The sequence below is a fragment of the Halorubrum aidingense JCM 13560 genome (genome assembly GCF_000336995.1).
Taxonomy (GTDB): domain Archaea; phylum Halobacteriota; class Halobacteria; order Halobacteriales; family Haloferacaceae; genus Halorubrum; species Halorubrum aidingense.
In genome coordinates, this window is the sequence record NZ_AOJI01000002.1 from 1 (window position 1) to 56,934 (window position 56,934).

The window sequence follows — 56,934 nt, forward strand, 5'->3', positions numbered from 1 at the left end:
GCCCAGCCCGCTCAGAGATGTGTATAAGAGACAGTCCTGTCGGAGCGGGACCGCGTCCGCGCGCCGAGAGTCCGCGCTCGTCTGCCGGTGAGACTCCGGGCAGCGGGCCGCCCGCATACACAGCGTTCGTTGAATCATGATGTCTGTTACCGGCTCGGGTAACGGTCACCATTCTCCATGTCTAGACATTGTTATTCGGCGATTGTAAGATGGCCTGTAACGGCAGTATAACCGTCCGAAATGCGCGTACGCGCATATTTCGCTTCATCGAATATATTTCGATAGTATGACCGTAATAACAGGTATTATTGGAAATATAACAATACCGCATAAGCAGTTTGGGGATATACGAATATGCCCTCATCAAGGACGCAACTCGTGGCTGGTATCGAGGTGCTATATCGCGATCACCGCTCACAATGATCGGACTAATATATCAACCTCTAGGTGATGTCGGCGGCGTTGCACCGTCCCTCTCTCCCGCGCTCTACCCGGTGGGTGGTCGCCCGGCGGTCGAGCACGTGGTGGACGAGCTTGGGCCGATCGTCGAGGAGGTGGTTCTCCTCGCCGACGATCCCGACGTTCAGTCGGCTGCCGCTCGCGCGAACGGGTCCAGTACCGTTGCCGAGAGCGTCGACGAGGTCCGAGAGCGACTCCCCGCGGACTCCGATCAGGTCGTCGTCGCGTCCGCCTCGACGCACGTCGACCGATCCGACCTGCGATCGCTGGCGAGGCGGACCGACGCCGTCCTCCGATCCGACGGGAGCTCGCACGGCCACCCGCCCCACGAGGTGTACACGGTCAGCTCCCTGTGCGGCGGCGCGCGCTCGGCCGGTGACGGTATCCAGACGACGGCCGAACTCGTCGCCGACGTCGCGACGCGGGCGGACGGGCCGGAGCTGACGACGGAGCGGCTGTACGACGTCGCTCGGCCCTGGGACCTCCTCGCGGCGACCGAACGCGCGCTCGACGGGCTCGACCGCTCGCTCGCGGGCGACGTCCACCCGATGGCGGACTGTCGCGGCCCCGTCGTTGTCGAATCGGGGGCGCGCGTCGGCGCGGGAGTCGTCGTTGAGGGCCCCGCGTTCATCGCTCGCGGCGCCACGGTCGGCCCGAACGCGTACATCCGCGGATCGACGTACCTGGGCGACGGCGCTCACGTCGGCAACGGCGTGGAGATAAAAAACAGCGTCCTGTTCCCTGACGCGCGAGTCCCGCACCTCTCGTACGTCGGTGACAGTGTCGTCGGTCCGAACGCCAACCTCGGGGCCGGAACGACCGTCGCGAACCTCCGTCACGATGGGGAGCCGGTCGAGGTGGCCCACGACGGGCAGCGGGCCTCGACCGGTAGACGGAAGTTCGGTGCCGTTGTCGGGGCGGACGCTCGAGTCGGGATCGGTACCTGCCTCAACGCCGGCGTGAGGCTCTCGGCCGGATCGACGACGCCGCCCGGAGGAACGGTGCTCCGCGACGTGGACGGAGACGACGGGAACGCCGGTCTCGACGACCGGATCACTGCTCCCGGAGAACCGGGAGACGAAGACGAACACGCGGCGGCGGACACGACAAAATGAGACTTCAGACTATGCTCGATTCACTACTCTCACGCCCCGAATCCGCGGGCGCGACCGATCAGGACCGTTCCGACACCGACTCCGGCCCGGAGTCGAGCCCCGATCCGGAGTCCGGTCCCCCGCCGATGGATTCGGGCGGGCCGATCGACGGCGACGACCCCGATGCGGACGAATCAGGACTTCCGCTCGACATCACCTTCGAGATACTCAAGAACCGCCGCCGACGGCTCATCCTCAAATATCTCGAAGACAAGTCGGAGTCGACACCGATCGGGGAACTGGCCGAACACATCGCGGCGATCGAAAACGAGATCGACCCCCGACAGCTGGACTCTCAACAACGGAAACGCGTGTACATCGGCCTCTATCAGTGTCACCTCCCGAAGATGGACGACGCGGGCGTTATCGAGTACAACCAGACTAGAGGGCTCGTCGACCTCAACGACAGCGCCGCGCCGCTCTACGAGTACCTCGATCCGCAAGAAGAGGAGTCCGAACGCGACAGCGGACGCCGCTATCTCCTGTTCACGTCGCTTTTCGCGGGCGCGTTCCTCGTCACACGGCTCTCGAGTATCCCCTCGATGACCAACGTCCTCGTCTTCGGATTCTGCCTCGGCATGCTGTCTTTGGCCGTTCTCGACGCCCGAACGGCTCCCGACAGTTAGTAAGACAACCCGCCGTCGACCGACGGATTGGCCGCGCTGACGGTCGCGACCGCGTCCGCCGAACTCGCGTCCCCGCCGGCGATCGACACGCCGGTCGGGATCGTACACCGGGGTCCGAACACCAGTTCTCGAAGCTGAACGTCCTCGCTGACCGTCGCTCCGGGGAGCAGCACCGTGTTCGCCAACTCGACGCCGCCGTCGACCGTCGCGTTCGCGCCGACGACGCTCGGTCCTTCCACCACCGCCCCCGACCGGACGGTCGCGTCGCGCGCGACGATGACTGGCCCGCGGATCGTCGCGCCTGACTCGACGACCGCGCTCTCCGCGATCGAGACGTCCCCGACCACGGTCGCGCCCGCTTCCACCGCTCCGTCGATCTGCCGGGTCGTCTCGGACAACGCGAGCTCGTTCGCCCGGAGCAGATCCGCCGGCCGCGCGACGTCGAGCCACTGATCCGTCTCGACGACGGCGACGTCCCGCTGGTCGATGAGCCGCGCGAGCACGTCCGTGACCTCGCGCTCCCCTCGCTCGCTCTCGGGGACGTCGAGTGCGGTCCGCACGCTGTCGGGGAACACGTACGCGCCGGCGTTCGCGAGGTTCGTCGGCGGATCGACCGGCTTTTCGACCACGTCGGTCGCGTAGTCTCCGTCCGTCGACAGCACGCCGTACTCGCGCGGCTGGTCGACTCTGTGCGCGGCGACCCCGGCCTCGTGGCCGAACAGCTCCGTGAGGCTCGCGGTGTCGAAGACGCTGTCGCCGTTCAGGACCGCGAAGCGACCGTCCAGCATCGGGCTGGCCTGCTGCACCGCGTCGGCGGTCCCCGAGGCCGTCGGTTGTCGCGCGTATTTGACGGGTATTCCCTCGTACTGGCTTCCGAAGTACGATCGGATGTGATCGGCTTTGTATCCGACGACGATGATGAGCTCGTCGGCTCCTGTCTCTTATACACATCTNGATGATGAGCTCGTCGGCTCCCGCCTCGATGGCTGCGTCGGCGACGCGTGCGACCAACGGTCGGTCGCCGACCGGGAGCATCGGTTTCGGCGTGACAGTGGAGAGCGGTTCCATTCGCGTCCCGCGGCCTGCTGCTAGGATGACTGCCTGCATACGACCGATAGACTGGTCGCGTTGTCCTTGTTAGACGATCAATACTCGGAATTTACACTTTCATCTCGATATCGGCGGCCGCCTGGTCGACGAGGCGCCGAGCCGTCCGAAACAGCAGTTTCACCCGGTCTTCCGTCCCGGCTTCGGCCGTCACTCTGACGAGCGGCTCGGTCCCGCTCGCGCGCACGAGAAACCACCCGTCGTCGACGTCGACGCGGACTCCGTCGAGGGCCGTCGTGTTTCGGTAGCGCCCGGCGACGCAGCCCCGGACGCGATTGACCACCGACTCTCGGGCCTCCGTCTCGACGTTGCCCCGACGGATCGGTGCCGTGGGGATCTCCGCGACGATGTCGTCGAGCGAACCGCGCCGCGCGACCAGCGTCGCGAGCCGCACGGCGGCGAGCGGGCCGTCCGGACACGGCGCCTCGGACGGCCAGATCCAGGCACCGCTCGGCTCTCCCCCGAAGACGACGCCGTCGTTGGTCGTGCGATCCGCCACGTGGCCGTCGCCGACTCGGGTGTAGGTCGTCGTCGCACCGACCGCCTTCAACGCCTCGGTCACCGCGATGCTCGTGTCGATCGGGACCGCGACCTCCTCGCCCGGACTGGCCGCCTCCTGAGCGAAGACCGCGAGCAACACGTCGCCGGGGACGAACGTCCCGGACTCCGTCACCGCCATCATCCGATCGGCGTCACCGTCGTGTGCGACGCCGATCTCGGCGTCGGACCCCGCGACGACCGTGGACAACCGCGCGCAACTCCCCTCCGTCGGCTCGTTCGAGCGGGACGGAAACGAGCCGTTCGGGTCCGCGTCCAGCGTCCGAACGCGACAGCCCATCCGCCGCAGGGCGTCGGCGGTCACCGTCCCAGTTCCGTTCCCCACGTCGACGACGACGTCGAGATCGAGTGCCGCGTCCTCGTCAGCGATCGCGTCGACGTGACGCTCGACGGCGTCCGAAACGGTGTCGTGGGACCCGATCTCGTTCCACGGGCGGATGTCGTACTCGCCGCGTTCGATCCGGTCGGCGAGCGCGCGCTGGCGCTCGCCCACGATCGCTCGCCCGGCTCCGTCCCAGAACTTCAGTCCGTTGTCCGCGGCCGGGTTGTGCGACGCGGTGACGACGATCCCCATGTCCGCGTCGTGCCATTCGACGGCCCGAGCGACTGTCGGCGTGGGCGCGACGCCGAGATCGAGCACGTCCGCTCCGCACTCCTGTAGCCCCGACGCAACCGCGTCTGTCAGTATCCGACCGGTCGGTCGCACGTCGCGACCGACGACGACGCGCGACGCGCCCTCGGAGGCGACGGCCCGACCGGCGTTGAGCGCGAGCTCGGCGGTTATCTCGGTTCCGAATTCGCCGCGTATTCCGCTCGTTCCGAACATCATAAAGCCGTCACGTGCGGGACCGGAATTTGTTAGCCTCTCAATACCTTCCGCTGTCTCTCGCCGTCCGTCTCAGTCTTCCGACGGGTCCACGGCCTGCGGACCCGAAGCCGGTCGGCGCTCCGGTCGGTCCGTGGCACCGTTCCGTGACACCGATTGCTGCTCCGATCTGTCGGGTTCCTCTCGCCCGATCGACCGGCGGACCGTCGCGTCGAGATGCTTGTTGGCGCGCGCGTCGAGGCACATCCCGGCGACGAAGCCGGCTATCCCCCCGAGAAGCAGGAGGAACGACTCTATTCCGGACGTCTCAGCGGTGTCGGTTGTCGCCGTCTCGCGGACTGCCCGGCCGACGCCGAGCACTCCTCCTACCGTACCGATCGCACCGAGCACGTACGCGACCACGAGCGGGTGGAAGTCGAAGAGGACGTACTTCGTCCAGAGCCGCTTTAAGAAGTTCTTGAACAGCATCGCCGACACCCTCGGGATGTAGCTCCGATAGCTGATGTCGCTCTCCTCGTCGCCGTACGTGATCGGCCGCGGCACGTCGGCCACCCGGGCGTCCGCGATGTTCAGCTTCACGAGGAGGTCGTTACAGTACCCGTAATACTCGTACATCTCGTCGACGTCGGCCGTCTCGAGCGCGTGCAGGGAGATGGCGGTGTACCCGCTCTGCGGGTCCCCGCTCCCCCAGTATCCGCTCGCGATCTTCGTGAGCGCGGTCAGCGTCGCGTTTCCGACGAACCGGAACCAGGGCATGTCCCCGTGTCCGGTCCGTCTCATCAACCGGTTCCCCTTGGTGTACTCCGCGCTGCCGTCGACGATGGGATCGAACAGGTCCCCGAGCATCTCGGGCTCCATCTGTCCGTCGCCGCCCATCACGGTGGTGAGGTCGATCTGATCCCGTCTGGCAGACTGATACCCCGTTTTTATCGCGCCGCCGACGCCGCGATTCTCTTCGTGGGAGATCGGTACGACTCGCCGATCGAACCGCCGTTCCGTGGTTTCAACGGGTGCCGTTCGCTCGTTTACGATCGCTGCCTGTTGTTCGATCTCGCGCCACGTGTCGTCCGTCGACCCGTCGTCGATGACGTAGATGCGGTCGACGAACCCGGGCACTGACTCGATCGTCTCGCCGACGAATCCCTCTTCGTTGTATGCCGGAATGACGACTCCGGTCGTGTGTCCTCGGTACATTGGTTTCGATCGGACTGGTTAGTCCGGGAGAAGCGCGCATACGGCTTTGTTACCCGTTCCTTGTCTCCCCCTGCGTCCGCGCATTCGACGCCGGTACCCCGACGCCTGCTTGCGAATTCTAGAGTTCGACCGCGGGAGAAAGCCCGTCGCCGCCGACGCGTCGCCGACGGACTCGGAAACCGACCCATAACGAAGTGACCGAAACGGGAACTCCGCCCAATGGATCAGAGGCCCCTCGTTCGTATGGTGATCATTATTGTCGCCGTCTCGACAGCAGCCGTCCTGTTGTCGGGAGGCGTCGCTGCACAAGAGGACCCCGGCAACGAGACCGACTTCGTCGTCGCGCAAGGCACGACCTGTGAGGTCGTCACTCCGGCCGGAGACGGGACGCAGAACGTCTCATCGTTCTACGACTACCGGAATCCGTACCCGGACATCACGGGGAACCCCGCCTCCGGAACGTACAGCTCCTTCGGCACGACCGAGTATCAGACTTCCAGAGAGAGTTCGCTGCTCTTCTATTCCGGATCGGAGGGCACGAGCCTCGTGTTGGTCCACGAGGAACTCGGCGACGAGACGGGCGGGAGCACGGCCACGTTCGACTTCCAGCGTCTCCCGGCGAACGGTGAATGGGCCGTTCAAGACGATGAGTACCCGTTCCGAGACGACGATTGGACTGTCGAGGAGACGAGCACGGTGGTTGACTGGAAGTGGGGACCGAACCGCACGGACGGCGGGGCCTACCGCGGCGTCTCGAACCTGGACGACCCGATCGTCATCGAGCCGGGATTCAACGAGGAGGCTGCTCACTGGGGCGATTGGGGGTACTCCGGCAGCTCCGAATACCGGATCCAGGCGTGGACGGTCCGCGACGCCGACGGAACCGTTTACGAACTCGATCGCGACCGCCGGATCTTCATCCACAACGGCCCCTGCGTCTCCACGCCGCCGTCCGCGTCGCTGTCCGGCCCGGACACGACTCCCACCGGAGAGACCGTCACGCTCGACGCGTCTGACACCACCGACGACGAGGAGATCGGCGGCTACGAGTGGGACTTCGACGGGGACGGGACGATCGACGAGATCACGACCTCGCCGACCGTCGAACACACGTTCTCTTCCGAGGGGAACCAGACCGCCTCCGTGACCGCCTTCGACACCTACGGCAACGGCGACACGGCGACGCAGAACATCTCGGTCACGCAGGTCGATGAGCCGACCGACGAGCCGCCGTCGGCTTCGCTCGACGCGCCCGAGACGGCGACCGTCAACGAGTCGGTGACGCTCGACGCGAGCGGGTCGACGGACGACGGCAACATCACGGAGTACCGGTGGGACTTCGACGGAGACGGAACGGTCGACGAGACCACGGCGACCGCGACCGCGACGCACACGTACGCCCAGTCCGGTGAGTACGAGCCGACGGTGACGGTCGAGGACGCGTCGAACCAGACCGACGAGACGAACGCTTCGATCACCGTCGAAGCGGCCGACGAGCCGGCCGTCGAGCCGCTGTCGGCCACGCTCGACGCGCCCGAGACGGTGATCGCCAACCAGACCCTGACGCTCGACGCGAGCGGGTCGTCGCCGGCGGACCAGATCACACAGTACCGGTGGGACTTCGACGGGGACGGAACGGTCGACGCCAACACGGCCTCGCCGACGGCCGACCACGCGTACACCGCTTCGGGGACGTACGATCCGACCGTAACGGTCGTCAACGATAGCGGCGGAACGGCGACGGCGAGCACGTCGGTCGCTGTCGAGCAGGCCGACGGGCCAACCGACGAGCCGCCGTCGGCTTCGCTCGACGCGCCCGAGACGGCGGTCATCAACGAGTCGGTGACGCTCGACGCGAGCGGATCGACGGACGACGGGGAGATCGCGGAGTACCGGTGGGACTTCGACGGGGACGGGACGATCGACGAGACCACGGCGAGCGCGACCGCGGCGCACACGTACACCACACTCGGCGAGTACGAGCCGGCGGTGACGGTCGTGGACGCGTCGAATCAGACCGCCGAGGCGTCACAGCGCGTCGAGGTGACCGAACAGCCGATCGAACCGGAGATCCAGTCGACGCCCGCCGAGCCCGAACCCGGCGAACAGATCACCTTCGACGCGACGACCGCCCTCTCGGATAATGTCACGGCCGAGTACAACTGGACGTTCGACGACGGGCGCACCGCGAACGGGTCACAGACCACGCGCACGTACGACTCGGAGGGGACGTATCAGGTGACGCTGACCGTCCAGACGGCCGACGGACGGTCCGCGACGACCGAATCGACCGTCACCGTCGCCTCGAACAACGACGGAGGCGGTAACGGCGGCGCCGGAGGTGGCGGTGGTAGTGGCGGAGACAACGATGACGGCGGCGGCGGTGCCGGTGGGGGCGGTGGGGGCGGTGGCGGGAACGGCGGTGGCGGTGGTGCCGGCGGTGGCAGCAGTGGCGGTGGCGGCGGTGGCGGCGGCGCCAGTAGTGGCTCGCCGTCGATCGGGTCCCCCGACGTCTCGCTCGGTGCCACGGAGCTCGTCGCGGGCGAGACGCTTATCGTTCGGGCGACGGTCGAGAACNGTCGATCGGGTCCCCCGACGTCTCGCTCGGTGCCACGGAGCTCGTCGCGGGCGAGACGCTTATCGTTCGGGCGACGGTCGAGAACACCGGCGACGGGACCGGGACGAAAAGCGTCGAGTTCGAGATCGACGACGAGCTGATCGAGGACCGAGAGATAACTCTCGATCCGGGTGAGACGCGAACGCTGACGTTCACACACCAGTTCACGACGCCCGGCACGAAGGCCGTTGAGATCGACACCGGAGAGAAGCGGTACGTCGAGGTCGCACCGGCTTCCTCCGCGTTCACGGTTCGAGACGCCACGGTGAGCCACGACCCGATCCAGACGGGCGAGGCGTTCACGATCGAAGCCGTGGTGGAGAACCCCGGAGAGATAAACGGGACGAAGCGCGTCAACCTCACCCTGTTCGACGAGGTGGTCGACCGCCAGGAGGTCACGCTGTCGCCCGGCGAACGCCGGACCGTCTCGTTCGATCGACAGATCGCGTCGCCCGGGAACTACACGGCCCAGGTCGGTAACGAATCGGTCTCGCTCACGGTCGTCGGCGAGCCGTCGAGCGGCCCCCCTACGAGCGACCCCACGGAGACGTCGTCCGTCGGCGGCGGCGGCGTGTCGCTCGCCAGCTTCGCCGCAATCCTCACCGTTATCGCGACGGTCGTTACGGGGTTCTTCCTCGTCCGTCGAGAGTGAGACCGCGATTCGGGTCCGGCCGGCGCTGACAACGTCTCACGGGTCGGGATGGTTCCGGCCTTACGAAGATCAGTGAGCGCGGGGGCATCTCCGAAGTGGGCCGTATGCCTCGGGGATCGGACCTGAACTTCTCCCCCTCTCGTTGCCCACATCGATCCGCATCCTCTCGGATCGAAAAAAGAAGATACTAATCCGGTGTAACGCGCCTATTACCAACTAAACGACGGACACAGTAGAATCAGTGACCCACCTGCTACCGACTTCAGCGCGTACCGAACCCACACGTTCACCACCGGCAGCCAGTCACCGGAGACGTTCACGACCGGTATCCAGCCATCGGAGCCGTTCGCCAAGATGTCTGCGAGCCACCCGTGTCTCTCACTCACCGCTTGAGACCACTATTTAAATCGGATACACATGTCACCGAACTCCCCGCGCTCGATGTGTGTCTTGGCGGAACCGTACCTTACGGACTACCAGGTTGACTCGTTGGTCAACGCCGTTCGGGAAACCGGCATCGAGATCCCGATGGTCGTCGTCAACGGCACGGTCAGTAGATCATACGATCCGGATCAGGTCGCGAACGCGGTCAACAACCCCATCAGCCTCACCACGCTCAAACTGTTCCGTGAGGTCTTCGAGCGGGAGCGGTGGTGGTCGTTCGTCATCGCGGAACGGAAATTCGCCGAACAGGTCGGTCTCTCGGACACCGAGGAGCGGCGTATCCCCGTCGAAGACGTCCCCGTGTTCGAGGATTCGGACGTCCGCCGCGTCGAACCGATTCAGGACGGTGCCTGGAACCGGCTCCCGCCGGACGTCGTGGAGGAGGTCGGCGACAGGGCGGACGTGGTCGTCCGCTACGGATTCGACCTCATAGAGGGGGACATACTCACCGCCCCTCGAGACGGCGTCTTGAGCTTTCACCCGGCGGATATCCGCCAGTACCGCGGTCTCGGTCCGCCGCGGGCATTTCTCGACGGCCAAACGAGGATGGGGATCACGCTCCAGCGGCTTTCCGACGAGATAGACGCCGGTGAGATCATCGCGATCGAGCACCGGGACCTCGACGACTGTCTCACTCTCTGGGACGTCTACGACAGCCTTCGGGACGTTCAACCTCACCTGCTCGCCGCCGGTATCACCAACCTCCGAGACCCGGACTTCGAACCGATCAACCCGGACGCCCTCGGCCCGTACCACTCCGTCGCCGATCGACGCGAGCCCAAATTTGCCCTCCAGATCCTCAGCAAGAACGTCTCGGGGTACCTCACCCGTGTCCGGGACGCGCGTCTTCCAGACCTGACCACCCGTTAGTCTTTGAGAGACCGACGCTCGCTCGAATCGGACTGTTCTCCCGAACCCACCTCGAAGAGCAGCCTCACCCGTTCGTTCGGTTCAAGCCCGTCGACGAGGAGCCCGAACTCGTCCTTGCCGAAGAACGCCCGAACGTCGGGTTCGGGCCGATCCGTCGCTGACCGCTCACAGACGAGCTCGAGCGTTCCGGTCGCGTCTGCGCGGACAGTCATTTGTGTGAGTTGTGTCATCGGTACACATACCCTCGCCGATTGTATACCTTCTTGGATCCGTCGTTCGCTTTTATCAACCGGATCTCAAACCGTCTGCGGGCCGATCCCGGGGAGCTCGTCCTGATGGTCGTGCAGCAACCCGAGCAACGGTTCGATCTCGTCGAACATCGGACCGCGCCGAACGATGTCGACCGAGTCGTCCCACTCGATGTACCCTGCGTCGGCGAGTTTCGGGAAATGCAGGTGGCGAAGTTGAATCGCGAGAACGTTCGGTTCGTCTCCGCCCGGTTTAATCGCACCAGCGGGTAGTTCACCTTCGGTATAGGGTGTGTGGTCGCTGAGACGGAAGAGAATTCGGCGCCGAAACGGATGGCTCAGCACCTCGAACATCTGATCGAGTCGTCGATCCCCCTCCAGATCGACCGTCCCAGTTGATTCGGCCATACGGGTGGCAACGGCGTGCTACTGTATAAATAATTCTCCCCAAATAATTACAATAATTAAAAACCCAACCTAGACCGGCGATTGGTGGATATTTTAAAAATCTAAACCCGTTTTGAATGACAACAGAGGCGGCTGTATTTGATTTTTTTCAACCGGTTCTCCTGTTATTTTCGATCGGTGAACGACCCGTCGTCGGCGCTGTCGTCCTGATCCGCGTCCGGACCCGTCCGCGGGTAGAAGTGGTCCCACGGCTGGACCCGCGTCTCGGAAATGATCTCAGAGCTGCTGATCGCCAGGCCCAACTTCACCAGTTCGTTGCGGATCTCTTCGACCTCTTTGACCGTGCCGGCGACGACCTCGACGTGGAAATTATGTTCGCCTCCTAACAGCTCTCGGGTGGTCACCACACCGCGAACCTCGAGGCTTTGCTCGGCCATCGACTTCAGCGCGCTCGGATCGACCGTACAGACGAACAGGACGTGGAGGGGGTAGTCCGCTTGCTCGTAGTTGATCTCAGGGTGATACCCCCGGACCACGCCCTCATCTTCGAGTTTGTCGAGGCGGTTCCGAACCGTCGTGGAAGTCACGCCCACTTTTTCGGCGATCTCCGTATTGGTCTGGCGGGCGTTGAGCTGGAGCTGGTGTAGGATGCTCCGGTCCACGTCGTCGATCGGCTTGTTGTCCATACCGTGTCCTTGGACAGAACGCGGTAAAAATCCGCGCGGGCTAGTCACCCGGCGCTGCAGTCACCCGGAGTGATGTCGTTGTCCTGGGACTGCGGACCGAACACTTCGTCGGCGTCGGCGTTCCGGCAGATGGCGTTGTCCCGGATGACGTTCCCGTTCGATTGCTTGACGTGGATCCCGTCGTCGAGATTTTCCCGCAGCGTGTTGCCGATCACGGACCCGTTGTTCGCGTGTCGGAGGAACAACCCGTCGTCGTCGTTCTCGGTCAGAACGTTGTTCCGAATGGCCGATCCGGACGCGTTCTGCACGTCGATCCCGTCGTCACCGTTTTCGGTCCCCGTATTTCTGATGATCAGGTTCTCGTCTCCGACGACGTATATCCCGTTGTCGGCGTTGTTCGTGGCGTTGTTCGCGTTGATGGCCCCGTTCGAGACGCGCTCGAACGCCACCCCGTCGTCGAGGTTCCGGTGGAGCTCGTTCCGCCGCACCGCCGCGTCCTCGCCGCCGGTGACGTGGATGCCGTCGTCGCTCCGCTCGACGCGGTTGTCGGCCAAGACGATCCCGTCCGTCGACTGCGCGAGCACGCCGTGGTTGTAGCTCCCGGTGACGGTGTTGTTCGCCACGACCGACTCGCGGTGCACCGTCTCGCTCGGCCAGCGGTCGACGCCGGACCGCTCGTTGAGCCCGTTCGTGGCCCCCTCGCGCGCCTCGCCGAATCCGGACACCGGTCGCCACTCGCTGCCACCGCTCTCGGTTATCACCACCTCGTCGCCGCTGTCGAAGTACTGGATACCGCCCGCTCGGGCGTCGGTCACGACGTTGTCTCTCGTCTGTGCGCCCGGCGCGTCACGGACGTGGATCCCGACGCCGGGGATCGCGTCGAGCCGGTTCCCTGCGATCGTCGCCTCGGTCGCCCCCTCGACGTCGATCCCCGTGTCCGCCGCGTCGGTGATGTCGTTATCGACGACGGACACGGTTTCGGCCGCCGCGACCCGAACGCCGATGCCGGACGTGTTCGACACCGTGTTGCGTCGCACCGTCGCGTTGCGCGCGTCGCTCTCGACGCTCACGCCCGCCCCGGTCAGGTCGCTCAGCGTGTTGTCTTGCACGGCTACGTCGCTCCCCGCCGCGACCTGGACTCCGCCGGTCGCGTCCGTGACGTCGGTGTCGGCGACCGTGACGCCTTGCGACGCCCCGTCGACCGAGACCCCGGCTATCGCCGCGCTCGAGACGCGCACGTCTGTCACCGAACCGCGGGTGACGCCGTCGAACGCGACACCGACCTGCCAGTCCGAGAGGCGCACGTTCCGCACCGAGACGTTCTCGGCCCCTCTCGCGAGGACGGCGGGCCCGCGAGCCGAACTCTCGTTCGGCGCGATCGCGTGTCCGTTCCCGTCCACGGTGACGTCGTCCGCGGTGATGACGAGACACCCCGCTTCCGGAGCGTCCGCGATGTCGGACGAGAGGACGTACTCGCCCGGCGATTCGATCGTGGTACACGACTCGATCTCCGTCGCGTCCGACGACGCGTCGGATTGCGCGGCGATCGGCGGCGCGGCTCCCAGCGCGAGGAGCAGCGCGATTCCGAGGATCAGCGCCGTCCCGGTCTCCTTACGAAGTAGGTTCATACACGCCCCGTACCACGCCGGACCGTCACATTGTAAGGGATCGCATTAACCGCCGCATGCGCGGTCTGAACGCCGAGCGCGAGCACGTCGAACCCGGCCCTCGAAACGTCGGCCTACCGTGCCGTTGCCCGTCGATCGTAGCCGGCGATCTCCCGACGACGGCACCGACGCTCGCGCCGATAATCGAGTCGAATCCGGTGTAGCGACCGCGAATCCGGCGCCCGACCCCCGTTCTGCGCCACCGGCGACTAACCCCGAAGTGGCGGCGACTAACGAAGTGATCCGGATCGGGGTATGGCGGTATGCAGCTTCGACACCTCACCTCGTCGAGCGTCGTCGTGGAGGGCGACGAGCTATCGGTCCTCTGTGACCCGTGGTTGCTCGACGGCGCGTTCTACGGTGCCTGGAACCACTACCCGCCGTTGGCGTTCGACCCGGAGGACTACGACCACGTCGACTACATCTACCTCTCGAGTGCGCACCCGGGACGCTTCCATCGACCGACGCTGGAGCGACTGGACGCGGACACCCCCGTTCTCGTTCACGAGGACGCGTCCGATCGGCTCGTCGACGGCGTCGAACGCCTCGGGTTCGACCTCATCGAGCTGTTCGACGCCGACCGGACGAACCTCGGCGGCACGCTCTCGATCGAGGCGGTCTCCGCGTCAGCCCGCCGCCCGCTCCCCGACGGACGCGGCGGTGATTCGCCGCCGGCGTCGGCGCGGTACCAGCGCCCCCGGGTCTCGCCGCCGGTGGGCGACGCGGCGCCGGTCGTGGTCTTCGACGACGGCGAGAGCGTTCTGGTGAACGCGAGCGCCTGCCGTTGGCCGGCCGCCCGCGACGCCTGCGACGCCGTTGCCGGCCGGTACGGCGACGTCGACGCGCTGGTGACCCCGTACGCGACCGCCGACCCGTACCCGCAGTGTCGGATCGACTACGCGTACGACCGAAAGCTCGCCGCGCGCGACGAGGTCGTTCGGGAGATGTACGCGGAGGCGGAGGCGTTCGTCAACGCGCTCGAACCGGACTACTTCCTCCCGGTCGCCGACGGGTACGCGCTCGGGGGACAGCTCGCGAGACTCGACGAGTACGTCGCGTTGCGAACGCGAAACGAGGCGTTCTGGCACTTCGCCGGGAGCCCGTCTATCGAGCCCGCACACAGCATTCCGGTCCTCCTCAACAGCGAGGAATCGCTCGACCTCGAAACCGGAGAGCCCTCCGCGAACTACGTGCCCACAGACCGCGACGAGCGCCGCGAGTACGTCCGGACGGAACTCGCGGAGCGCGACCTCGCGTACGAGCGCGGCGACAGACCGGGGCTCGCCGACTTCAGGCCGTTCCTCCCGGACGCGTACGAGAACCTCGAAGCGAAGCGCACGGCGCTCGACTGGGAGAGCGAAACGACGGTCCTGATCGATCTCACCGAGGGTACCGCCGTCGCGATCTCGATGTCGGGCGACGGCTACGAACTCGTCGACCGGGTGCCCGTGACCGCCATCGACGATCCCTTCCTCTACTTGACGATGGACCCGCGGCTGCTCTACGACCTTCTCAGCGACGCGGAGGGCGTTCGGTTCAGCGACGCGCGACTGGGATCACACGTTCGGTACGCGCGCGACCCCGACGTCCGCGAACCGGCGATCGATCGGGTGCTGAACGCCTACCACGCCTGACAGCTGGTCTCGTTATACTCAACATAACAATGCCCGGACCGTCGCTGTTCTCTGGTATGATCCGCACGTTCTATCGCCCCGACGAGCCGTCGCGGGGCCCAGTATGATGGGCGCCGACGACCGCTTCGATCATCGAATCACGCTCGATGTGGTCCTCACGACCGGATACGCCCTCGTCGCCGCCCTCGTGCTCGTCACCGATGTCGCGACCGGCGCGCTCCGGCTCGCCGTCGCGGCCCCCTTCGTCGGATTCCTCCCGGGGTACGCGCTGTTGTCCGTTCTCGTTCCGGCGACCGACGGCGTCGACGGGCCGTCGCTGACCGCCGGCCGCCTGCGCGGCTCCGGACTGGCGTGGTTCGAGCGGTGCTCGCTCTCGGTCGGCGCATCGCTCGGACTGCTCCCGATCCTCGCGTTATCCCTGTCCGCACTCGGATTCCCGCTCACGAGCGACACCGTCGTTCTCACGCTGTTCGCCGTCGTGGCGGGCGGTTCGTTCCTCGGGCTGATCCGCCGGCTTCGGCTCCCTCACGGGGACGCGTACGCGCCGCCGGTCGACCGATGGGAAGCCGAGGGTCGCGCGGCGGTGACCGAACCCGACCACCGAGTCGACGCGGCGCTGAACGTCGCGCTCGCGCTCGCCGTCCTGCTCGCGATGAGCGGGCTGGCGTACGGTCTCGCCGCCCCGGACCGCGGCGAGTCGTACACGGAGGCCGCGCTGCTCACGGAGGGCGAGGACTCGCTCGTCGCGGGCAACTACACGACGGACGTCACTCGCGGCGAGTCGATCCCGCTCACGCTGTCCGTCGAGAACCGAGAGGATCGGCCGATCGATTACACCGCGGTGGTCGTCGTCGAACGGGTTCGAGAGGACGGCGAATCGGTCGACGTGCTCGAACGCGAGGAGCTCGATCGGTTCTCGCTATCGGTCCCCGACGGCGAGACCCGGACCCGCGGTCTGGACCCGGCGCCGGGGATCGCCGGGAACGATCTCAGACTCAGCGTGCTCGTGTTCCAAGGCGACGCGCCGGACACGCCGACGGCGGCGGACGCCGACGAGCGGCTCTTCCTCTGGGTCGACGTGGAACCGGCCGGCGGCGGTGCAGGATCGCTCACCGGTGGCGATCCGTAGAATGTGGCCCTGGGAACACCTCGCGTTCGCGTACCTCATCGTCTCCGGCTTCTATCGGCTCGCGTGGCGGGACCGCCCGACCGACGTCGCGGCGGTCGTGATCGCGGTCGGCGCGCTCCTCCCCGACCTCGTCGACAAACCGCTCGCCTGGGGGCTCGGCGTGCTTCCCACGGGCCGGTCCCTGGGCCACTCCCTGCTCGTCGTTGTCCCAGTGCTCGTGGTGGTGCTGGCGCTCGGCCGTCGAACGAGGGACCCCCGCGCCGCGGTCGCGTTCGCGATCGCGACGCTCAGTCACCTCGCGGGAGACGTCCTCTATCCGCTCGTCGTCAGCGGGGAGCTCCGCGTGAGGTTTCTCCTCTGGCCGTTCGTTCCCGCCCACGTCCACGACGGCGGGTCCGGGGGACTGTTCGGTCGGGTCGTCGAGTACTTCGGCGATTTCCTCTCGTTTCTGGCCACCCCGCGAGGGGCGCTCTTCCTCGCTGTCGACATCGGACTCGTCCTCGCTGCGGTCGCCGTCTGGTATCTCGACGGCATGCCGGGGATTCCCGATCGCGTTCGCCCGTGACGGTCTCCCCGCAGTTCGGCGGGGTCGTGGCCACGCGCGCCCCATAACCGCTCCATAACAAATACTCCGACGGTCGGATATCGCGTCGATGACACTCCGAACTGCCGTCATCGGCGGTGGCACCGTCTCCGGCGTCCACCTCGACGGCCTCGACCGCAATCCCCGTACCGACCTCGTCGCCATCTGCGATCTCGACGAGGACATCGCACGCGACATCGCGACCGAGTACGGCATCCGGGCGTTCTTCGACGTCGAAGAGATGCTCGCGGAACTCGACCTCGACTGGGTACACGTCTGTACGCCGGTCCAAACGCACCTCGCGATCGCGAAGACCGTGATCGAGGCGGGCATCCCGGTCCAGATAGAAAAGCCGATCACCGAGACGTACGAGGAGTTCGAGGAGCTCGCGGCCTTCGCCGAGCGCCACGACGTCGTCGTCTCGGAGAAACACAACCACGCCTTCGACCCGGTCGTCCGTCGCGCCATGCAGGCGAAGCGGAACGGCGAGCTCGGCGAGGTCCGCGGCGTCGACGTGATATACACGGGATCGAGCCGTCCCGACGACCCGAACCGCGGCCCGTGGAACTTCGACCTCGCCGGCGGGGAGTTCGAGGAGGGGATCCCGCACCCGATCTACCTCACCCTCCGTGCTGGCGGGTATCCCCGAAGCGAATCGTCGCTCGCCACCACCACCGCGCTCTTCGGCGACTACGAGCGCTCGTTCGATTACGACGGCGCGCAGATCCAGTACGTCACGGACGACGAGGTGCTCTGTACGACCAAGATGCTCGGCGGGACGCGCCCCGTGCGGGAGCTCATCCTCCACGGCTCGAAGAAGTCGCTGACCGCCGACCTGCTCTCACAGACGCTCATCGAGCACGACCGCGACTACAAGCGATCGGCCGCCACGAGAGCGCTGAACAACGTCGACCAGGCCGTGGACCGATTCACCGGAACGATCGCGAACGCACGGGCCGTCCTCAACCGGTCCCGGAACGACGACTGGGACACGCTTCGCCTCCTGAACGCGCACTACTACCAGAACGACGCGGAGTCGAGGGCGCTCGAAGCGGGGGACCCGTCGCGGATGCCGGTTCCGCTGTCCGAGTCGCGGTGGATGATCCTGCTGATGGAGGAGATCCGCGACACCGCCCGCCGCGGCGATCCGGAGGAGTTCGGTACGGTCGAGGCGTCGGTCGGTGGTGACGAGTAGGCGGGACGATGAACCACGCGATGGCGTCGCTCGACGACGCGCTCAGAACCGTCGGCCGCCGGCTCGTGACTCGCCACCCGCAGTGGAACTCGATGCTTCTGCGGGCGCGAGACGGCTACGCGCGGGCCTACGTTCGTCTCAGGTGGGGCGTGAACAGCCTCCGGTACGCCGTCCCGCCGGACCCCTACCGGTTTATCGAGGTCGACCCCGCGACGCTCGAACGCGTCGTCCCCGTCAGCGGCCCGAAGTTCCGGCACGCCGGCGCGGTCGTCGGCGGCGACTGGGACCGGCCGACGCTCCGGTTCGAGGAGATGGACGTGTTCCGGGCGTACAAACGGCACTTCGAAGACGGGGTGCCGTGGCGCGAGACCGAGTTCTACGACCGCATCGTCGCCGAACTCGAGGACGGACACGCCCGCTGGGGGTGCCGGACGCAACGGGAGTTCGACGAGCGCTGCGAGCGTCTCGACCGGCTGTACGAGACCATCCGGACTGAGGGCTACCGAACGCAGGAGCAGCTTCGGTCGTCGGAGGCGGCCGACCCGATCAAGGGCGAACGCCCCTCGGAGAACCGAGACGAACTGAAGACCGAACGGCTCAAAAACGAAATCGCCGTGAACATCGGCCGCGACGGCGAGCTGTTCTTCTCTGACGGCCGCAACCGTCTCTCGATCGCGAAGCTCCTCGGCCTCGACAGCGTTCCGGTTCGCGTGCTCCGCCGGCACCCGGGCTGGCAGTCAATTCGAGATGCGTACGTTCGCGGCGAACCGATTCCGGAGGCCCATCGAGACCATCCCGACCTCGTGGGGCTCGATCGCGGCGAGCGGTGACCGGTGACCGGCGAGCGGTGACCGGCACGAAGCGGTCTGACGAGGACGCTCTGTCCGCCGCCCGCTTCACTTATTTTGGCTGGTCAGCACGTCGTCCGCGACCTCCCCCATCGTCCGCACCGTCAGGTCCGTCTCCTCGCGCCGGCGATCGAGGTGTTCGAGGATGGCGTCGAGCCGTTCGGTGCCGTCGGGCTGCAAGAGGTTGTGCGGATGAAACCACATGTGGAACACGCCGTCGGCCTCGACCGCCTCGTCGATACCGCGCTTCGCGACGGACACGACCGGCGGATACCCGAGGCGCTTCGCCGCGCGTCGGGCGGCCCCTTCGAAGCTGAAGAGGTAGAGCGACGCCGGCACGTTGACGAGCCCGTGCTCGTCGACCGTCGGGGTGACGATCGGCGGCTCGAATCCCACGGGCGACCAGTCCGCGAGCTTCATCAGCGGCCGGACCGCCGTGTCTTCGTACCACCGTCGCGGTCGGGTGCCGCGGTAACAGCTGAACCCGCGCTCCGCGAGGACGTCTCGGTGTGCGACTCGGTTCCGGGGATACACGAAGCTCTCCAGTTCGATACCGAATCGCCTTGCCGCGGCCACCGAATCCGCTATCTCCGCGTCCGCGACCGCTCGGTCGACGTCGTCGCCGTTCATCACCACGTGCGAGAAGTTGTGCGAGCCGATCTCGTGGTCTTGCTCGGCCGACTGCACGGCCTCGATCAGGTCCGGCGCGTGCCAGTCATCGTGCGGCGTGGCCAGCCCGGGCACACACGAGAACCACGTCGGGGCCAGCGGGTGACCCATGTGTCTGCCGTCGCACGCGTCGAGAAAGAGGTGCCCCACGATCGCCCACGTCGCCGGCACGTCGTGTTTCTCCAAGAGGCGAAGCGTCGACTGCCATCCCTCTCGTGCGTCGTCGATCCGATCGGGCACCGTCTCGAGGTCGTGATACCCCCACGCCAGCTCCGCGTCGATCGAGATGACGACCTCACCCACGCAGTCTCACCCGGTCGAAGCGCCGCGCCGCCGTTGCGCTGCCGGTCCCCGCGTCGATCGCTGTGCCGACCGACCGACAACTGACCCACTCGCCGGGAGTCGACGTCACTGTTCGACCTCCGTGACGCCGACGAGGTCGCGGAGCCCCTCGCGCAGCGAGACCTGCGGATCGAACTCGAGGTGCCGACGTGCCGCCGAGATGTCCGCGCGGCTCCGGTCGACGTCCCCGTCTCGCGGATCCGTGTGGACGATCTCCGAGTCGGCCCCCGCGATCGAACGGATCTCCTCGGCCAACTCGCGGATCGTCACGCTCTCTCCGGTTCCGATGTTGAACCCGCGGCCGACCGCGTCGGTCTCGGCGGCCGCGAGGTTCGCGCGCACCACGTCGGCGACGTGGACGAAATCCCTGGTCTGCTGGCCGTCGCCGTGGACGGTGATCGGCCGCCCGGACCGCGCCTGATCGACGAACGTTCCGATGACGCCGCTGTAACTCCCGCCCGACTGGCGCGGCCCGTACACGTTGAAGTACCGGAGCGCGACCGTGTCGAGCCCGTAGTGTTCGTGATACAGCCGCGCGTAATGGTCGATCGCGAGCTTGTCGACGCCGTACGGGGAGTCCGGACGCTTCGGATCGTCTTCGCGGACCGGTAGCTCTTCGGGGTCGCCGTAGATGGCGACGCTCGATGCGAGGACGACGCGCGCGTCGTTCTCTCTCGCGCGCTCCAGTACGGAGAGCGTGGCGACCGCGTTCCGGTCCTGGCTCTCCGCGGGGTCCTCGACCGACGCCGGGACGCTGACGAGCCCCGCTTGGTGAAACACGACGTCGACGCCGTCCATCGCCTCCGCGAGCGCGTCGTCGTCGCGAATGTCTCCCTCGATGAACGTCGCGTCGTCTGGGACGTTCTCCGGCCGTCCGTTCGTCAGATCGTCGATCACGCGGAGGTCGTTGCGCTCGACCAGCGCGTCGGCTAGGTGACTGCCGACGAATCCCGCACCGCCCGTGACGAGGACGGTTTGATCGCGGATCGGGGCCGCATCGACTCTCGCCGCATCGGACTCATCCATACCGGCGACTTCCTCGGTTACGCGGTTTGTTATGGACAGCTTTTCACGCCAAGAAGCGGGTGACTTCGTCGACGTCGAGGGTTCCGCTGAGCACGGCGAGCACCCCCCAGACGGCGACCCCCAGCCCGATCGCTCCGAAGAGCGAGACGAGCCCGGACACGTACGGGATCGCGACGCCCACGACGGCGCTCATCCCGGCGGTGATGAGACAGACGATCGCGAGCGTGCGCCCCACGCTCCTGAAGTCGACGCCGAGCTCCTGATCGATGAAGTAGACGTTCGAAAGCGTGTACACGGTGTACGTGACGACGGACGCCGCCGCCGCGCCGACCACGCCGAACACCGGGATGAGAATGAGGTTCAACACGAAGTTCGAGATGGCCATCGCCGTCTTGATGATCGCCCGCGAACGGGCTCGACCGAGGTAGTCGAGCCCGTCGCTGGTCACCTTGTTGACCGCGTTCACGAGGATGAAGCCGCTGAACACCTGCACGACGGGGACGGCCGGCAGGTAGTCCGGACCGAAGACGTGCCGCACCATCGGGTCCGCGACGAGGATCAGCCCGGCGACGGCCGGGACGTACAACAGCAGGACGTACTCCAGCGAGCGCCGGTAGAGCTTCGCGGCCCTGTCGGTGCGGTTCCCCGACTTCTCCTCGCCGAGCGCCGGCGAGATCGTGAACCCGAACGCGGCGGCCGGCGAGGCGACGAAGTCCGACACCTGCTTGGCGATCGTGTAGTACCCGACCGCGGTCACGTTCATGAGCACGCCGACGAGCAGGGCGTCGACTTTCTTGTCGAGCACGTTCGCTCCCCGCGTCGCGGTGAGCGGGACGCTGTATTCGAGGAGCCGCTTGGTGAGGTCCTGTTCGGCCGCCTCAGCCTCCGGCAGCGACGTGTAAAACCGCCGGTAGACGACGACGGCGCCGACGACCGCGGCGAGGAGCGTCGCGACCACGTACCCCGCGAGCGCACCGGCAACGCCGAACCCGAGCATGACGAACACCGCGACGAACACGAGGCGACTGACGCCGGTGACGACGCGCAGGACGCCGGTCCACGTGACGCGGTTGAACCCCTGAAAGAGCGCGCTGAAGTACTTCGAGAACCCGTGAGCCGCGATGTAACAGCTGCCGACAAAGATGAACGGAATCAGCGACGGCGTTCCGGCGAGCCGAGCGATCGGCTCCCCCAAGACGAGTATCCCGGCCACGACGACACCGATCAGGACGACGAGCGACACGAGCGACCGACGGATCACGTACGGGACCTGTCCCGGTGCGGTCTCCGAGAACTCGGTGACGTACCGGGCCGCCGACTTCGGGAGCCCGAGCGTCGCGAAGATGGTCACCACGCCCAACGCGGCGAGCACGAAGTTCAACTGCCCGTACTGTTCGGGCGTGAAGAGCACCCGAGTCAACAGGACGATGAGGAGCCCGTTCGAGACCTTGTCCAGGATGTCGGCCCCGAAAATCGCTTTCACGCCCTTCGAGAGGCGGTCCGCGAGAGACACTTATCGGCCCCCCGAGGCCTGCAGTGCAACGATTTCTCCCGCTTCCGCGCCCGGCTGGACCTGCCGCGACGAGCCGCTCGCCTCGGGCAGATCCGGTCCCGTCTCCCCCGGCGGCACGTCCTCGTCCAGGTCCCCGTCGCCCTCCGGAGGCACGTAATGGATCTGCAGCTCGTCGTTGCTCAACACCCGGTTCATGCCGGGCGTCGCGTCGAGCGCCCGGAATCCCGGCTCGTCGTACCGGAGCCCGTCGTAGAGCCCGACCTCTTGGAGCCGATCACCCCGCGTTATCGCCACGTAGCGACCGTCTTGGTAGTAGTCGGTGTAGTTCCCGGCCGCGAACACCGACGTCGGTATCGGATCCTTATATCCGGGGAAGTTGAGCGTTTCCCGCGCGTGCTCCGTTCCGTAATGGAGGTCGACGTACCGCTCCGGGCCGCCGCGGACGGCGGCGAACTGGATGCCCGGCTGGCGGTACTCGAAGGCGGACGCGTACCCGCCCACTTGCGCGTCCGTGACTTGCTTGTTCGGCTGGTACACGTACGGCGACGGGTGGAAGACGGCGAGTCCGACCGGGAGCAACACCAACAGCAGCACGATGACGATCACCGTCGCGGAGGTGATGCGGTCGCGGTCGACCCCCCGGCCACCGTCCACGACCCCTCTGTGGCCCGTTCTCTGCATACTGCCCGCGGGTTGATGGCGCCCAGATCGCTTCCCGTCGATCGCGTACGCGAGCGCCGTCGCCCCGAGCGCCGTCACCGGGACCATGATGAACCCTTGGTACCGGAAATACATGTCGCCGGACGCCGACGCGAGGACGACGAGGAACACCGCGAAGACGGGGACGAGCCCCGCGCCGAGGTACACGATCAGCGTGTTCGACTCCGGATCCGGGAGCTGACGGAACGGGACGATGGTGAGGATGAGCCCCGCGAGCAGCGAGAACACCGCCGCGACGAGAAAGAGCTTGATGAACAGCTCCGGCAGGCTCCCGCCGACGGTGGTGAGCGACGTCGACTTCTCCGCGACGACGCCCCCGCTCGTCCCGCCGGTCGACAAGATGCTGGTCGCCGTCGAAACGACGGCTCCCTGTACGCGCTCGAACCGGGGCGCCCACAGCGCGAACGCGCCGACGAGCACGGTGGTCTGGACGTGAAGCAGCCGATGGTGTACGGCCATGTCCTCTCCGAAGCGACGGAGCACGACTTGCGCTCCCGTGATCGCGACGAAACACAGCCCGAGGTTGAGCGCCTGTTGCGGATGGATGAACAGCAGCGCGAGCGACGCCCCGGCGAGCAGGATGCCGATCCCGGACATGTTCCCGAGACGGGGGATCCACGACCGCTTTCGCTTCTGCATCGGCACGTCTTCTCCCGGATTCCGAATGACGTAGAGCAGCGCGAGGTAAAAGATGAACGCGGAGTAGAGTATCCCCTGACTCGCGGCGTGCGCGTTGAAGTGGACGGAGATGTTGTTGATGGGCACGAACAGCCCGGCTCCGAGGAGCCCGACCGCGTACGCCCGCGGAGTGCGTCCCAGAAGCTGGACGATCAGCGGCACGCAAAGCAGGAAGACGAGCGGGAACGCCACCAACACCACGTAGAGATTCGCCGCGAGAAGCGAGATGTCCGCCGCCTCTCCGACGAACACCGTCGCCGTGTGAATGCCGGGGTAGAGCAGCTGATCGGGGGCGAGCACCCCGGCGCTGATCTCGCGCGCCCACCCGACGTGGCTGAGCGAATCGCCGCCGCCGAGGAAGCTGTATCCGCGGAGGATCGGCATCGCGACCACCGCGAACGTCGCGCTGCCGATGAGCAGGAGCGCCGAGTCGTGGCGGCGGGTGTCGCGGGGGGCGGTAAGCCCGACCACGACGCCGACCGCGAGCGCGATTCCGAGACCGAGCCAGACGAGCGCCGGTGTCGATCGATACATCGACAGCTCGTACCCGGTCGCGGGGCTGCGGTTGGCGGCGACGAGTGCGACGAACAACGCGAGGTGTCCGACGACCGATCCGATCTTTGAGAGACGTGAGAAGGAAGTTGACATGAGACGCGATCCTCGTTGGTGTTGCCGTCACTGAACGCCGGTCGGGGTTTGTTATAAACAGCGTATCGGTGGTCGTCGCGTTTCCCGAGCGTGCTCGGCCCGCGGTCACCGCCGTCGGCTCGGAGTAATCGCCGCCTACCAGTCGATTGAACCGACCGATCGAGCCGGCCGCTAACCGGCCGCGGGCTCACTCGCCACAGACCTGCTGGTACACCGCGTGGAGCCGATCGCGGGTGCGGGTGACGCTGACCTCGCGAACGACGTCCCGCCCGTTCGATCGCGTTTCCCGCTCAAGTACGTCGACCAGAGCGTCGGTGAGTCCGTCGTCCGTGGTGCACACGGCGGAAGGGGAGACGCCGGAGAGGCGTTCGCGGACGTCGCCGACGTCAGTCGAGACGACCGGCAGGTTACACGCCATCGCCTCTTTCACCGAGTTCGGGGACCCCTCGCGCTCGGAGGTGAGCAGCAGCGCGTCGGCGGCGTTCATGTACGTCGGCATTCGCTCGTGCGGCACGCCGGACACCGTCTGCAGGCGGACCTCCCCGTCGAGCGCTTCGGACGCGGCCTCGACGACCCGCGCCGCGCGCGGATAGTTCTTCACCCCGCGCCCGGGCGGGTAGGGAAACAGGACCTGGTGAACGCCCTCGTCCCACCCGAGGTCACGGCGCGCCTCGGCGGTCGACTGGGGGGCGAACCGGTCGAGATTGACGCCGTGTGGGATCACGTGGCACGGCCGGCCGAACTCGTCGGCCATCTCGTCGCTCATCACGACCACCTCATCGGCACGGGCCGCGAAGATCTTGCTCACCCACCCGTACTTGCCCATGAGGTCCGTTCCCCACAGCGAGACGACGACGGGGAGATTCGGCTGGAGCACCGCGGCGGGAGCGGTGAGCCCGAAGTTGGCGTGGATCAGGTCGTACTCGCCGAAGGACCTCCGCAGTGTCGGGGGTAACAACCGGAGGTAGTCGATCGGCCCCCGCCCGTCGACGTTGTCACCGTCGTAGTCGCGGTAGCCCGGGACGGCGACCGTCGTGCACTCGACGCCGACGGCTTCGAGGCCTTCCACCTGCTGTTGGAAGAACCGGGACTGGTCGTTCGTAACGAGGTTGAGAACCCGCATGGCTCACTTCGTCACCAGCCGGTAGGCCGCCTTCGCGGCGTCCATGCTCCGTCCCTCGGATTCGAGCGTGTAGTACGGCGCGAGCGACGCCCCGAACTTACTTTTATACCGACAGATCCGCTCCGTGTTCGCTCCCATCAGATCGTACGCCCCGACCGAGGGAAGCGGGTCGCCGTCGGCGATGTCCTTGATGACGTTCCAGTGTATCAGTCCGTTGACGCTGGTTCCGTCGTACGTCTCGCGCGAGCCGCCGAGCCAGTAGTACGCGGCGTCGTTGGAGTAGAGGACGATGATCCCCGACAGGTGCTCTCCGTCGGGGCCGCGAACGACGTACGTTCGACAGCGGTCCTCGGCCGCGAGAGCGGTCGTGAGGTCGTCGACGTACTCTCGGGTGAGAGTGAATCCCCGGTCCTGTTCTTCGTACCGGTCACGAACGGACTCGAAGACCTCGTCGGCGCCGCCGGTCGGCGATTTCGTGACGGTCACGTCGAGGCTCCGCGCGTCTCTGATCTCGCGTCGGAGGCTCTTGCTGAACGAGCCGAGCAGATCGTCCGTCGGATCCCGGTCCGGGATGTCCAGTAAGTACGTGAACGAGGTGTCGAGCGAGAGGTCCGACCACACGAACGGACGGGGATCGGTGAACCCCGTCGGGCAGGTGGTCCGGAACAGCGTGAGCGAGTCTTTGACGCCGAGCTCGTCGATGAGCAGGTCGGTGAACGTGGCGTTGACCTGTTCGCGTTTGCGCCGCTTCGGACTCGCGGGCATGAGCAGCGGCCCGAGCCGGGGGATCGATAGCCCGGGCGGCGGTGAGAGGATAGCCTTTCCGACCGCCCGGCTCTTGACGAACGCCGGGTATAACCCGACGACTTGGTTTCCCTTCTTTCCGGCGTACAACCGGAGCTCGGCGTCCGTGTGGTCGTCGACGACCTCGAGCGCCGGTGCGGTGTGAAACACTTCGAACCCGCTCGATGGGAGCGCGTCGCTCCATTCGTCGAGCGAGAGCGTCGTGAGGTCCATATCACCGTCGAGAGGTGGCCGTGTCGTTTTGTTATCGTCCGACTATCTGCGCCCGGCGCCGGCTTCGAAGCCGTCGATTCGGGGAAATAGGTACGTAACAATACCGATCCGCGTCGTGTGCACCGACGTGATTCGGAGGATCGAGCGCGCCCTGGCGTCGAATCCGGTGACGGAGGCGATCCTGTTTAACGGTGTCACGGGTTCGCTCGGCCGGCTCCTCGAGTCGGCGCGCTACCGACGGGAATACGACCGGTACCGCGAGCGGTACGACATCCACCCCGAGTTCCGGTTCAACGGCCCCGGAATTACGATGTACGGGGACGGCACGATCGACCTGGGCGCGGGCTCGTACATCGGCCGGCACTCGCGGATCCAGGCGAAAGACGGGCGGCGAGTCCGGATCGGTGACAACACCGCGGTGAGCCACTTCGTGTTCTGTTACACGAAAAACTGGGCCGCCGATCAGGACATGAGCGCTCTCGATCAGGACATGAGCGTCGCGACGAGCCCGAAAGACGCGCTCGCGGTGTCCGAGGGCGACACGATCGTGGGCGACGACTGCTGGATCGGGGCGTTCGTGTTTCTGACCGAAGGCGTGTCGATCGGCGACAACACCGTCGTCGGGGCGAACGCGGTCGTCACCGACTCGCTCCCGCCGCACGCGATCGCCGCCGGGACGCCGGCGCGCGTTCAGAAGTTCAAATCGTACCTCACCGACGAGGAGAAACGCGAGCTGGCGGCGGCACACGCAGACGTTCTCTCTGCGACCCTCGCCGAAGCGTATCTGCACGCAGACCGGTCCTCGTGACCGTTCGGGCGGCAGCACACCCGACCGTTCGGGCGGCACCACACCCGACCGTCCGGGCGGCACCGCTCGTGACCTTTTAAGTGGCAGTCGCTCTCGTGGCAGTTCCGTGACTCACACCGGTCGGTCGGGCCAATAGACCGCTCAGTAGCCGGCGATACGTTCGCGAGCCGCGTCGATGAGCCCCTCGCCGGCGAGCGCCGCGGCCTGCCGGACCGACGCGAGCGTCGGGCCGGGGTCGTCGACGTCGACGAAGACCTGATCGGCGGTGATCAGCGCCGCGACGAACGGTGCGAGCGCGCGGAACTCGCCGTTTTCGAGCTGTTCGTCGAGCCACTTCAGGTCGCCGTAGAGCAGTCGCTGTTGGACGACGTCGTCTCGATAGCCGGTCGGCGTGTGCGGGGTCGCGCCCGTGAGCAGCGCGTAATGGACCGCGGGGACGTCGACGCCGGACGCGACCGCGAGCGGGGTCGAACCCCAGTATCGGCCGTTCACCTCGATGAGCACGAACTCGTCGTCCGGGGTCCACATGAACTCCACCTGGATCGGACCGGTCCACCCGAGGGTGTCGACCACCTCGGCCGCGTGCTCGAAGAGCCGCTCGTCCCGGAACCCGCGAATGAGCGTCGAGCTCCCGCCGGAGGCCGGCGTGGTTCGGAGCCGGCGCTCCTGGAAGTGCGTGAGGAACTCCCCGTCGTCGGCGACGCCCACCGTCGTGGTCGTCTTCCCCGGGATGTACTCCTGTATCAGGGGCGGCGTCTGTTGGAACGAGTCGTTCTCCGCCAACAGCTGGCGGTACGTGTCGACGAGCGCTTCCGGGGAGTCGGCGTAGTGATCGTCGCCGACGATCTGCGTGTCGAGCTTGTCGTCTTCCGCTTGGACGTGTTTCGACCGGGACTTCACGACGACCGGGTACGGGAGATCGTCCGCGATCTCGCGCACGTCCGCGAGCGACTCCGGCGCGCGGGTGACCGGCGTCGGAACGTCGAGGTCCGCCGCGATCTCGAACGTCCGAGCCTTATCGGCGACGAGGCGGAACCGCTCCCAGTCTTCGACGCCGACGGTCGTTCCGGTCGCCGCGAGCCGGTCCTGTTGCTCGGCGACGATTGTCGTCGTGTCGTCCCGTGTTGGGATGACCGCCTCGTACTCGACGTCCGCTAGGTGCGCGGCGACCGCGTCGATGAACGCCTCCGGTTCGGTCGCCGGGTCGGGATAGACGAACGACGCGTCCACGTGTCGCGAGTGCGCGCCAATCGATCCGCGCCTAACTGCCCCCACGTCGATGGTGACGCCCCGCTCGTTCAAAGAGCGGGCGACGCTGAGCGAGGCCTGGCTGTTGCCGTCGAGCACGAGTACCCGCGGGTCTAACCCGTGGGTGTGGGTCGTCATGCCCAGCTAGTTGGTTTATATCTGTAAAGTTAGCTTGTCGATAGCGCCGGCCGCCTCGGCGTAAGCCGACCGTTCTCGTCACCCCGGTCCGAGGTTACTGCCGATTGCGACCTAGGTCCTTGATCCCGTCGTTCGACGCTTCGAGCCCGGCTTCCTCGTAGAACTCGCCGGGCGGGCCGACCCACGCGCCGGCCTCGAGGGCGTGTTCGATGAGCCGACGGTACAGTCTGGTGTGTCCGGGGAAATCGCGGCTGCTGAAGTGACGCGGATGCCAGAGGACGGTCGCCACCGCGGTCTGCTCGCGCGCCTCGCGGAGCACGTCGAGACACGCGTCCCACGCCGTTTCGAAGTCCACGCCCGGATCCGGGAGGGACTGCTCCATGATGGTCAGCGGAAACACGACGAACTCGTCGTCGAAGGGTCGCACGATGCCGTGGCCGTGCTGGAAGCCGTACTCGTCACTGCTCCCTAGACTCGAGTCGTATCGGAGGCCGAGGTCGCGGTGCCGCCGCCACGTCTCCGGCACTTCGAGGTTCAGGTGGTGTTGTCGCCCGCCCTGCACCGAGTGGCCCAGCGCGGCCTCCAACTCGGCCTTTTCGGCCGCCAGCCGGTCGGCGTCGCGGTAGGACTCGTACGAGCCGTGGAGTCCGACCTCCCAGCCCTCGGCGTCGAGCCGCTCGATCTGCTCTCGGATGCGGGGATCGTCCAGATCGTACCGCCCCGCGTACAGCATCCATCCCTCCATGGTCGCCCACTCCCGCGGCGGTCGGTCCCGAAAGAGCGACTGTTCGGAGAGGAAATAGAACGCGGATCGGACGCCGAGTTCGTCTTCGAGCGACGCGATCCGATCGAACTGCCAGTACGGGTTCGTCGAGGACAGCAGCGACGAGAGGTGATAACTCCGAGACGCCGACCCGCCGCCCGTGATCGCGTAATAGAGCGACTGGTACGTCTTGTACGGTCGGTCGACGTCGTGGGTCAACAGCAGCGCGAACGACGCGTCTTCCACGTCCGGGCGCGATCGGGTCACGAGTCTCCCACCTCCGTGACGACCTCGGTGAGGTACGCGGTGACGTCGATTTTGTCCGCGAGCAGCTCCCGGCGCCGGCGCCGCCAGCGCGCGCTCGCGCCCCCGTCGGCGGCTAGCGCCAGCGCGCGCTCGACCGCCTCGTCCTCGTCGTCCGTCGAGACGACTAACCCGTACTCCGCGAGGGCGGCGAAGTTCCCCATTCCCGCGCCGATGGGGTCGTATCGGACGGACGGCGTGCCGAGGACGCCGGCCTCGGTCGCCATGGTCGCGGAGTCACCGGCGTACACGTCGGCGAACGCGAGCAGCTGGTGCATCTCGTGTGCGGCGACCGGCGGCTCGTGTGCGGCCAGATCCGAGGGGAGCGGCTCCTCGCTGGTGACGTACACGTCACCGTGCGTGCCGAGCCCGTCGACGAGCGAGCGGACCGCGCTCTCGGAGAGCCCGTGCTTTCCGGCGTCGTGGTGGGCGTCCATCCCGACGAGCCGAACGACCGCGTACGGGTCGTCGGGTTCGACCCCCGCCTCTCGAAGCCGATCGGGGTCCGCCTCGAACCGCGCCGGATGGAGGTACGCGAGCTCGTGGAACCCGGCGTACCGCTGCTGTGACTCTCCCACGTCGCGGCCGAACTCGTCGGGAGTACACACGACCGTCGCGAACGGGGTCGTAACGCGGTCCAAGAGCCCGGCGGCCTCCGTGTCGTGGAAGACGACGTTCGGCACGTCGAGCAGGTGACCGACGTGAGCGGCCGCCGGATTCAACCGACTCACGATCACGTCGGGATCGAACGACCGGACGGTTCGGAGAAGCCGAAGCTCGCGCCACAGCCACTCTCTCGGCAGCGCGGCGGCCCCGCTCTTCTTCCGGGATATCGGGACGTGCGACACGTCGTACGCGTCGAGTAACTCCGTCGTCACGTCCTTTTCTCTGGAGACGACGCCGACTTCGTGGCCGTCGTCGCGAAGCTGCTCGATGGCGTGTCGGAAGAGGTGGACGTGTGCGGGGTGGCTGACGTCGACGAGGACTCGCATTACTCTAAGTAGCCGAGGTCGGCGAGCCGTTCTTCGACCTCGCGGTCGTCCACCTCGTCCTCCTCGCGGTTGTCGATGATCGGCTGTCGCGTCTCCACCGGACGGCCGCCGGGGGACGAGTCGGCGTCGAACACGTCGAGCACGTCACCGTCGACGTCGGTGGGCACGGGCGAGCCCATCGCGTGCAGGAGCGTCGGCATCAGGTCGGTGATCTCGGCGCGCTCGTCCAGTCCCGCCGACCGGAAGCTCGGCCCCGAAAACAGGAAGATCCCGTCGGGCATGTTGCCGCCGACCCAGACGCCGGAGTCGCTGAGCCAGTCGTCGGGGCCGACGGCGTCGCTCGTGTGGACGTTCTGGCCCTGATCGAGGAGGAGATCCGGCGCGTTCTCCGCGTACGGCCCCTCGTAATACTCCTCTCCGCGGTGGACCGCCTTCACGATCGGCTCGCCGGTCGTCGGGTGACGGAGCGCTTCGAGCTCCTCGATCAGCTCGTCGCGAAGCGCCTCGTACCCCGGGTCTTCGGGATCTTTGGTGAGGTAGATCGGTCCCTGATTGCTCGCGACGGCTTGAGTCTCGTCCCAGTCGATGATCGAGAGGATGCGTTCGTGCTTGACGCCCTCCTTCCACGGGACGACCTGCTGGACGCGCTCCGGGACGACTCGACTGAGCGTCTCCACCATGCCGAACCGCTTGGCGACGGAGAGGGCGCGCTCCCGAGTGACGCCGAGCGACTGTAACGCGTCGTCGACGCCGCCCGTGGTCGTGAGGTACCCCTGCTGTTCGAGCCAGGTGTTGATGTAAAACACCGTGTCGACGTGCCACGTCCCGTGATCGGACATGACGAGGATGTCGTGGCCCTCGTCGACGAAGCGTCCGAGGTTCTCGTCGATCCGCTCCCACGCGCGGCGCACGGGCTCCTCGTCCCAGAAGTAGTGCTGGAGCGCCATGCTGTAGAAGATGGTGAGGTGGAGGTAGTCCGGATTCTCGCGGTCGAGCAGTCGTTCGGCCGCCTCGAACCGGAGGTCGATGAGGTCGAGCACCCCCTGCACCTCCGATTCTCCCTTCTCCGTCGGCGAGATCATCGGGGAGGGATGCACCCTGTAGTCGAGCTCTTCCCGAAGGAATCGCTCGACGTCGTCCGGCGTCGCGAACCCCCGTTCGAGGGACCGGTACTCGGTCTCGGACGCGTCGGGACCACCGGCGACGACGAACCCGTCGATCTCCTTCGGGGGGTACGTCGAGGGTTTGTTGATCACGCCGGCCGTCATTCCCGCCTCGTTGAGGTAGTCCCACAGCTCCGCGCTCTTGAAATCGGTCGCGTCGTGGAACACGTGGTCGCGGTTCTTCGTGTCGATGCGGTCGAACCGGAACACGTCGAGCTTCCCGGGGTTCTTCCCGGTCGCGTAACACTTCCAGTTCGGCACGGTCAGCGGCGGGAGACAGCTCTCCGAGACGCCGCCGACGCCGTCGTCGATGAGTCGTTGCAGGTTCGGCAGCCGGCCCTCGTCGAGCCAGTCGCCGATCAGGTCCCAATTCGCCCCGTCGAGTCCGATTGTGAGCGTTGTCATGGTGTGGTCGGAAGTAGCCGCATACCGCGTTTGATCAGGTTCACTGCGCCGTCCTTGGACCGCTCGGCGAGCAGCTCAGGGTACGAGTCCGCCCAGCGGTTCGGGTGAGCGAGGATACACGACCGGTCGACCTCGCCCTCCCGGAGGAGCCGGACGAGGTCCCCCGTCGCGTCGGCGGTCACCGCCTTCGAGCCCTCGCCCATGGTGTGGTCTTTGATCTTCAACGGACCGTCGCGCCACGTCCGCCCCGTGTCGGAAAAGTACGTGACGTCCGTGAAATCCATCGAGAGGTAGGCCTCTCCGAGGAGGTCGTACGCCTCGAACCCCGGCGCACCGGGCGCGGTCCACATGTCTCGGTTGTCGTGCGGCGAGAGCGGGTTCCCGTGCATGCAGACGGTGTCGACGTCGACGGTCTCCCGGAGGTCGTCGAGGTTCGAACGGAACCGGCGATGCGCCGCGCGGAGCTCGCCGCCGGACCGGACGTAGTCCTCGTAGTGGTAGCCCACTTCGTGGCCCAGCGACTCGATCCACCGCGCGAGATCCGGATCGAACGTCGATGTCCGGAAGTAGTACGTGGAGGCGACCCCTTCTTCAGCCTCGGCTTCCGCCATCTTGGCCGCGTTCTCGGCTTTCCGGTCCACGTCGTGTCTGAGCACGACGAACCGCGGCGGTAGCTCGTCGGCCGCGAGGTACTCGCGGACGGTGAGCGCGTCGTACCCCGACTCGGTGACGGCGTCGAGGAGCCGGTCGTAGTCGCCGAACGTGAAACCGTCCGTCACTCGTACCCCCGTCCGACCGTGTAGACGAGGTGGTCGGTCCCCGACAGTTCCAGCGCGTCGCGGCCGTCGACGACGACCAAGGGCTCGTCGAACGAGTCCCAGTCGATGGCGTCGAACTCCTCGTGGGCGGTGACGAGGACGACCGCATCGAGATCGCTGTCGAACGCCTCGGTGAGCGGCACGTCCGTCGCGTCGAATCCATCGGCGCTGACGAGCGGGTCAGTCGCGAGCACGTCGACGCCGGCGTCGGAGAGCCGCTCGCAGACGCCGTAGGCGGGGCTCGCTCTGGTCTCCCGAACGCCGGCGCGGTACGTCAGGCCCAACACCAGCGCGGTCGCGTCGTCGGCGTCGACCTCCTTCGCCGCGAGCCCTTCGAGCGCCTTGTCGGCGACGAATCCCGGCATCGCGTCGTTGATGGAGCGCGACGTCTCGAGCAGCGGCGCGTCCGTCGTCAGCCAGTTGATGACGAAGTACGGGTAGTACGGGATACAGTGCCCGCCGACGCCCGGGCCGGGAATGTGAAGGTCACAGTACGGCTGAGTGTTGGCGGCCGCGATCGCCTCCCGCACGTCGCGGTCGAGCTCGTCCGCGAAGCGAGCGAGTTCGTTCGCGAGCGCGATGTTCACGTCGCGGTAGAGCCCCTCGAACACCTTGACCATCTCCGCGGTCGTCGCGTCCGCGACGGTGACGATGTCGTTGTCGACTAACGTTCCGTAGATGTCGGCCGCGGCTTGGGTGCTCTCCCGCGTGGCTCCGCCGACGATCTTCGGGTGGGTCCCTCTGATGTCCTGCAGCGCGCGCCCGCTGGAGGTCCGCTCCGGACAGAACGCGATCCCGAACGCGTCCGGGTTGAGTCCGCTCTCCTCCGTGACCAGCGGCCATAGGACGTTTTCGGTCGTTCCCGGCGGGAGCGTGGACTCCACGATGAGCAGATCGCCGGGATCGAGCCCCTGCGCGATGTCGGTCACCACGGACCGGACCGCCGAGAGGTCCGGCTGATTGTCCGCGTCGACGAGCGTCGGCACGATGACGACGTGGACCGCCGCGTCCGCGGCGGCGGCGGTGGGGTCGCTGCTCGCCGTGAGCGCGCCCTCCTCGACGAGCTCGGAGACGAGCTCCGGCAGGCCGGGCTCTCGTTCCACGGGGCACTCCCCGTTCCGAATCCGCTCGACCACCGATTCGTCGATGTCGACGCCGGTCACGTTCCCGGTGACCTCGGCGTAGACCGCGGCGAGCGGAAGCCCCATCTTCCCCAAGCCGTAGACGGCGACCGGGACGTCGCCGCTCTCGAACGCCGCTTGACGCTCCGCGGAGCGGTCGTTCGGTTCGAGGAACTGGCTCATCGCGTCACCTCCGTGAGCTGGCCGTCGGTCGCGGCGGCCAGCACGTTGTGTGACAGCTCGACCGATCGGAGGCCGTCCTCGGCCGTCACCACGGGCGGCTCTCCGTTCCGGACGGCGTCGGCGAACGAGCGAAGCTCTGCTTTTAACGGCTCTCCGCTCTCGACCATCGGCCGCTCGACGACGCTTTCGGTGCTGTGGCGCAGGTCGCCGTTCTCCTCCACGTACGCGGGCGTCGCGCTCCGGTGGATCTCGACCGACTGCTCGATGTAGTCGACGACGACCCGGCAGTCTCGGGCCGTGATCCCGAGCTTGCGGACCTTCCGTTGGGTCACGCGGCTCGCGGCGAACGTCGCCAGGACGCCGTCGAAGTCGACGCGGGCGGTCGCGTAGTCGCCGTCGGCGGTCGCCGAGGCCGTGATCGACCTCGCGTCTCCGTCGACGAGCGAGGCGGCGATGTCCAGGTCGTGGATCATCAGATCGAAGACGACGTCGGTCCGGCGGTCGCGCTCGACCGGTGGGCCGACGCGCCGCGCGTCGATGGCGATGATGTCGAGGTTGTCGACGATCCGCGTCAGCGTTCTGACTGCGGGGTTGAACCGCTCGACGTGTCCGACCTGGATAGTGATCCCGAGTTCTCGTGCGCGCGAGGCGAGGTCGCGTCCCACCGCGAGGTCGGTGACAAATGGCTTTTCGACGAGCGCGTGCACGCCGGCGTCGAGGCAGTCTTCGACCACTGGCGCGTGCGCGGGCGTCGGCACGGCGACGGAGACGATATCGACCGATTCGAGCAGCGTGTCGGGGTCCGACGCGGCGGTGTCGAACTCCTCGGCGACGCGCTCGGCCGCGCTCACGTCGAGGTCAGCCACGCCCGCGAGTTCGGTGTTCGGCAGTTCGCCGTAGACCCGGGCGTGATTCCGGCCCATGCTCCCGACGCCGATGACGCCGGCTCGGAGCGGTTCGTCGTTCACAGTCATGTGTTCTGCCGCTCGGCTTCGGCCGCGCCGGCGGCGTGCTCGGTGCGATCGAACGATTCGACGGCCGCGCCGATCGTCTGCAGGTCCTCGGTCGAGAGCCCGGGGTGAACCGGGATCGAGAGGACCCGATCGGCCGCCCGTTCGGCGACCGGGAACTCCCCGACGGTACCGTCGTAGGCGGGCTGGAGATGGATCGGCGTCGGGTAGTACACCGCGGCCCCGACGCCGTTCGCATCGAGGTGTCGCCGGAGTGCGTCGCGTTCCGTCGACCGGACCGTGTACTGGTGGTAGACGGACTGCACGCCGACCGGCTCGACCGGCGTTTCGACGCTCGTCCCGCGCAGCCGCTCATCGAGGTAGGCGGCGTTACCCCGCCGGGCGAGGTTAAACGTCGGGAGCCGTTCGAGCTGCGAGCGACCGATCGCGGCACAGAGGCTCGTCATCCGGAAGTTGTGTCCGACCTCCGCGTGCTCGTACTTGCCCGTCCGTCCGTGGTCGCAGAACCGGGCCGCCCGCTCCGCTATCTCCGGGTCGTCGGTCGTGATCATCCCGCCCTCGCCGGAGGTCATGTTCTTCGTCGGATAAAACGAGAAGCACGCGAGATCGCCGATCGACCCGACGCGCTCGCCGTGGTACTCCGCGCCGTGCGCCTGCGCCGCGTCCTCGACGAGGGCCACGTCGTGCTCGTCCGCGATCGATCCGAGCCGGTCCATCTCCGCGGGCGTTCCGTAGAGGTGGACCGCGAGCACCGCCGCGACGTCGTCCCGCTCCTCGAGGACCGCCTCGACGGCGGCCGGGTCGAGCGTGAGCGTCTCGGGGTCGACGTCCGCGAACACGGGCGTCGCACCGGCGTGTTTGATCGCGTTCGCGCTCGCGACGAACGAGAACGGCGTCGTCACGACGGCGTCGCCGTCGCCGACGCCGAGCGCTTCGAAGCCGGCGTGCAGCGCGGTGGTGCCGTTCGTGGTCGCGACGGCGTGGTCGGTTCCGCAGAACGTCGCGAACTCCGCTTCGAACCGACGCACCTCCTCGCCGTCGGCGAGCTGTCCGCGGTCGAGCACCGATTCCACGCGCTTGCGGGCCGTCGGTCCCACGTCGGGGTCTGCGATGGGGATCACCGCCGGTTATTCCCTCCGTCGAGGTCCTCGGGGAGTTGCTCGTGTCTCGCGGGCGCGCCGATCGCCAGCGTCTCCGGCGGCACGTCCTCGGTGACGACCGCGTTCGCGGCGACGAACGCCCCTTCCCCGACGGTCACGCCGGGCAGAATCGTCGCGTTCGCGCCGACGGACACGTCGGCTTCCAGCGTCGGCCCGTCGAGGGTCGTCTCGCGGCGCAGCGGCGCCGGGTCGTTCGTCAGCACGGCGTGCGGTCCCACGAACACCCGGTCGCCGAGCGTCGTGTTCCGCGGGAGGTACGCGCCCGTCTGGAGGCTGACTTCATCGCCGAGCGTACAGGCCCCGTCGACGACGGCGTTGGTCCCGACGAGCACGTCGTCGCCGGCCCGCGTTCCCTCGCGGACCACCGCGTGGTGGCCGGTCGAGAATCGGTCTCCGACTTCGACGTCCGCGTACACGACGGTCCCTTCGCGGACCGTCGGGTCTCGGCCGAACGTCGGGGTGCGTCCGTCCCGCTCGCGGAGCGTGGCGTCCTCTTCGATCCCGGACGGGCGCTCTCCGACTTCTGTCACGGCCGAACACCTCGAGTTGACTCGGCGGCGGTTTCCGGTGGCCGTTCGACGAGTCGCGTCCTAACAGCAGCGTGTAGTAAATCCATATCTGGTACGTTGACACCGCCCTGCGGCGGCGGTTACCGTGTGATTCCGACGTTTGCCTATTGTTATAGACGGGATGTCCAGCGGTTAGGCGTCGGTTGACAACGCGGGACACCCCCGATCGGTCGACGGTGTCTGATCGCCCGCGACGACCGCCCGAGACCCCGATCGATCGGAGCCGTCGGTGGTCCCTGATCGGTCGGGGCCGTCAGTGGTCGGCGGCGGACGGAGCGATCCGATCGACGGTCACGTCGTTCCGGTCGAAATCGGAGTTCTCGAACCGAAACGGCCGGCCCGTGACCGCGATCGAGGTGTTCCGGAGCGTCCCGGTGACGTTATCGGCGACGATGCCGTCTCGACCGGTTCCGGGATGGTGGATGCTGATGTCTCTCAGCGTGCACTCGCGAGCGTCGGCGAGTTGGATGGACGCGCCGGTTTCCGCCTCGCCGTCGATCCGGATGTTCTCACAGCGGAACGGCCCGCGACGCTCGCCGTTCACCCCGCTTTTAATTCGGATCGCGTTCACCCCGTCGGCGTCAACGCGGAGACGGCAGTTCCGGACGACCGCCGCCTCGAGTTCGGTCGCGAACGTCACCGCGCCGTCGCTGCTGGTCACGTCGAGGATCTCCACGAGGCAGTCCTCGACGAGCACCGACCGACCGCGCCGGAGGCGGATCCCGCGCATGTTGTCGCCGGCGCCCTCGGCGTCGTCGCACCGCACGTGGACGCTCCGAACGACCGCCTCGTCCGCCTCGACGCGCACTCCCGCGATCCCGTTGTTCAGGTACGTCCCGCCGAAGACGCGGACGCGACCCTCCGGGGGATCCGCGTAGAGACCGTTGTCCGGGAATCCGGCGACGTGACAGTCGATGAAGTCGATGTCGCCGGCGTTGTCGTCTCCCACCTCCATGCCCGTGACGCCCGTTCCCCGGAGAGCGCCGTCGGGCAGTCGGAGTCCCCGGACGATCCCGTACCCGTCCGGCTCGGTGACGTCGAACCGGAAGATGTCCTGTCGGACGTCGACCTCGCCGCGGACGGTGAGATTCCGAGCCAGTATTCGGTCGGTGGCCTTCGCGAGGAGAGGGCGCCCGCCGGTGTCGGCGGCGCGGAAATCGAAGGTCAGCCCCTCCACGGCCAGCTCGGACGCCGGGGTCCGCCCCCCGAGTCCGAACAGCACTTGGTCGTTCCCGTCGGCCGGCACGATCGTCGCGTCGTCTCCTTGCAGTCCGAACCGGGGGACCTCGGAGACGAACTCCGTTTCGAGGCGGTAACGCCCCGGCGGGAACGTCACGAGCGTGTCGTCGGCGGCGTGCGAGCGGAGCACGTCGTCGATCGGTCTCTGACCCGTCGGGTCGGCTCCGGCGTCGACGATGTCGACGGTGTGTTCGAACTCGTCCGCGAGGGAGGCTGCCCCCCCGTCGTCGGTCGGGGGAGTCGTCTCCGGCGGCGTCGGCGGGTCGTCGACCGTGCTTTCGTCGGAGTCGTCGCCGCCGCGTCCCGGCCAGGCGCATCCGGCGAGTGCTGGGAGGGCCGCGACCGCGGCGCCCGCGAGATACTTCCGACGATTCATTCACGCGTGGCTTCGCGCTCCTGTCGGTTGGTTATGCCGCCTTTCTGCTGAGTAAGCTCCGCATACGGAGCGAAAATCCGTCGCTCACGGCACCTCGATCACCGCGCGTCGAGTTCGACGTACGACAGCCCCCAGCCGCGGGGTCCGCTGACGTCGACGCCGCCGGGCGACCAGGGCGGGTCGCCGTCGCCGAGGTCGTAGGCGACGAGCTTCGTCGGAGACGTGACCCGATCCAGCGGGAACGCCCCGTCGAAGTGAAATCCGTGGTCCGCCAGCAGGGACCGCGGGATCGCGGTCCCGCAGTAGGCGAGCAGGTCCGCGTCGCGGAACTCCTCCGTGACGTTCGCGAGCAGCGCTCTGAGGGCCGTGTCTCGCCGATCGGACGACGCCAGCGGCAGCACGTCGACGATGTTCGCGGTCGTGACGCCGTCGGCGTCGGTCTGGGTTCCGGTGACGATCGCGGCGTCCGTCCGCCCGTCGGTGGTCGCCGAGAACGCTCGATACTCCCACTTCGGGTTCTGATACCGCCACGCCAGGAACGGCTCGTCGCGGACGGCGTGGACCGACGACGGATAACCGCGCTGGTAGAGGTCGGCGAGCAGCGATATCGGCATCTCTCCGTGCTCGATCACGGTCACTTCCTCCGGGACCGTCGCGAGCCGATCCCGCCCGTCGAGGTACGTCCTCGCCGCGGGCGCGGCGGCCCGAGAGGCGACGGAGACCGGTAGGCTGTCGGTCGCGGCCGCGAGGGCGCTCGGGCGCTGCACGCGGTAGAACGACGGCAGGTGAGCGACGACCTCGCCGCCCGCCTTGAGGAACCCCGGTCGCGAGAGGTCGTTCGGACAGTTGTAGCAGAACTCGACCGGCATCTCCCCGTAGTGGTCGAGCGCGCGCTCCGTCAGTCGGCTGAACACCCCGCGGCGGCGGTGGTCGGGATGGACCATCGTGTCTCCGAACCGCATCGCCAGGGCGGTCTCCTCGCCCGTCCGCATCAGGAACGGCACCTGGGCTCGCGCTCCCGCGAACTCGCCGTTCGCGCTCGCGACGAGGATCGGCACGTGTGCCACTCGCGGGTTATCGACGTACTTCCACTGGAACCACTCGTCGCTCCCGCCGCCGAACGTGTCGTTGTAGAGGTCGACGAACGGATCGCGGTCCCCAGGGTCGAACCATCGGACGGTGTAGTCCGCCGCATTTTCAAGCGCCATGCGACGAGAATGTGGTCGACAGCGCCTTCGTTACCGACGTTGTACCGAGCCTACTCCGACGGGTCGGCGTGGACCCGCCCGTCGTCGGGAGGCGCGTCCTCGCCGTCCAGCGCCCCGTCGTCGGGGAGCGCCTCGTCGTCGGGAAATTTCTCGCAGTCGCTGGTGTGGTCGAAGTTGTGCCGATCGTTGCAGATGTCGGCCTGCATCGGTGATACGAACGAGTCGGCGACGGTACAGTACGGCCGGTCGTTTTCAAACTCGTGTTCTTCGTCGCTCTGCTGGTAATTGAGGTATGGACACGTCATCGCTCTGGCCGATGACTGCCGGGCACTATGTTAGCCGGTGCCTGTCGCTATCGGATCCCGAGCCGGTCGCGGGCCTCCGCGGGGGTAGCGAGGTCGGCTTCGAGCAGGTCGGCGATGTTCGCGGTTCGCTCGACGAGCTGCGCGTTCGATTGGACCGGTTCGCCCTTTCGGTAGTAGAGGTTGTCCTCCATGCCGACCCGGACGTGTCCGCCGAGGATCATCGAGAGCGTGGTGAGCGGCAGCTGGTGCCGCCCGACCGCGAGCAGGTTGAACTCCGAGTTCTCGGGGAGGTTCGAGATGAGGTTCAACACGTTCTCCGGCGTCGGCGGTGTGAACGTCCCGTGTCCGAATACGAGGTTGAAGTAATACGGCTCTTCCAGCGCGCCCCGATCGATGAGGCGGTACGTCTCGTTTATGTGCCCGTTGTTGAAACACTCCAGCTCGGGTTTGATGTTCTTCTTCCGCATCTCGGCCGCGAGCCTGTCGATGTTGTGTCGCGTGTGCTCGGTGATGATGTGCTGTCCGCGGTTGAACGGCCCCATGTCGAGACTCGCCATCTCCGGGGCGGGATCGGTTCTGATCCCCTGTACGCGGGAGTCGTAGGTGCTCTGTCCGCCCGTCGTGTTCTGGATGATGATATCGTCACATCGGTCTCTGACGGCGTCGTTCACCTCCTGAAGCCGTCCGGCGTCGTTTTCGCCGTGTTCGTCTCTCGCGTGGAGATGGCAGATCGCCGCACCGAGCTCCTCGCAGGCGGCGACTTGTTCGGCGATCTCCTCGGGCTGCTCGGGTAGATTCGGGTTCTTGTCCTTGCCGTGAACGCCTCCGGTCGGTGCGACGGTGAGGATGACGTTCCGGTCGTTGAGGTACTCCTCGTAGCTCATCGTTCGACCAGACAGCGGGGACTCATCGACTTTGTTTGGCCCTCCATACCACCGGCATCGACGGCGGTCCGAGGCGAGTGCGATGTCTCCCGGTCGCTTGAGCGTCTCCGCTCCCGACCCAGGTTCCCAACTTGCCGGTCTGCGTCCTGGTTGGCACTGCATAACAATGCGATCGAGAGAGAACGGGTGAGTGATGACGCCTCCGTTTACCGTGCTCGACCGGATCCAGGCGCTCGACGGCGACGAACTGCCGGAGTTCCTCGCGTCGCTGTGGCAGCGCGCCGGGTGGACGGTCGACGCGAAACGATCGAACCCACCAGCGGTCGTCGTTCGCCGCGCGGTCGGTGAGGCCGTCGAACGGGCCGTCCTCCACCCGGTCATTTCGTCGGGACTGACCTCGATCGACGATGTCGATCTGGCCATCGACCGGGGACGCGACCGCTCCGCGGACCGGGTGATGCTCGTTTCGACGACGGGGTTCACGCCCGACGCTCGGCGGCTCACCGACGCGTACGGCGTCGATACGATGGGGCCCGAAGGCCTCGCGCGAGTCGTCGTCGCGCTGGGCGCGGACGACCTGTTCGATCGACATCGAACGACCGACGCCGAGATTGGTAATTGAAATATCAAGAAACGAAGCGATTCGAAGTATATTTGTATGCCCGATTTAGATTCTGGGCCGTACAGACGTTGGAAGCGAGTATGATGTACCAGGATAAACATACGGATCCGGATCGTTCCCGAGAATCCTACCAGACGGATTGGACCGAGTATAACCACCCGAGCACGGCGGTCGTCGAAGCAGTCGCGACGGCGACCGACCGTGACCAAACCGATCTCCACCCGCTTTACGACTACCTCGACGGTGACGCGCTCGATGCGCTTCTCAGTGCCGCGGACACGGCACTCACGATCTCGTTCACGTACGACGACGCCTGGGTCGACGTCAGTGCCACCGGGTCGCTGACGGTCTGGGTCGAGGACTGATTCTTCGGTCACCGATTCTCCGCTCGACAGCGGTCCAAAAGAGCGGGATGGACCGCCACGGACCTCACCGGAACTTTCCGTAGAGTTTCATCGCCGCCAGCGCCGGCCAGGATCCCCGATCCGCCCGGTAGTACGTCGTCAGCTCCGGCGCGAACTTGGACTTGTACCGGCTGAGTCGGCGGTTGTTCGCCCCGGCGAGGTCGTACGATTCGACTCCGCGGTCGACCGCCTGCGTGATGTACCACCAGTCCACGAGGTCCGTGACCGGAATCTCGACGTCGCGGTCGGCGACGCTGATCCAGTCGATCGCCTGATCGCCGAGTTCGAGGAGAATTTTCCCGCCCGCGAACTCCCCATCGCACCGACACACCACCGGCCGCACGACGCCGTCCGGTAGCTCTTCGAAGAGTCGGCGCATGAACGCGGCGTCGATCGGGAACGATTCGCCCTGCTCGGCGTGTCGCTCCGTGGCCCCGCGGATCAAGGGCTCGATTCCCCGCTGATCCTCTGTGATCGTGTATTCGACGTCGTACTCGGTCGTGATGTTTCGCCGGGCGTCGCTGCTGAACGACTCCAAGAGGGCGTCCGTCCCGGGTTCGAGATCGATGACGTACGTGTGTCGCGGGGTCGCCTCGTAATCGTTCCAGATGAACGGTCGCACGTCGTCGTACCGCGGTCCGGTCCGAACCGTCGTGAACGCCGGGCTGTGCTCGGCGTCGAGCCACTCGACGCACCCGTCGAGGAACCTGCTGTGGCGCAGCTCCCGGCGTCGGCGCTTCAGCTTATCGACGTTCAGCAGCACCGGCCCCAGGTAGTACACCTTGAGGCTCGGCGGCGGGGAGAACGCGACCGTGATCGGCCCGACCTCCTTCGTGAACACGGGAAACGCGCCGCACGGCTCTTGGCCCTTGTACCCGACAAGCCGGTGGACCGTGGTGTTCGATTCGTCTGCGAGCACGTCGAGGGCCTCCGCGAGGTGGAACGGTGTCGCCATCTCGGAGGTGGTGACGAGGCTGTTCCACGCGCTCGGGTCGTCAAGGGACCGAATGTCGATGCTCATCGGTCGGTGTCTATGTACCCGAGGTTTGCGAGACGCCGCTCTGCCGCCTCGGCGTCCGTGTGCTGGGTCGTGTCTTGTGTGAACGGCTCGTACGATTCCGGTTCGGGGGCGTCGACGACGTCGAGCGGCTCCCCGTCCATTCGGGTGCTCGGAGGGACGCCGAGGGACGCGAGGACCGTCGGGGCCACGTCGAAGAGGTGTGCGTTTTCGAGATCGCCGTCCGGATCGACCCCGGGGGCGACGACCGCGATGATCCCGTCGAGCTTGTGGTTCCACAGCTCGTCGGGCTCGGCGAAGGTGTCCCCCCGCAGCGACGCGGAGAGGTAGTTGTCGAACTCGGCCGGGATCGTCACGATATCGACGGCCTCGTCCACGAACGGTCCGGTGAAGTACTCCTCGCTCGCCGCGACTTCCTCGAAGACGGGATCGCCCTCCGGGGTCCGAGCCGCCGAGAGCTCCTTGATGACGTCGTTGCGAACGGTCGAATACTCGTTCGGAGAGACGTTTCCCTCCGGGTCCCGGCCGGCCTTGTTGATGCGGACTCCGAGCTCCGTTCGCGAGCGCATGTACGCGGTCGACTCCGCGAAATCGACGCGCTCGGTCGCGGCGCGCACGGTGTCGGACGAGACGTGGTTGAGGACGATTTCGTCGAGGGAGAGCCGCGAGAGTATCGCGTGGAGCCGCTGGCTCGTGAGGCCGACCGACGAGGCCGCCTGGAGGGCTCGTTGGAGGATCGGCGAACCCGACGTGTCACCGTCTCGTTCCCGCGCGAGCGCGGTCCACGACGGCATGCTCCCCTCGCCCCGGGTCGACTTCAGGAGGTCGAGGTCGCGCAGGAACTCGTTCACTCGGAACTCGCAGCCGTCGTAGGGGCCGATCCCGTGATCGCTCGCGACGATCACCGTCTCCGGGTCGCAGGCGTCGAGTATCCGACCGATCTCTTCGTCCACCGTCTCGAAGACGGTATTCACGGCGACCTCGTCTTCGGGTCGCTCGTGAAAGACCGAGTCGGTCTGTTGGAACTGCACGAAGCCGAAGTCCGGCTCGTACTCCGCCGTGAGGTGTCGGAAGGCGCGACCGCGCATCTCGATCAGCCGCCGGTACCACTCGATCCGTTCGTCTCCCTCGACGCCGTCCGGTTCGTACACTCGGTATTCTCCGATCTCCTCACGGAGGTCGTCGAGGAGTCCCGTCGGGTGACACGTGGGCTCGTCGGGGCCGATGTACCCGGGAACGAGCGCGCCGTCGAACGGTCGCGGTGGGTCCGTGACCGGAACGTTCACCACCACGCTCGATAGCCCGTGGTCGTCGAGCAGCTCCCAGATCGCGTGTTCGCGGACGTGCGTCCGGTTGATCAGGCTCCAGTCGTACCCGTCGAACGTCAAGAAGTCGAACGCCCCGTGTTTCCCCGGGTTCACGCCGGTGTACAGCGACGGCCAGGCGCTCGGCGTCCACGGCGGGATCTGCGATTCGAGGTCGTCGACGGCTCCGCGGCCGAGCAGTCCTTCGAGATTCGGGACGCGGCCCGACTCTAGCAGGGGCCGAAGGACCGATTCCGACACGCCATCGAGACCCAAAAGCAGCGTCTGGACCCCATCTGATTCTCGTTCACTCACGAGTAGGGTGTGCGCCGACCCGGCCATTGTTATGATGGGGTTGTCGACGGTCGACGCGACGCCGCACGCGAGCGAACCGCGATCCTGTCGGAGTAGGAACGTGTTAACCCCAATTGGCGCGTGTAAGCCGATCGTACTCCGTCTCGATCCCAACCGTGGCGACGACTGGTAACTACTCGGCCACCATCTGTCGCTAATAAAGGCGATCCTACCGACTCCGGACGGTCAACTCGTCAGAATCACTTTCAAAGTAACCCCGGATTACCGACCATGGCGAAACGCCACAACGACGACGAACGCGGGAATGACGACCTTACCGAAGAGAAAGACGAGATTACCGGCAGCGCTACACCCGGGTCCGAGCAATCGGGCGCCGAGGGCTCGGCGTCGATGGCTCGCCGAACGCTGCTGCAATCGGTCGGCATCGCGGCGGTGGGGATCGGCGGTGCGGCCGCCGCTTCCGGCAGCGCGAGTGCCGCCGAATTCACGTCGGACCCGAGCGGCGAAGTCGTGGTGTCCCCCGGCGAGTACGAGTGGACCGACTCGCTGGACATCGGCTCCGGTGACGCGCTCATCGGCGACGGCTCGCCCGGCGACGTCGTCGTCCGGCTCAATTCCGAGACCATGGACGGGTCCGTCGAGGGCCGCCTGGAGAACGTGGTCGTCCGCGGGGAGAACCCCGAGTCGAAGTCCGGGCTCAGCGTCTACCCCGGCGCGACCATCGACGGGTTCGTCTGGCCGGAGGGCGGCCAGCAGAGCGAAGACCGCGCGCTGTACACGCCGACCGGCGGCGACGAACGGCTGACGATCCGCAACTCCGCTTGGGCGAACGCGGTGAACAACGGCGCGTACGTGGACAAGCCGCCCGTCACGATGGAGAACTGCGCGTCGATCAACAACAACATCGCCGGCATCCGAGTCGGTCACCGCGACGGAACGAGTGAGGACGAGACGACGTACGTGCGCAACTGCCTCGTCGCGGTCACCGACGACATCCAGAACGACGACACGAACTCGCCGAACGCGCGCGGGCTCCGCATGCGTCACCCCGGCAACGTCGTCATCGAGAACTGCTGGTTCGTCTACCTCGACGTCGACGGCCCGGCCGACCTGATCGAGCTCCACGACGGCGCGGCGGGCTCGTCGGTCGAGATCCGGAACTGCCACTTCCACAACGACACGAGCCGCGACCTCGTCCGCGACAAGTCCGACGACGACATCGACGTCGTCATCGAGGACTGCACGGTCTCCGGCAGCGGGAGCCGAGCGATCGAACCCGACTACGACGGCAACGGCATCACGGAGGACGCGGAGGCGTCCGTCCCGCTGCCGTCGGCGGTCACCGGGTACGCCGCGGCCGACGACGTCTCGGGGATCGACGCCGGGAGCGCTCCCTGGTCCGACGCCACGATCGAGAGCGGCGCTGACGAGGACGAGGATACGGCCGACGAGCACCTGATCGTCTTGCACGCGAGCCCCGACAACGGCGGCGACGTGGACCCGTCGTTTACCGTCGACGGATCGATCAGCTTTGCGGACGAAGCCGAACCCGATACCGACACGATCGTCGCTAACGACGACGGCACCGTCACCGCGACGAGCGTCGGTCTGGACCCCGACGCCCTCGACTCCTTCCGGTTCGACGGGAGCGTCGTGGACTACGACGTCCCGAGCGACGCGGTCGTCGACGTCTCTCTCGACGGGGACACGACCTCGTTCGCTGCGCTCGTGGGCGAAGACGACGACACCACGGACACCGAAGACACCGAAGACAGCGGGAGCAGCGGCAACGACGACGGAACGACCGACGGAGACGACAGCGACGCGGACGGGTCCGACGCTTCCACCGAAGACCAGACGGACGACGGCTCCGACGCCTCGTCGCTGCCGAACCAGCTCACCGTCGACGGCCGCGCCGACAAAAAGGTCACCCGGTACACGTTCACCGTCTCCGGGGACGTCGCCCGCGACGCCGACGCCAGCGTGGTGACTGACGACGGTACCCCGTGGGACCGGATGGAGGACATCGCGGAGGACGGGAAGGTCATCGGCCTCGTCGGCAGCGGCGTCGACGCGTACCGCTTCGACGGCGACATCACGGCGGTCACCGTGGACGGGGACGCGAACATCTCCGTCGAATACGACAGGTAACCGTGCCGACGAAGTCCGACTGGCGGGACGCGCCGAGGGATCCCGACACGGCCGTGGACCTCGGCTACGATCTCCTGGATCTCGACGTCTTGCCGACGTCGATTGAGGGGCAGTCGCGACTGATCGTACTTCCCGCAGCCGAGGAGCAGTTCCACGAGGACGCGTTCCTCGTCGTCAACGAGGAGCTCGTGTGCGACCTCGGTACCATGGTGTAGCACGCGACTCCCCTGCTCCCCGGCCGGGTCTCTGGGTTCACGGTGTGTCGTTCACCGGCGGATGTCGCCGAAGCGCTCGACGAGGAGACGCTCGGTCCCGCGACGCAGTCGCTGTGAGATCGCCGTGTCCGAGACGCCGTGGCGATCGGCGAGCTCCCGGAGCGAGATCCGGCGAGGGACCGCGAAGTACCCCGTCTCCAGGGCCGTTCGAAGCGCCGCTCCCTGCGCGTCCGTGAGGACCGACGACCGATCCGATCTCGCCGACACGCCCGGCTGAACGCGCTGGACGGTCACGCGCGTCCCGGCCTCGGGACACGTTCGGTACCATTTTGAAACCGCCGCGGCGGACGGAAACCGAAGCGTCAGGTTCCACGCTCCCGCGTCTCTGAACCCCGAGAGACAGGTCGCCTCGCTCGCGAGCAGGGCGTCGAACACCGCGGACTCTCCCGATCGACACTCCGCACGAACCAGTCGCTCCCCGTCGATCCGGGCGACCGACTTGACGCCCCCGTCCCCGATCGCCGTCGCTTCCCATTCCGACGCTTCGTCGGCGTCCGCTATCCAGAGGTACTGGAACTCGCCGTTGGCGAAGGGAACGCACCGTTCGAGCTCGATCCGTGTGTCGGCCGGGACCCGCCGTAAGACGAAGTGCTCGGCGGGCACCGCGACGTTCACGTGGACCGGCATCTCGAACGACCCCTCGGGGGTCCCCCGAGTCTGTCACCGTCGCGGTGCGGGACGGCTCCGGTGCGATCCCGCGAGACGGCCCCGGGGCGATCCCGCGAGACGGCTCCGGCGTGATTCCGCCCCTTCGACGGGCGGTGCTCAATCGCCTCGACGACACGCAGCGCTCGTCGCCGGAGGCGTGGCTGGCGACTCCGCTTGTCGCTCCGAGAGGCTTCGGGTCTCACACGACACGTGACAACTGTCCAAACCATAAACCTATGTTTCGACCCACGCGATCCGCCTCGATCTGATAAACGCCTTCGGTGACGATGGCGACGGCTTACGTCCGATGCCCTCGAAATCAGGATGTGGTCCCGAAGGGGAGACCCGGACGACGAGACCACGAACCACGGTGACTACCACATGGTACGAAATTTCAAGCCCGAAGACGAGGGAAAGGCGGTCATGACGAAGGACGGCGAGACCGTTGGTACTGTTGAAAAAACAACCGGAGCGGAGATTCACGTGAAACCCGAGGGCGGACTGTCTCAGAGCATCCGCCGCCGCCTCGGCTGGGCGGAAAAAGACGCCGACACGTATTCGGTTCAAAAATCGAACGTCGAAGAGATCACCGACGACGGGATCCGACTGAAAGAGTAGCGATCGAGCGCCGGTTCGGTTACCTTTTTTGCCCGATGTCGGCCTTGGCCGTTTGCCGCGGATCCACGACGATAGCCTCCGACTCCACGCCGACGACGGCGCGGTGATCGAGCGGAAACAGCGATCCCTCACACTGCGGACCGCAGATCCACGAACTCCACCCTTCCAACAGCCCCGATCTCGGCCGCACGTAGGCGTTCCCGTCTCGGACGGCCGCGACCGATCCGAGAACCGCCCCGTCCCGGCTCACGATCCGTTTGCCTTCGTCGGCGCTCCGAAGCGATCGGGCCATCGCTACCGCCTCGCGCTTGCCGAGCGATACGTTCGGTGGTTCGCTGTGCTCATGCTGTTCGGCCCCCATGTCTCTAGCACGCACCCCCGACTAATAGTTAGGTAGGTCTGTGGGCGTCACTGACGCTCCGCGGACGCTTCTTCCTCGTCGAGCCGACCCGACAGCGCTCCGAGGTGCTCGATCCCCACGACCGCGACCACGTCGCCCTCCGAACGCAGCTCGGTCAGCCGCGTCGCCATACTCTCTTCGCGCGCCTCGTCGATCACCGCCGTGGCCCGCGGCAGTTCGATCGCGCGTAGGAACGACTGTCGCTCGGTGACGTGATCCAACTCGCTTTTCGCCTGAATCCGCGGCGAGTCGAACAGCGTACTGTCGTACCGGATGTGCGTGTACACCTTCGGGGTGATCGGCGTCGTCCGCCCGACTGCGGCGCCGACCCGACACGCCAGCGCGTGTCCCATCCCCCGCACTACGTCGCGACCGAGTTCGAGGATTTCGCTCGACGAGAACCGATCCGAGACCACGTGACGCAGTAGCAGCCGGAGGTACCTGGCGTTCGGTCCGTCGATCCCGACGATTCGAACGTCGCCGGCCGTCTGGATCGCGGTGCTCATTTCACCTCCCAGCCGAGGCGGCACGTGGTCGTCGCTGGCGTACAGACGGAAGAGCGGCACCGCGAGAGACGGCAGTTCCAGTGCGAGGACCTCCGGCGTGACCCTCTCGAGGACACGAGCGACTCGCGCCATGCTCGACGGGTGATCGTGCGCCACGCCGATCAGCAACACCGCACCGCGGTCGCCGTCGCCGGGATGACACCGGAGGTACCGTTCGAGGCGCGGATCCGTCGTCCCGTCTTCATCCGCGAAGTCGACGTCAGAGCAGTCGAACATATGTAACTATACTCCGTGGTACGGCGGGGCTCGCATTGACGGTATCGGTGTTGGGCGCTGGGGACGAGGCCACAAGCTACCACAGCGTAGCATGCTGTTAACTAACCCGCCCGACTCGCATCGATCCAGTGGGACGAAACGACGTGCACCCTCACACCACCAGCCCGACGACCCGGAAGCGCTCCGACGACCAACCGCGGGACGTCGACCACCCCCGCGTCCGTACCGATGGTGGAACGCCAGCCACGACCGAGCCGACGGATCACTCCGACGATCGCGACACCGAGGGCGGACGGTCGCGATTTCAATCGCTCTTCGTCGAGCTCACCGGCACCGAAGAGGTTGTCGAGCGGCAACACCCCGACAGCCCCTCTCGGCTGCTCGACGACGACGACGATGCGAGCGGCGGGATCTCCGACTACCTCACCGATATCGCACGCGACGACGGCCTCGCGGATACGCGATCCAATCCGGAGCCGGACTGATTCGGAACCGGATTGACTTGGAATCGGACTGATCCGGAGTCGGACGACTGGCCGCGAACTCCGGTGCGGTAGCCTCGCGGGCCGCCGCGGGGCGGCCACATCGATCCTTCGGCAATCGACCTCCTAAGGCCGTGTCCGAAGGCTCGCCTCGAAGGGACGGCCTACTCGCGGTAAGTTCGATCAACTTTGGCTCGCTTGATATTACATCAGTACGTATGTAATGGCAACGTTGTGGCACGGTGGGTGCGTTTTTGTCGCGTCGCGGCCGCCGCGACTCGCGGTGGTTGGGAACCAGCCCATCCCCGATTAGGACAAGCTTAATGCCGTACCGCGGCGTCGTTTCGAGATTCTGTCCGCTCCTCTTTTTCGACCGAAATGGGTCGTCATCTCTCGAAAAATCGCGCGCTTTCCGACGGCCGGCGATCGCGGTACCGACAGCTCGCGGCTCTCGGACGTCGACAAGTGGTTCCCCGTTGTCCTCGGGCGAGGCGCGTGCCACTCGGTCGTTCCGTCACTCGGGCGGGGCGAGGTCTGTGATCGTGGATACTGCGATGGCTATCGCGGCCGCTACGAGTATGCTCACGAGAAGTATCAATAAACCTATCCGTGTCCCGGTGACCGTTCTCGGATCGATGCCGACTCGCGCTTTCGGACGATTCCGATTTTCTGGCGCTGTCTCCTCTTTCACCCGTCGTGATCGAACGTGGTGGCTAGACGCCCTGCCTGTTCGGTAGCACCGTCGTACGCCCTCGTTACGACGGCCTTAGTCGCTCTTGTCGTCGGGCTCCAGAATTCCCGGGTTCCGCTTGTACTTCGGCGTTCCCGCAAATTTCTTCATTCGCTCCCATTCTGCCTCGGTAATCTCGTGTGACATCGCCCTACGTAGGGCTAACGTGTGTATTGTTATATTTGCCCTACATGTTTTCGGCGTCAGACGCGCGGTGGCTCGTAGACGGGTACGAGGATAATAACGAAGCCCGCAGTGGTCGAACCGCCGCCGGGGCGTGGGTCCCGGGCCGGTCCGGTGTCCCCCCGATTCGGCTCGGCTGCGTTCCCCGCCGCGCCCCGTCTGTCATGCCCAAGGGGCTTCCACCGCGGTCTGTTTATCTATACACATTATACTCGTTATACTGATCATCAGTCGTATTAGGCCAACCGATCGGCCAGAGACGGTGTTTTTCACGTGCTAACCGAACCACTATATATCATGATGGTTATTGTACTCTGAAGACAGATCGTTCAGTTGATGTCCCCCAGCCACAATATGTCCACGAAACAAAAAACACCCGCGGCGGAAGGCGAACAAGGGGCTTCGAGCCCTCAGACACCTCTCACACTGACCGAGGACGCGTCACTGGACACCACGTTCGACCTGCTGAAAAACAGGCGACGAAGGCTCGTACTGCGACACCTCGCGACCGCGTCCCAGCCGGTTTCGCTCAGCGATCTCGCGGAGCACATCGCGGCCGCCGAGAACGGGATCGAGCGAGACCAGCTCAGCTCCCAACAGCGAAAGCGCGTGTACATCAGTCTGTACCAGTCTCATCTTCCGAAGATGGACGAGGCAGGTGCGATCCAGTTCGATCAGGATCGAGGGACCATCTCGCTCACCGACACCGCAGACTCGTTCTACGAGTACCTCGACGGGGCGCCGGATCGAACGTCGTCTCACGGGGTACCGATGTCGAAAGAATGGCGACTCGCCGTCGCCCTGGTGACCGGCGCCGCCTACGCCGCCGCGGCGTTCTCGGGATTGACGGTCCTCGCTTCGGGCGCCGTCTTCCTCTTTCTCTGCTGGTTCGTCGTTCGAAATCCCTTCAGCTGATCGGCTGGATATCCGCTTGTCACCCGCTCAGAGCACTCCCGCTCCTTGGACGTCTCGACCCCTACGCGTGGAACGATCCGAGACAGTTGTACAGCTGTCGCTCGTAGATGTCCGGCTGCTTGCTGATCCCGAGGTGCGAGCCGATCTTGGCGTCGCTCCAGTGCGCTTGGTCCGTCCCCGCTAACAGCTGTCCGAGCAGACGGGGATCCACGTCCACTTTGACGTACCCGTCGTACTGGTCGAGGTCCGGATCGCGCACGATCTCGTACCCCTCGCCGTCGAAGGGGAGTTCGACGTACTCGTCGTCGAGCAGGCTGACGAGCACCGTCGTATCGGTCCGGAAACTGACCTTCTGTCTGTTCTCCTCGAACCCTTCGTACGCTTCGGGCAACCGATCGTACAGCTCCTCCGGATCGGGTTTCGGCTCGTCCTCGTAGGTGAAGCTCCGATCGGCGAGCTCCTCGTTGATGTACCGCCACTTTTCCTCCTGATCGACCGGCTCGTACGGCTTCGACATCTCGCCCGTCGTGAGGTCGATGTGCTCTTCGGAGTTGAGGAACACGCACTGATGCTCGTCGGGGTCGATATGGGACTCGAACCATTCGAGCGCGGCGGCCCGCGGCGGGTTCGCCGTGTATTCGTTCAGCGGCGACAGATCGCCGGCGAGCACGTACTCTCCGGCGAAGGGCATGTAATAGTCGGGCTCCATCAGATCGATGAACTCCGTCGCCAGTTCGTGCTTCTCGAGTATGACGTCCTGGCGCGCCTCCAGCTTCTCCTCGTGGCTGTAGTCGGTCATACACTGCGGGTAGAACTGCGCGGCGCTGTACTGGTGACAGAGGAGATCGATATCGCCGTACCGGTCTTTCACCTGTCGCATGCTCTTTTCGACCAGCGGGTACGGACAGTCGTTCATGTTCACGACGGTGTGTTCTCCGTCGTCGATGGCCGCCAGCGAGTCGACCTGCGTCGATCCGAGCTCCGGATTCCCTTCGACCCACGAGCAGCCGAAGTAGTTCCCGCACAGCTCCGGATCGCACGCGTCGGCGGCGAGGACGTTGATGTGGAGGTCGCCTTCGAGGTGCATCCGCGAGTCGTGTTCGAGTTCGGTCACGTCGAACCCGAGCTCCTCGATCTCATCGCGCAGGTAGTCCCACCGGTAGTCGTGGATCAGGACCGGAATGTCCGAGTCCATCCGGCGGAGCGTCGCCGGGTCGAAGTGGTCCGGGTGAATGTGCGAGATGTAGATGTAGTCCACGTCGTTGAAATCTTCGGGGTCCGAATCGAGCGGTGGATAGTGACACCACGACCCGTAGAACGCGCCGTCGACGAGCCACGGGTCACACAGGAGTGAGGCATCCTCGGTCTCGACGAGGATGGCCGCTGAACTGAGGTACGAGACTTTCATTGCTTCGGTAGCAATCATACTGGGCCGGTGTAATCGTTATACAGGCGTTATTTCAATACCACATCTTGACCTGTCTCGACGCCCCGAACACGTTCGGCCGACGGTCGCAGGCACGCGGTAACCGGTCGCGATCGTACGAGAGGGGCGTGAACACGCGATAGGCGGCCGCGAGCGGAGCACAAGTTACGATTACGCCGATTCGTGGTCGTACAACTACATTACTCTCGTGTATGCTACAGATAACGAAAGGCACCGCTCATTAACATCTGTCCGTGGTCCTCTCCGAACAGACCATGCTTCGTGGGTGGCGTGCGCTCGCGTTTGCAGGTCACTACTCACGGGTCGAAGCGCTTACCGACGACGGACTGAACAAGGTCCTCCGCTACCACGCCGTCGGCAGTGGGTTTTACGACAATATCGACCCCGAACGGCTGCGTCGGGACGTCGAATACCTTGACGCCCACTATGAACTCGTCGACCTTCCGGAGGTCCTCGAGTCGAGCGAGCAGAAACGGATCGCTCTGACGTTCGACGACGGCTACCGCGATTTCTACCGGAACGTCGTTCCCATCCTCCGCGAGTACGAGGTGCCCGCGACGGTGTTCGTCATCGCCGACGCGGTCGAAGACCGGTCGTACTCCCACACCGAACAGTTCGACTGCGAGTACATGACGCGCGAGGAGCTCGACGAGCTAGTCGACGAGGAGCTCGTCACCGTCGGGAACCACACCCGGTCGCATCCGCGACTGGGGGAACTCCCGCACGAGGACCTCGAAGACGAAATCGCCGGCGCGCAACGACGGCTCGGATCCCTCCTCGACACCGAGATCCGCCGATTCTGCTATCCGTACGGCAGTTTCGGCGAGCGCGCCGTCGAACTCGTCGGCGAGACGCACGATTTCGGTGTCTTCGGCCGCGGTCGCCGCGAGCCGATCACCCAGTCGACCGATCCAGCGGCGATCCCCCGCATCAACGGCGCGAACCCGTTCTGGGAGGTCCGCTGGGACCTGTCCGACACCGCGACGGCCGTCGGTATGACGCTGGACCGGTTCGTGTGACTGCCGACGCCAGCGCCCGCGCCGTCACCGACTGACCAAGTAGTACTCGTCTTCCGAGAGCCGGTCGTCGAGCAGCGCGTCGACGTCGCTGGCCCGACAGCCCTGAATCCGAACGTCGCCGACCGACGCGTCGGTCAGCGCGTCTCCCAGATCGGCACGGACCTTTCGCCGGGCGAACCGGCGGTACCGGTCGTCCGTCGGAATGCGATGGGCCACCCGCCGAACGTCCCCGTTTCGTTTGACCAGACCGGAGAGCTCCGTCTCCGAGACGTACGGCACTCGGTGGCGGACCTCCGCGAGATGGAACGCCGAACAGCGGAACCGACCGGTTCCGACGTTCAGGTACAGCACGTCCCGATCGTGGAGTTCGGCCCAGTAGCCGTCGGGACCGTAACTCCGGTCGGTCCCGTCCGTCGCAAACGCGAAATCCCCGGCACCGAGCAGCGAGAACACCGGGTCGTCGGTCCGAAACGCGGCGTCGGCGAGAAACCGCCGTCCGAACGTCCCCGTCTCGGGGAGTGCCCGATCGAGATCGACGATGCCGGTCCGGCGGAACGAGAACGTGAACCCCGGCGTGAGCACCGCGTCGAACTCCGCGACCAGCGCGTCGCGAAGCCGTTCGTAGGGATCACCCCCGAACGCGGCGGCCACGTCGGAGAGGCCGGCGTACACGACGACGGTGTCGGCGTCGAACTCGCGTAGCGCGTCCCGCAGCGCGGCCGGCCGTCGTCGCTCGACCGCCGACCCGCCGACGAGCCCTGAGACCCCCTTCAGGCTCCACTCTCGCAGCAACGACTGCGCCGCGTGGGCGTACAGCCGAACGTTACTCATGGTCGCTCCTCATGATCGTTCCTCATCTCGATCACTCGGTCCGACGCTCCGATCCCGACACCGTTCGGTAGACCGCCTCCAAGTCGCGGGCGGTCCGCTCCCGGCTCAGCTCGCGGATTCGCTCGCGTCCGTTCGACCGCTCGCCCGCTTCGAGCACGTCCGCGAGGGACGCGACGAGCCCTTCGTCCGTCGCGGCCGTCGCCGACGGGCGGACGCCCCGGAGGCGCTCGGGCACGTCGCCGACGGGCGTCGAAACGACCGGCAGGTTGCAGGCGAGCGCCTCCTTCACCGCGTTGGGCGACCCCTCGTGTGCCGACGTGAGCAGCAGCGCGTCGGCGGCGTTCAGGTACGCCGGCATTCGCTCGTGGGAGACGCCGGTCACGACGTCGAGCGCGACCTCGTCACCGATCCGGTCGGCCGCGGCGTCGACGACGCGCTCCGCTCGCGGGAAGTCCTTGACCGGCCGCGCCGTGTCGTACGGGTACACCACGTGCAGCCGGCCGTCGTCCCAGCCGAGCTCGCGCCGGGCGCTGCCCCGATCGAGCGGTCGGAACCGCTCGGCGTCGACGCCGTGCGGAATGACCCGGCAGTCGCTTCCGAGGTCCGCGGCCATGCGTCGGGACATCACCACGACCGCGTCGGCGACTCGGGCGCAGGCCCGACTGACCGGTCCGAGCGACCCGTAGAGGTCCGTTCCCCACAGCGAGACTACGGTCGGCAGTCTGGACACCGCGAGGGCCGTCGGGGCGACGACGCCCTGGTTCGCGTGGACGAGATCGAACTCCCGGCGCGACGCGCGGACCGCTTGACCGAGGTGTCGAAGGTAATCGAGGACGGAGCGGGTCCGCTCGCCGGGGACGTGAGACCCCGGCACGGCCAGCGTCGCGCAGTCGACGCCGCGGCGGCGCAGCGCGCGCACCTGGCCGCGGTAGGCGGTCGATCCGGCGCTCGGTACCAACTGGAGGACGCGCATCGACTCACACCCCGTCGACGACCTCGCCGTCTCGCCAGCGCTCGATCGCCGAGACGACGTTCTCTGCCGCACAGGCCGGCAGGTGCCCTTTCCCGGAGGGCTCCGCGGCGGCGGCGTCGACCGCGGCCGCGATCGTCGCCGCATCGGTCCCGGCGAGCACGTTCTCGCCCCTGTCGACCGTTCCCCGCCACTCCGTCGTCTCTCGGAGCGTGACGCACGGCGTCCCGAGGTACGAGGCCTCGCGCTGGACCCCGCCGGAGTCGGTCGCGACGGCGGCGGCGCCGCTCAGCAGACCGAGGAAAGCCCCGTAGCCCACCGGATCGACGAGTCGGACGCGGTCTCCGGCCCACCTGAGTCTCCGGTCCTCCCGCAGTCGATCGGCGGTTCGGGGGTGGATCGGCAACACGACCGGGAGCGACGCGCGTCCGAGCCCGTCTATCACGCTCCGAAGCGTCGGTCCGTCGTCGGTCGTCGCTTGCCGGTGAACCGTCGCGAGGACGTACGAGTCGGGAAGGTCGAACC

The 56,934-nt window shown here is 66.5% G+C and carries 54 protein-coding genes and 1 pseudogene (1 of these 55 only partly in view); 19 read left to right on the plus strand and 36 right to left on the minus strand.

Annotated features, from left to right (window positions below; translation table 11 throughout):
- Positions 1-524 precede the first annotated feature (524 nt).
- On the plus strand, positions 525-1,574 hold the full coding sequence (locus tag C461_RS00010) for a glucose-1-phosphate thymidylyltransferase (protein WP_007997498.1): 1,050 nt from the start codon (positions 525-527) through the stop codon (positions 1,572-1,574).
- Between the two features lie 11 nt (positions 1,575-1,585).
- Positions 1,586-2,239, plus strand: coding sequence for a DUF7344 domain-containing protein (locus C461_RS15995; protein WP_007997501.1), 654 nt, complete (start codon positions 1,586-1,588; stop codon positions 2,237-2,239).
- On the opposite strand, the gene C461_RS16000 is transcribed toward C461_RS15995, so the two are convergent.
- The 4 genes and pseudogenes from C461_RS16000 to C461_RS00030 all read right to left on the minus strand — a co-directional run bounded on the left by C461_RS16000 (position 2,236) and on the right by C461_RS00030 (position 5,924).
- Complete coding sequence (locus tag C461_RS16000; protein ID WP_449271972.1) at positions 2,236-3,045, minus strand: sugar phosphate nucleotidyltransferase; 810 nt, start codon at positions 3,043-3,045, stop codon at positions 2,236-2,238. The two genes, C461_RS15995 and C461_RS16000, sit on opposite strands and share 4 nt — an antisense overlap.
- 160 nt (positions 3,046-3,205) lie before the next feature.
- Positions 3,206-3,346 (minus strand): annotated as a pseudogene (locus C461_RS16260) (NTP transferase domain-containing protein); the annotation flags it as partial.
- Positions 3,347-3,398: 52 nt separating this feature from the next.
- Positions 3,399-4,730 (minus strand): phosphoglucosamine mutase, encoded by a 1,332-nt coding sequence (gene glmM, locus C461_RS00025; RefSeq protein WP_049906167.1) that lies wholly within the window; start codon positions 4,728-4,730, stop codon positions 3,399-3,401.
- Between the two features lie 72 nt (positions 4,731-4,802).
- On the minus strand, positions 4,803-5,924 hold the full coding sequence (locus C461_RS00030) for a glycosyltransferase family 2 protein (protein WP_007997506.1): 1,122 nt from the start codon (positions 5,922-5,924) through the stop codon (positions 4,803-4,805).
- Positions 5,925-6,167: 243 nt separating this feature from the next.
- Here C461_RS00030 and C461_RS00035 point away from each other — a divergent pair, with 243 nt between their 5' ends.
- The 3 genes from C461_RS00035 (at position 6,168) to C461_RS00045 (ending at position 10,507) form a co-directional block, all read left to right on the plus strand.
- Positions 6,168-8,642, plus strand: coding sequence for a PKD domain-containing protein (locus tag C461_RS00035; RefSeq protein ID WP_007997507.1), 2,475 nt, complete (start codon positions 6,168-6,170; stop codon positions 8,640-8,642).
- Positions 8,564-9,193, plus strand: a complete 630-nt coding sequence (locus C461_RS00040) for a CARDB domain-containing protein (protein ID WP_394294975.1) — start codon at positions 8,564-8,566, stop codon at positions 9,191-9,193. Before C461_RS00035 ends, C461_RS00040 begins: the two co-directional genes overlap by 79 nt.
- A gap of 441 nt (positions 9,194-9,634) precedes the next feature.
- A complete protein-coding gene (locus C461_RS00045; protein ID WP_162138514.1) occupies positions 9,635-10,507 on the plus strand; it encodes a formyltransferase family protein in 873 nt (290 codons plus the stop codon).
- On the opposite strand, the gene C461_RS00050 is transcribed toward C461_RS00045, so the two are convergent.
- From C461_RS00050 to C461_RS00065, 4 genes are all read right to left on the minus strand, one after another.
- Positions 10,504-10,719: a hypothetical protein gene (locus C461_RS00050; RefSeq protein WP_007997510.1), complete on the minus strand. Its 216-nt coding sequence runs from the start codon at positions 10,717-10,719 to the stop codon at positions 10,504-10,506. The two genes, C461_RS00045 and C461_RS00050, sit on opposite strands and share 4 nt — an antisense overlap.
- A gap of 84 nt (positions 10,720-10,803) precedes the next feature.
- A complete protein-coding gene (locus C461_RS00055; protein WP_152418268.1) occupies positions 10,804-11,109 on the minus strand; it encodes a helix-turn-helix transcriptional regulator in 306 nt (101 codons plus the stop codon).
- Positions 11,110-11,327: 218 nt separating this feature from the next.
- The gene (locus tag C461_RS00060) at positions 11,328-11,849 is read right to left on the minus strand and encodes an Lrp/AsnC family transcriptional regulator (protein ID WP_007997512.1); all 522 of its coding nucleotides are present in this window, start codon (positions 11,847-11,849) and stop codon (positions 11,328-11,330) included.
- A 44-nt stretch (positions 11,850-11,893) separates the two neighbouring features.
- A complete protein-coding gene (locus tag C461_RS00065; protein WP_007997513.1) occupies positions 11,894-13,477 on the minus strand; it encodes a right-handed parallel beta-helix repeat-containing protein in 1,584 nt (527 codons plus the stop codon).
- A gap of 302 nt (positions 13,478-13,779) precedes the next feature.
- Between C461_RS00065 and C461_RS00070 the strand changes: the two genes are divergently transcribed.
- The 5 genes from C461_RS00070 (at position 13,780) to C461_RS00090 (ending at position 18,887) form a co-directional block, all read left to right on the plus strand.
- The gene (locus tag C461_RS00070) at positions 13,780-15,150 is read left to right on the plus strand and encodes an MBL fold metallo-hydrolase (RefSeq protein ID WP_007997515.1); all 1,371 of its coding nucleotides are present in this window, start codon (positions 13,780-13,782) and stop codon (positions 15,148-15,150) included.
- Positions 15,151-15,253: 103 nt separating this feature from the next.
- Positions 15,254-16,279 (plus strand): DUF1616 domain-containing protein, encoded by a 1,026-nt coding sequence (locus C461_RS00075; RefSeq protein ID WP_049906115.1) that lies wholly within the window; start codon positions 15,254-15,256, stop codon positions 16,277-16,279.
- 1 nt (position 16,280) lies between these two features.
- Positions 16,281-16,844, plus strand: coding sequence for a metal-dependent hydrolase (locus C461_RS00080; protein ID WP_007997520.1), 564 nt, complete (start codon positions 16,281-16,283; stop codon positions 16,842-16,844).
- Between the two features lie 88 nt (positions 16,845-16,932).
- Positions 16,933-18,057 carry a Gfo/Idh/MocA family protein gene (locus C461_RS00085; protein WP_007997522.1) on the plus strand — a complete coding sequence of 375 codons (1,125 nt, stop codon included), beginning with the start codon at positions 16,933-16,935 and terminating at the stop codon, positions 18,055-18,057.
- An 8-nt stretch (positions 18,058-18,065) separates the two neighbouring features.
- The gene (locus tag C461_RS00090) at positions 18,066-18,887 is read left to right on the plus strand and encodes a hypothetical protein (protein WP_007997523.1); all 822 of its coding nucleotides are present in this window, start codon (positions 18,066-18,068) and stop codon (positions 18,885-18,887) included.
- A gap of 66 nt (positions 18,888-18,953) precedes the next feature.
- Here C461_RS00090 and C461_RS00095 read toward each other — a convergent pair whose 3' ends face one another.
- From C461_RS00095 to C461_RS00120, 6 genes are all read right to left on the minus strand, one after another.
- Entirely contained in the window at positions 18,954-19,877 is a 924-nt protein-coding gene (locus C461_RS00095) for a polysaccharide deacetylase family protein (protein WP_007997525.1), read from the minus strand.
- 105 nt (positions 19,878-19,982) lie between these two features.
- A complete protein-coding gene (locus C461_RS00100; protein ID WP_007997527.1) occupies positions 19,983-20,942 on the minus strand; it encodes an NAD-dependent epimerase/dehydratase family protein in 960 nt (319 codons plus the stop codon).
- A gap of 43 nt (positions 20,943-20,985) precedes the next feature.
- Complete coding sequence (locus C461_RS00105) at positions 20,986-22,455, minus strand: flippase (protein WP_007997528.1); 1,470 nt, start codon at positions 22,453-22,455, stop codon at positions 20,986-20,988.
- The gene (locus C461_RS00110; protein WP_007997531.1) at positions 22,456-24,501 is read right to left on the minus strand and encodes a hypothetical protein; all 2,046 of its coding nucleotides are present in this window, start codon (positions 24,499-24,501) and stop codon (positions 22,456-22,458) included.
- Positions 24,502-24,688: 187 nt separating this feature from the next.
- The gene (locus C461_RS00115) at positions 24,689-25,624 is read right to left on the minus strand and encodes a glycosyltransferase family 4 protein (RefSeq protein ID WP_007997533.1); all 936 of its coding nucleotides are present in this window, start codon (positions 25,622-25,624) and stop codon (positions 24,689-24,691) included.
- A 3-nt stretch (positions 25,625-25,627) separates the two neighbouring features.
- A complete protein-coding gene (locus tag C461_RS00120) occupies positions 25,628-26,641 on the minus strand; it encodes a GNAT family N-acetyltransferase (RefSeq protein WP_007997535.1) in 1,014 nt (337 codons plus the stop codon).
- Positions 26,642-26,768: 127 nt separating this feature from the next.
- Between C461_RS00120 and C461_RS00125 the strand changes: the two genes are divergently transcribed.
- On the plus strand, positions 26,769-27,449 hold the full coding sequence (locus tag C461_RS00125) for an acyltransferase (RefSeq protein WP_152418269.1): 681 nt from the start codon (positions 26,769-26,771) through the stop codon (positions 27,447-27,449).
- Between the two features lie 141 nt (positions 27,450-27,590).
- Here C461_RS00125 and C461_RS00130 read toward each other — a convergent pair whose 3' ends face one another.
- From C461_RS00130 to C461_RS00190, 13 genes are all read right to left on the minus strand, one after another.
- Positions 27,591-28,835, minus strand: coding sequence for a carboxylate--amine ligase (locus C461_RS00130; RefSeq protein WP_007997538.1), 1,245 nt, complete (start codon positions 28,833-28,835; stop codon positions 27,591-27,593).
- Positions 28,836-28,929: 94 nt separating this feature from the next.
- Entirely contained in the window at positions 28,930-29,865 is a 936-nt protein-coding gene (locus C461_RS00135; protein ID WP_007997540.1) for a polysaccharide deacetylase family protein, read from the minus strand.
- Positions 29,862-30,893 (minus strand): DUF354 domain-containing protein, encoded by a 1,032-nt coding sequence (locus C461_RS00140; RefSeq protein ID WP_007997542.1) that lies wholly within the window; start codon positions 30,891-30,893, stop codon positions 29,862-29,864. The genes C461_RS00135 and C461_RS00140 overlap by 4 nt, the downstream gene beginning before the upstream one ends.
- A complete protein-coding gene (locus C461_RS00145; RefSeq protein ID WP_007997544.1) occupies positions 30,893-32,461 on the minus strand; it encodes an alkaline phosphatase family protein in 1,569 nt (522 codons plus the stop codon). Before C461_RS00145 ends, C461_RS00140 begins: the two co-directional genes overlap by 1 nt.
- On the minus strand, positions 32,458-33,240 hold the full coding sequence (locus tag C461_RS00150; protein WP_007997546.1) for a hypothetical protein: 783 nt from the start codon (positions 33,238-33,240) through the stop codon (positions 32,458-32,460). The genes C461_RS00145 and C461_RS00150 overlap by 4 nt, the downstream gene beginning before the upstream one ends.
- Complete coding sequence (locus C461_RS00155; protein ID WP_007997548.1) at positions 33,237-34,583, minus strand: nucleotide sugar dehydrogenase; 1,347 nt, start codon at positions 34,581-34,583, stop codon at positions 33,237-33,239. The genes C461_RS00150 and C461_RS00155 overlap by 4 nt, the downstream gene beginning before the upstream one ends.
- Positions 34,580-35,557, minus strand: coding sequence for a Gfo/Idh/MocA family protein (locus tag C461_RS00160; RefSeq protein ID WP_007997550.1), 978 nt, complete (start codon positions 35,555-35,557; stop codon positions 34,580-34,582). The genes C461_RS00155 and C461_RS00160 overlap by 4 nt, the downstream gene beginning before the upstream one ends.
- A complete protein-coding gene (locus C461_RS00165) occupies positions 35,554-36,675 on the minus strand; it encodes a DegT/DnrJ/EryC1/StrS family aminotransferase (protein WP_007997552.1) in 1,122 nt (373 codons plus the stop codon). Before C461_RS00165 ends, C461_RS00160 begins: the two co-directional genes overlap by 4 nt.
- Positions 36,672-37,244, minus strand: coding sequence for an acyltransferase (locus tag C461_RS00170; RefSeq protein WP_007997554.1), 573 nt, complete (start codon positions 37,242-37,244; stop codon positions 36,672-36,674). The genes C461_RS00165 and C461_RS00170 overlap by 4 nt, the downstream gene beginning before the upstream one ends.
- A 292-nt stretch (positions 37,245-37,536) precedes the next feature.
- Positions 37,537-38,898: a hypothetical protein gene (locus C461_RS00175; protein WP_007997556.1), complete on the minus strand. Its 1,362-nt coding sequence runs from the start codon at positions 38,896-38,898 to the stop codon at positions 37,537-37,539.
- A 98-nt stretch (positions 38,899-38,996) separates the two neighbouring features.
- Positions 38,997-40,106 (minus strand): GNAT family N-acetyltransferase, encoded by a 1,110-nt coding sequence (locus tag C461_RS00180; RefSeq protein WP_007997558.1) that lies wholly within the window; start codon positions 40,104-40,106, stop codon positions 38,997-38,999.
- A gap of 50 nt (positions 40,107-40,156) precedes the next feature.
- Positions 40,157-40,411 carry a hypothetical protein gene (locus C461_RS00185; protein WP_007997560.1) on the minus strand — a complete coding sequence of 85 codons (255 nt, stop codon included), beginning with the start codon at positions 40,409-40,411 and terminating at the stop codon, positions 40,157-40,159.
- Positions 40,412-40,458: 47 nt separating this feature from the next.
- Positions 40,459-41,295 carry a BKACE family enzyme gene (locus C461_RS00190; protein ID WP_007997563.1) on the minus strand — a complete coding sequence of 279 codons (837 nt, stop codon included), beginning with the start codon at positions 41,293-41,295 and terminating at the stop codon, positions 40,459-40,461.
- A gap of 193 nt (positions 41,296-41,488) precedes the next feature.
- On the opposite strand from C461_RS00190, the gene C461_RS00195 reads away from it, so the two are divergent.
- Together C461_RS00195 and C461_RS00200 are read left to right on the plus strand one after the other, a co-directional pair.
- Positions 41,489-41,917 (plus strand): hypothetical protein, encoded by a 429-nt coding sequence (locus C461_RS00195; RefSeq protein WP_007997565.1) that lies wholly within the window; start codon positions 41,489-41,491, stop codon positions 41,915-41,917.
- 80 nt (positions 41,918-41,997) lie between these two features.
- Positions 41,998-42,282 (plus strand): HalOD1 output domain-containing protein, encoded by a 285-nt coding sequence (locus C461_RS00200; protein ID WP_007997567.1) that lies wholly within the window; start codon positions 41,998-42,000, stop codon positions 42,280-42,282.
- 64 nt (positions 42,283-42,346) lie between these two features.
- Here C461_RS00200 and C461_RS00205 read toward each other — a convergent pair whose 3' ends face one another.
- Both C461_RS00205 and C461_RS00210 read right to left on the minus strand, forming a co-directional pair.
- Positions 42,347-43,342, minus strand: coding sequence for a GNAT family N-acetyltransferase (locus C461_RS00205; RefSeq protein ID WP_007997568.1), 996 nt, complete (start codon positions 43,340-43,342; stop codon positions 42,347-42,349).
- Positions 43,339-44,985 (minus strand): alkaline phosphatase family protein, encoded by a 1,647-nt coding sequence (locus C461_RS00210; RefSeq protein WP_049906121.1) that lies wholly within the window; start codon positions 44,983-44,985, stop codon positions 43,339-43,341. Before C461_RS00210 ends, C461_RS00205 begins: the two co-directional genes overlap by 4 nt.
- Positions 44,986-45,228: 243 nt before the next feature.
- Here C461_RS00210 and C461_RS00215 point away from each other — a divergent pair, with 243 nt between their 5' ends.
- Both C461_RS00215 and C461_RS00220 read left to right on the plus strand, forming a co-directional pair.
- Positions 45,229-47,109 (plus strand): right-handed parallel beta-helix repeat-containing protein, encoded by a 1,881-nt coding sequence (locus tag C461_RS00215; protein WP_007997570.1) that lies wholly within the window; start codon positions 45,229-45,231, stop codon positions 47,107-47,109.
- Positions 47,110-47,111: 2 nt separating this feature from the next.
- Positions 47,112-47,324 (plus strand): hypothetical protein, encoded by a 213-nt coding sequence (locus C461_RS00220; protein ID WP_007997571.1) that lies wholly within the window; start codon positions 47,112-47,114, stop codon positions 47,322-47,324.
- A gap of 51 nt (positions 47,325-47,375) precedes the next feature.
- Here the strand turns inward: C461_RS00220 and C461_RS00225 are convergent, their stop codons facing one another.
- Positions 47,376-48,011 (minus strand): helix-turn-helix domain-containing protein, encoded by a 636-nt coding sequence (locus C461_RS00225; protein ID WP_007997572.1) that lies wholly within the window; start codon positions 48,009-48,011, stop codon positions 47,376-47,378.
- 402 nt (positions 48,012-48,413) lie between these two features.
- On the opposite strand from C461_RS00225, the gene C461_RS00230 reads away from it, so the two are divergent.
- Positions 48,414-48,650 carry a hypothetical protein gene (locus C461_RS00230; RefSeq protein WP_152418270.1) on the plus strand — a complete coding sequence of 79 codons (237 nt, stop codon included), beginning with the start codon at positions 48,414-48,416 and terminating at the stop codon, positions 48,648-48,650.
- 19 nt (positions 48,651-48,669) lie between these two features.
- On the opposite strand, the gene C461_RS00235 is transcribed toward C461_RS00230, so the two are convergent.
- Both C461_RS00235 and C461_RS00240 read right to left on the minus strand, forming a co-directional pair.
- On the minus strand, positions 48,670-49,011 hold the full coding sequence (locus C461_RS00235) for a hypothetical protein (RefSeq protein WP_007997574.1): 342 nt from the start codon (positions 49,009-49,011) through the stop codon (positions 48,670-48,672).
- A gap of 47 nt (positions 49,012-49,058) precedes the next feature.
- Positions 49,059-49,832: a hypothetical protein gene (locus C461_RS00240; protein ID WP_007997575.1), complete on the minus strand. Its 774-nt coding sequence runs from the start codon at positions 49,830-49,832 to the stop codon at positions 49,059-49,061.
- A 143-nt stretch (positions 49,833-49,975) separates the two neighbouring features.
- Between C461_RS00240 and C461_RS00245 the strand changes: the two genes are divergently transcribed.
- Both C461_RS00245 and C461_RS00250 read left to right on the plus strand, forming a co-directional pair.
- Positions 49,976-50,317 (plus strand): hypothetical protein, encoded by a 342-nt coding sequence (locus C461_RS00245; protein ID WP_152418271.1) that lies wholly within the window; start codon positions 49,976-49,978, stop codon positions 50,315-50,317.
- 1,264 nt (positions 50,318-51,581) lie between these two features.
- Entirely contained in the window at positions 51,582-52,142 is a 561-nt protein-coding gene (locus tag C461_RS00250) for a DUF7344 domain-containing protein (protein WP_007997578.1), read from the plus strand.
- Between the two features lie 61 nt (positions 52,143-52,203).
- Here the strand turns inward: C461_RS00250 and C461_RS00255 are convergent, their stop codons facing one another.
- Complete coding sequence (locus C461_RS00255) at positions 52,204-53,550, minus strand: MBL fold metallo-hydrolase (protein WP_007997580.1); 1,347 nt, start codon at positions 53,548-53,550, stop codon at positions 52,204-52,206.
- Between the two features lie 272 nt (positions 53,551-53,822).
- Here C461_RS00255 and C461_RS00260 point away from each other — a divergent pair, with 272 nt between their 5' ends.
- A complete protein-coding gene (locus C461_RS00260) occupies positions 53,823-54,608 on the plus strand; it encodes a polysaccharide deacetylase family protein (protein WP_007997582.1) in 786 nt (261 codons plus the stop codon).
- A 24-nt stretch (positions 54,609-54,632) separates the two neighbouring features.
- On the opposite strand, the gene C461_RS00265 is transcribed toward C461_RS00260, so the two are convergent.
- The 3 genes in view from C461_RS00265 to wecB are tightly spaced (at most 31 nt apart) and all read right to left on the minus strand, a layout consistent with a single transcriptional unit that may run on beyond the window.
- Complete coding sequence (locus C461_RS00265) at positions 54,633-55,439, minus strand: AAC(3) family N-acetyltransferase (RefSeq protein ID WP_007997585.1); 807 nt, start codon at positions 55,437-55,439, stop codon at positions 54,633-54,635.
- A gap of 31 nt (positions 55,440-55,470) precedes the next feature.
- Positions 55,471-56,412: a glycosyltransferase gene (locus C461_RS00270; protein WP_007997586.1), complete on the minus strand. Its 942-nt coding sequence runs from the start codon at positions 56,410-56,412 to the stop codon at positions 55,471-55,473.
- A gap of 4 nt (positions 56,413-56,416) precedes the next feature.
- Positions 56,417-56,934: the 3' portion of a non-hydrolyzing UDP-N-acetylglucosamine 2-epimerase gene (gene wecB, locus C461_RS00275; protein ID WP_007997587.1), read on the minus strand. 568 nt of this gene lie beyond the right edge of the window; the window shows 518 of its 1,086 coding nt (coding positions 569-1,086); the start codon falls outside the window, past its right edge; its stop codon occupies positions 56,417-56,419.

What these genes read in the sequence shown, in the direction of transcription:
- C461_RS15995 (WP_007997501.1), top strand. Translation starts at nt 1,586, where the DNA reads ATGCTCGATTCACTACTCTCACGCCCCGAATCCGCGGGCGCGACCGAT.
- glmM (WP_049906167.1), bottom strand. Translation starts at nt 4,730, where the DNA reads ATGTTCGGAACGAGCGGAATACGCGGCGAATTCGGAACCGAGATAACC.
- C461_RS00030 (WP_007997506.1), bottom strand. Translation starts at nt 5,924, where the DNA reads ATGTACCGAGGACACACGACCGGAGTCGTCATTCCGGCATACAACGAA.
- C461_RS00045 (WP_162138514.1), top strand. Translation starts at nt 9,635, where the DNA reads ATGTGTGTCTTGGCGGAACCGTACCTTACGGACTACCAGGTTGACTCG.
- C461_RS00050 (WP_007997510.1), bottom strand. Translation starts at nt 10,719, where the DNA reads ATGACTGTCCGCGCAGACGCGACCGGAACGCTCGAGCTCGTCTGTGAG.
- C461_RS00055 (WP_152418268.1), bottom strand. Translation starts at nt 11,109, where the DNA reads ATGTTCGAGGTGCTGAGCCATCCGTTTCGGCGCCGAATTCTCTTCCGT.
- C461_RS00060 (WP_007997512.1), bottom strand. Translation starts at nt 11,849, where the DNA reads ATGGACAACAAGCCGATCGACGACGTGGACCGGAGCATCCTACACCAG.
- C461_RS00065 (WP_007997513.1), bottom strand. Translation starts at nt 13,477, where the DNA reads ATGAACCTACTTCGTAAGGAGACCGGGACGGCGCTGATCCTCGGAATC.
- C461_RS00070 (WP_007997515.1), top strand. Translation starts at nt 13,780, where the DNA reads ATGCAGCTTCGACACCTCACCTCGTCGAGCGTCGTCGTGGAGGGCGAC.
- C461_RS00075 (WP_049906115.1), top strand. Translation starts at nt 15,254, where the DNA reads ATGATGGGCGCCGACGACCGCTTCGATCATCGAATCACGCTCGATGTG.
- C461_RS00080 (WP_007997520.1), top strand. Translation starts at nt 16,281, where the DNA reads ATGTGGCCCTGGGAACACCTCGCGTTCGCGTACCTCATCGTCTCCGGC.
- C461_RS00085 (WP_007997522.1), top strand. Translation starts at nt 16,933, where the DNA reads ATGACACTCCGAACTGCCGTCATCGGCGGTGGCACCGTCTCCGGCGTC.
- C461_RS00090 (WP_007997523.1), top strand. Translation starts at nt 18,066, where the DNA reads ATGAACCACGCGATGGCGTCGCTCGACGACGCGCTCAGAACCGTCGGC.
- C461_RS00100 (WP_007997527.1), bottom strand. Translation starts at nt 20,942, where the DNA reads ATGGATGAGTCCGATGCGGCGAGAGTCGATGCGGCCCCGATCCGCGAT.
- C461_RS00110 (WP_007997531.1), bottom strand. Translation starts at nt 24,501, where the DNA reads ATGTCAACTTCCTTCTCACGTCTCTCAAAGATCGGATCGGTCGTCGGA.
- C461_RS00115 (WP_007997533.1), bottom strand. Translation starts at nt 25,624, where the DNA reads ATGCGGGTTCTCAACCTCGTTACGAACGACCAGTCCCGGTTCTTCCAA.
- C461_RS00120 (WP_007997535.1), bottom strand. Translation starts at nt 26,641, where the DNA reads ATGGACCTCACGACGCTCTCGCTCGACGAATGGAGCGACGCGCTCCCA.
- C461_RS00130 (WP_007997538.1), bottom strand. Translation starts at nt 28,835, where the DNA reads ATGACGACCCACACCCACGGGTTAGACCCGCGGGTACTCGTGCTCGAC.
- C461_RS00140 (WP_007997542.1), bottom strand. Translation starts at nt 30,893, where the DNA reads ATGCGAGTCCTCGTCGACGTCAGCCACCCCGCACACGTCCACCTCTTC.
- C461_RS00145 (WP_007997544.1), bottom strand. Translation starts at nt 32,461, where the DNA reads ATGACAACGCTCACAATCGGACTCGACGGGGCGAATTGGGACCTGATC.
- C461_RS00155 (WP_007997548.1), bottom strand. Translation starts at nt 34,583, where the DNA reads ATGAGCCAGTTCCTCGAACCGAACGACCGCTCCGCGGAGCGTCAAGCG.
- C461_RS00160 (WP_007997550.1), bottom strand. Translation starts at nt 35,557, where the DNA reads ATGACTGTGAACGACGAACCGCTCCGAGCCGGCGTCATCGGCGTCGGG.
- C461_RS00175 (WP_007997556.1), bottom strand. Translation starts at nt 38,898, where the DNA reads ATGAATCGTCGGAAGTATCTCGCGGGCGCCGCGGTCGCGGCCCTCCCA.
- C461_RS00180 (WP_007997558.1), bottom strand. Translation starts at nt 40,106, where the DNA reads ATGGCGCTTGAAAATGCGGCGGACTACACCGTCCGATGGTTCGACCCT.
- C461_RS00185 (WP_007997560.1), bottom strand. Translation starts at nt 40,411, where the DNA reads ATGACGTGTCCATACCTCAATTACCAGCAGAGCGACGAAGAACACGAG.
- C461_RS00190 (WP_007997563.1), bottom strand. Translation starts at nt 41,295, where the DNA reads ATGAGCTACGAGGAGTACCTCAACGACCGGAACGTCATCCTCACCGTC.
- C461_RS00195 (WP_007997565.1), top strand. Translation starts at nt 41,489, where the DNA reads ATGACGCCTCCGTTTACCGTGCTCGACCGGATCCAGGCGCTCGACGGC.
- C461_RS00200 (WP_007997567.1), top strand. Translation starts at nt 41,998, where the DNA reads ATGATGTACCAGGATAAACATACGGATCCGGATCGTTCCCGAGAATCC.
- C461_RS00205 (WP_007997568.1), bottom strand. Translation starts at nt 43,342, where the DNA reads ATGAGCATCGACATTCGGTCCCTTGACGACCCGAGCGCGTGGAACAGC.
- C461_RS00210 (WP_049906121.1), bottom strand. Translation starts at nt 44,985, where the DNA reads ATGGCCGGGTCGGCGCACACCCTACTCGTGAGTGAACGAGAATCAGAT.
- C461_RS00215 (WP_007997570.1), top strand. Translation starts at nt 45,229, where the DNA reads ATGGCGAAACGCCACAACGACGACGAACGCGGGAATGACGACCTTACC.
- C461_RS00225 (WP_007997572.1), bottom strand. Translation starts at nt 48,011, where the DNA reads ATGCCGGTCCACGTGAACGTCGCGGTGCCCGCCGAGCACTTCGTCTTA.
- C461_RS00230 (WP_152418270.1), top strand. Translation starts at nt 48,414, where the DNA reads ATGGTACGAAATTTCAAGCCCGAAGACGAGGGAAAGGCGGTCATGACG.
- C461_RS00235 (WP_007997574.1), bottom strand. Translation starts at nt 49,011, where the DNA reads ATGGGGGCCGAACAGCATGAGCACAGCGAACCACCGAACGTATCGCTC.
- C461_RS00240 (WP_007997575.1), bottom strand. Translation starts at nt 49,832, where the DNA reads ATGTTCGACTGCTCTGACGTCGACTTCGCGGATGAAGACGGGACGACG.
- C461_RS00250 (WP_007997578.1), top strand. Translation starts at nt 51,582, where the DNA reads ATGTCCACGAAACAAAAAACACCCGCGGCGGAAGGCGAACAAGGGGCT.
- C461_RS00255 (WP_007997580.1), bottom strand. Translation starts at nt 53,550, where the DNA reads ATGAAAGTCTCGTACCTCAGTTCAGCGGCCATCCTCGTCGAGACCGAG.
- C461_RS00265 (WP_007997585.1), bottom strand. Translation starts at nt 55,439, where the DNA reads ATGAGTAACGTTCGGCTGTACGCCCACGCGGCGCAGTCGTTGCTGCGA.
- C461_RS00270 (WP_007997586.1), bottom strand. Translation starts at nt 56,412, where the DNA reads ATGCGCGTCCTCCAGTTGGTACCGAGCGCCGGATCGACCGCCTACCGC.